Here is a 55221-nt window from a genome sequence, read left to right on the forward strand (position 1 = left end):
ATCAGCCTGTGCCATGTCGAGGATGACGCGGGCGCGTCCTTCGACCGTCCCGGCGGACACCGGCACACCGATCAGGGCGCCGGCCGGCACGTCGTCGCGTCGATAGGCACCGGTGATGACCTCGCCGTCCGAGGTCAGCACCCGGGGAGGCGTGAGCGCCTGGTACGACCGGAACGCGTCCCTGCGCTGCCGGATCAGCTCGTCGTCCACCTGGTGCGAGCGCACGACCTCGTGGAACTCCTGGAACGTGAGGTGGAAGACGTCTTCGGTCTCGGTGAGCACACCGGCCCGCACGAGGCGCTCGGCCTCGCCCAGCAGGGCCTGCTTGTAGACGAAGTAGCGGCTGACGATGCCGTACTTCGGGTACTCCCGATAACCGATGAAGGTCCGTACCCGGTCGATCATCCGCTCGGTCTCGTCGGCCTTCTGCTGCCCGTCCGGCAGCGCCCGCAGGCGCGTCAACACCTCCTGCGCCTTCTGCCGCGCCTGCCGTTGCCCCTGCTCGAAGCGCCGCCTGGCGGCGCCCGGCTCGAACAGCCGGACGTTGTCGAGGATCACGGGCACGAGCGTGCTGGGGCGTTCGCTCCACCGCGGCCTGGTGATGTCGATCTCGCCGACGCAGCGCATGCCGTACCGGTCGAGGTACGCCTCGATGGCGTCGCGCGCCTCGGCCCCGCCCGCGAGTTTCGGCAGCTCGTCGAGGAAGCCGTCGTCCTCGACGCCCCGCAGGAACGCCACCACCTCCGGATGCGGACGGATCACGTCGGCGACGTCGAGCAGGGCCAGGCCCATCTCCGACGTGATGTTGCCGGGGGCGGACAGGGTGAGGATGTCCGCGGCGTTCTTCTCGCCCAGCCACTCGTACAGCCGGTCGTTGAGCCACCAGGTGGCCTCCATGCCAGCCATGATCGCCTGCATGTTCAGCGGCTCACCCAGGATCCGCTTGTGCTCCTGGAACGCCTCCAGCAGGAAGTCGAACAGCGCCGTACCGGTCACCGTCGCGATGTCGCGCCGCAACGCGGCGATGGACGCCTCGCTGCGCCCGATCAGCTCGGTCACGATGGCCGGGTCGGTCTCGATCGGTGCGGACGCGCCGCCGGTCGTCGGCCTGCCGGGACCACCGTCGTCCGGGACCGTCGGAATGAAGTCCGGGCGATCGAGCAGCGTTTCCAACGCGTCGCGCATCAGCGGATCTGACTTGCCCGCCATCTCCAGGAAGCCGGCGCGGCTCGCGGGTGAGGCAAGCACCCGGGTGGCGTCGACGAACAACCTCCCGCCGGCCTCCAGCATCGGGGCCATGGCCGTCAACTGCCACATCGAGAGCCCCAGCGGCCTCATCGCGTCGGTCATCATCTGCTGGTGACCGACCGACAGGTAGACGTGGTTCTCCTGGTCAGCGGCCGCGGGAATGGGGAACAACGTGGTGATCGGCCGGCTCTGCACGATCTGGAAGTCGTCGTCGACCAGGCACCATTCGATGTCCTGTGGACGGCCGAAATGCGCCTCGATCCGGCGCCCGAGACGCACCAGCCGCACGACCTGCTCCTCGGTCAGTGCCGGCTGCTCCTGCCGCTGCCTGTCGATCGCCACTTCCCGCGTACCGCCGCCCGGCAGAGCAGCGACGGCACGGTGTTTGGCGGCAACCGCCCCGGTGACGACCTCTCCGTCGCGCACCGTGAAGACGTCCGGGTTCACCAGGCCGGACACCAGGGCCTCGCCGAGCCCGAAGCTGGCGTCCACGGTCGCGACCTTCCGGTTGCCCGAGACCGGGTCGGCCGTGAACAGGATTCCGGCCGCATCCGGAAAAACCATCTGCTGTACGACGACAGCCATGTGGACCGCGCGGTGGTCGATGCCGTTGCGCAGGCGGTAGATGACAGCCCGCTCGGTGAACAGCGACGCCCAGCATCGGCTGACGTGCCGCAGGACCGCCTCCGGCCCCATCACGTTCAGGTAGGTGTCCTGCTGGCCCGCGAAGGAAGCCGTGGGAGTGTCCTCTGCCGTCGCGCTGGACCGCACAGCGTAGGCGGCCTCGTCGCCGAACCGGGCGAGCGCGCTGGTGATCGTGGCCGCCAGGTCGGCCGGAATCGCGGTCTCCTCGATGCTCCGGCGGATCTCCGCGCTGAGCGTGCCGATCGCCTCCCGGTCGTCCGGGCCCAGGCGCGACAGCTGGTCGAGCCGGTCGTCGATCGACGGCGCCTCCGCCATGACCCGCCGGAAGGCGGCCGTCGTCACGCAGAACCCGGCCGGCACGCGGACGCCGTCGATCCGCGACAGCCCGCCCAGGTGCGCGGCCTTGCCACCGACGACCCCGACCTGCGTCTCGTCAACCTCCCGAAGATCCAACACCGGTGCGAGGTCACTGCGGTCCCCGTCCATCGACAACACACCCACGTCATGCCCCCCGTTACGTCCTGATGCTGGTCCGGCCGCAGATTCTGCGCCAGGACCGGGGTCTTGCCGCAAGCCCCCAGGTGCGATATACGTTAGAAGTGGCAGGGAGAGTTATCTCCTTGCCTTTGCTTTTTGTCGCCCAGGGCGGTGCGGTGACCCGCCTGGCCGCCGCACACCCCCGTCCGGCCTAGAGTCGCCAGCATGCGGATCCGGATCGACGGCAGCGACCTCCCGGGGCGGCGCGCCGGTGCGGAGGCCGACGCACTGCGGCTGGGCAACGTGCACGTCGGGGTCCAGCGCAAGGCCGAGGTGGTCGAGTTGGTGGCGGCCGACGCGGCGACGGCAACCTGGTGTTTCGAGGTGTCCAGCCGCGAGATCGACGGGATGCTCGACGTCGGCGGCCCCTGGGTGCACGGGCGGCCGGGAGCGCGGTTCCTGTATCTGAGCTGGGGAGCGGTGACCGAGGACGGCTTCGCGATGTTCCGGCGAGCGAAGCTGATGTTCACCGACATCCCGACCGAGCTGCTGCGCGCCGCACACGAGGGCAACGTGACACTCGTCGGCCAGGTCGGGTTGACCGATGCCGCGGGCGGACCACTGTCCGCGCGCGTCCGACCTCCCGGTGTCGCCTGGATGGTGGAGTGACCCTGTCCTACTGCCGCCGTACCCGTCTGCCGTGGCGCGACCGACGGCGCGGGTCGGTGTCGTCCGCCGACCAGCCAGCGCCGCACTCCGGGTGACCCGCAGGGCGCCCGTCGGCCGCCTTGACCTTGACACAGTGGCAAGGTCTTCAGTGGGGTCCGGGAGGTGGTCCCGATGACCAGGCCCGAAAAGGACACGAACACCATGCGGGCGCTCCAGGCGCTGGAGAACGCCGACCCGTCGGTGCGGCTGCGCGCGGCGCTGGCGGTCGGCACGGCCCCGGACCCACTGTTCGTCGACACCCTCGTCGAGCGGTGCGCCATCGAGCCCGAGTTCTCCGTACGCGAGATGCTCACCTGGGCACTGATCCGCCACCCAACCGCACTGACCGTACCGAAGCTCACCGACCAACTCCGCTCGGAGCGTACGCAGGCCCGGAGCCAGGCGTTGCACACGTTGTCCAAGATCGGCGATCGGCGGGCCTGGCCGGCGCTGACGCGGGCGCTGCTGACCGACCCGGACGACGAGGTGGCGCGAAGCGCCTGGCGAGCGGCGGTCGTCCTCGTGCCGCCGGGTGAGGAGCCCGAGTTGGCCGGCGTGTTGGCGACACAGCTCGGGCGCGGCAGGCGGGACACGCGGTTGAGTCTCAGCCGGGCGCTGGTCGCGCTCGGTGCGGTGACCATGCCGATCCTGCGCGCCGCGATGACGGATCTCGACCCGCACGTACGCGCGCACGCGATCGCGACGGAACGGCTGGCGCGGGACCCGGATGCCGGTGTCGAGTTCGCGATCGAGGAGGCGAAGCGCGTGGTGGCCCTCGGCGCGATCGGTGAGAAGGGATGATGCGCAGGTGTTGATCGGTGACGTGGCGCGCCGGTCCGGGGTCAGCGCCCGCATGCTCCGGCACTACGACTCGCTCGGCCTGGTCCGGCCGACCGGTCGGAGTGGCGCAGGCTATCGGGAGTACTCCGACGAGGACATCCGGCTGATCTTCCAGGTCGAGAGCCTGCGGTCCCTGGGTCTGTCGTTGCGTGACGTCCGGCGGGCACTCGACGATCCCGGCTTCGCACCCTCCGACCTCGTCGACAACCTGATCCAGCGGACGCGACAGCGGATCGCGGATGAGCTGGACCTGCTCACCCGACTGCGTCGGATCGGTGCCGCCGAACCCGCCGGCTGGGAGGACGTCCTCCAGGTCGTCGCGCTCCTACAGGCACTGGGCTCGCCGAGCGCGGGCAGGCGTCAGCGCGCGGCCCTGTCCTCGGTCGACGGGGCTCAGGTGCCCGTGGAGGCACTCGTCGAGGCGGCGCTCAACGAGTCCGACCCGAACGTCGCCGGAGCCCTGCGATGGGCGCTGGCACAGTCGGGGGACGGGGGCCTGGCGCTGCTCGTGGACGGCCTCCGCTCACCGCAGGCCGACGTACGTGAGCGTGCCGTCCGGACCATCGCCGAGATCCCGCACGACGCGGCGACCGACGTGCTGCGCGACGCCCTCGCGAGCCCCGACGTCGTGGTCCGCAGGGTCGCGGCGCTGGCGCTCGGTGCACGGGGGGCGGCGGACGCGGTCCCGGCGCTGATCGACATGGTCGTCGAGGAGACGAAGGACGCCGAAGCGGCCGACGTGTTGGGCGTGCTGGCGGCCGATCCCGCGGAGGCGGACCGGATCGCGACCAGCCTCGTCGACCGCCTCGCCCGGGGGACCCTGACCCCGTCCGCGCGTCGGCGGCTGACCGAGGCGCTGGCGGACATCCCGGGTAGCACCGCCGCACGCGCGCTGATGGGCCTGTCGCAGGACGACGACCGTGCCGTCGCGCTGACGGCGACATCCATCCTGACGCTCCGCGAGGAGGCCGGGAAGCTCCGCGACGGGACCGGAAGGCGTCGCCACGGGCCTGGGCCGGGCACGATGCCGGACGGCCCCCTCGCCTGAGCGAGAGGGCCGTCCGTCGACAACGGGTGGACGCGCTGGTCAGCCGCCGGCGAACGTCGTGTCGATGCCGCACTTGGCGTTCTGGTTGAGGCAGGACTTCACCAGGTCGGCGAGGCGCTCCGGCTCCCAGGCGTTCATGAAGTCGCCGTGCATGGAGGACGGCTTGCCGGAGGAGAGGCTGAGACCGTCACCGCCCAGCGACTCGTAGTTGACCATGAAGGACAGGTCTGGCACCGCCACCGGGTACTTGCCGGTGCAGACCCCGTTCACCGGGTCGCCCATGTGCGACTTGTGGTCGGGCGAGTCGATGTTCCTGCCGTCCCAGCAGTCCTTGAACACGAGCTGGAAGATCAGATTGCCCCCGGGGGCGCACCTCGGCCAGTTGCCGTCGGCGCTGCGACCGATCTCGGCGCTGCCCGCGCACCAGAACTGGTTGCTGCCAGCGTTCTTGGGCGTGTCCACCTGCCGCTTGGCGTCACCCTCGACCACCACCAGGCCCGGGGGGAAGGGCTTGACGGTCGAGGGGTCCTTGACCCGTGAGCCGTAGTAAATGCGCATGCTCTTGATCGGGACCGGCTTGCCGTCCTTGCGCAGCTCCGGGGTCCAGTAGGCGCTCTTGTCTCCCGGGGCGTTGCAGGTGTTCGCCGCGGCGAACAGCTTGTCCGTCGTGGTGAAGGCGTCGACCTTTGGGCCGAAGAAGGTGTGCATGTGCGAGGCGCCCGACAGGCCGGGCAGGACGATCGGGTCGTCCGAGGCGGAGTTCGCGACACCGCAGTCGGTGTGGAACTCCGGCACCCGGGTGGTGCCCGGCGGCACCGCCTTGGGCTTGAGCGCGTTGAACGCGGCCAGCTCCTTGTTCCACTTGGCCTGGTCGACCGGCACCCACCGGCCGGCCGGAGCGGTCGGCGGCACCGACGAGGAGGGTGACGCCGACGGGGTGGCACTCGGCGCGGACGAGGCGGTGGGCGTCGGCGAGGCGCTGGCCGACGCGCTCGGCGACGTGCCCGCCGGGGGACCGAACGTGAACCAGTTCAGGTTCACGAAGTCCGACGGCGACGTGCTCTTCATGACGGCGAAGAGGGTCTGCGCGCCGGTCGGCACACCGGACGCCTTCGCCGTGACGGTCTTCCACTGCTGCCACCCGCCGGTCTGCGCGATCGGGAAGCTGGCCAGCAGCTGGCCGTCCTGCGCGCCGAGGTGCAGCTCGACGGTGCCGCCGGTGGCGTTGTGCGAGGAAACCCGGGCCGCCAGGTCGACGCCGGTGATCGACACATTGTCGTACCGCAGCCAGTCGCCGCTGGCCAACCAGCCGACGTTCCGGCCGCCGCCGGTGTCGCCGGTGCCCTCGGTCTGCGCGCCGGAGTGCGCCGCGAAGGCCTCCGCCTGGACCCGGCCGGGCACGTCGACCTCTTCGGCCTGCGCGCCGGCGATGTAGATGCCACTCGCGCCGAGCGCGGCGACGACCGCGGAGGCGAGCGTGATGCGAGTGAGGCGACGACGTTTTAGCGCCCGATCCGGGGGTGCGACGTGCGCGGGGGGAGTCCGCATTACCAGTGTTGTCCTTCGAGTCGGCGATAACGCTCTGGTCGGAAGAAGTATGTGCACGTCAGGAGCCTGCATCAACTCGCGGGGAAAGAATTAAGGAGGCCGCTCCGCGAAGGCGCTGGTGGCCGGCTCCGGCGCTCGGGATAACAATTTTTCACGCGTGTGGTCTTAAGTTTCTTTTAAGTCTCCGGCGCGCCGGGCTATTGGATTATTACGCATTCTGGGTAACGAGTTCGGGCCGATTTTCGTCGGGGTGCCGGTCGACGGAAACTGACGGCGACAGCGTGCGGAGGAAGTCGGGCGCGTCGAAGATCTCGCCGGCGGAGGCGACACCGCTCGTCCTCGTCTGACCGGCGAGGATGCGGCGGACCGCCTCGACGGCCAGGGGTGCGCTGACCGCGTAGATGTCCCGGCCGGTGGCGACGACACGCCGTCGCGTGTCGCCGCGCCGCACCACGACGTCGACGGTGAACGTCTGCGCGGAGCGGCCCGACTCGTCGGTCGGCACCGGTGCCTGCGCGGCGGCCAGGTCGGTGGCGGCGTCGGCGGCCATGTAGGTACGGACCTCGGGGATGGCCAGGTGGCTCGGGACGGTGACGACGTCGGCCATGGTGAATTCACCGAGCACCCGGCGCCGGCCCAGCGGCGGGGGAAAGTCCCACGCCAGGCTCGGCAGGTCGTGCTCGTCGACGTGGTACTCCAACCGGCCGCCGGTGTAGCGGACCCGGCGACCGTCGCGGCGCTCGCGGGAGACGGCGCCGGCGGCGACCGTCCCGGCCGTCGGGTGCCAGCTGCTCAGTCCGTACGCGACGTGCGCCTCGTCGGCCGACGTCCAGTCGCCCATCGCCGTGGTGACCAGCAGGTCGCCGAGCCCGCCGAAGAACGCCATCGCCGGGACGACCGCGACGCCGGCCGCCCGGGCGGGCTCGCTGAAGTGCGCGAACGTGTCGACGTTGGCCTCGATCTCGGCCGCCACGTCCACGTACGGGATCCCGGCGCGCAGCGCGGCCTCGATCACCGGCGCGGCGGTCGAGGCGAATGGGCCGGCGCAGTTGATGACCGCGTCCGCGCCGATCAGTGCCTGGTCGAGCGAGGCCGGATCGTCGACCGACGCCACCCGGTAGGCGAGCCCCGACGCCGCCAGTCTGCTCGCGTCGCGGCCGAGCAGCAGCGGCACGAACCCGCGTTCGCGCAACTCCGTCACCACGAACCGTCCGGTGTGCCCGTACGCCCCGAATACCGCCACACGCTGACCCATTGCTGCCCCCTGAGAAGATCGACTGGGTACAGCCTCCAGCAGCGGCCGATGACCGACCAGTGTCGGGAACGCCATTACCCGTACAGTTTCGGACATGACCTCTGTCGCGATCGCCGCCACCGACGGGATGCTGCACTTCGAGGTGGGCATGGCCTGCGAGGTCTTCGCCCGCGACCCCACCGGCCAGGCGGACCCGTGGTACGAGGTGGTGGTCTGCGGTCCCGGCCCGGTCCGGGTCGGACGGTTCCAGATGGAGCCCGACGACGGGCTGGACCGACTCGCCCGCGCCGACACCGTGATCATCCCAGCGGTGGAGGACGTCGACGTGGACGTGTCGCCCGACCTGCTCGACGCGGTCCGCGCGGCCCACCGCGCCGGTGCCCGGATGGTCTCGCTGTGCACCGGCGCGTTCGTGCTGGCCGCCGCCGGGGTGCTCGACGGGCTGCGCGCCACCACGCACTGGGCCCACACCGAGGCGCTGGCCGCCCGCTACCCCCGGGTCCGGGTCGACCCGGACGTGCTCTACGTCGACAACGGCACCGTGCTCGCCTCCGCCGGCAAGGCCGCCGCGATCGACCTGTGCCTGCACCTGATCCGCCGCGATCACGGCTCGACGGTCGCCAACGCCGTCGCCCGCCGCCTGGTCGTTCCTCCGCACCGCGCCGGCGGCCAGGCCCAGTACGTCACCACCCCGGTGCCCGCCCGCGACGACCACCCACTCGCCGCCCTGTTCCCCTGGGTCCTGCAACGGCTGGACCGACCGCTGACCGTCGAGGACCTGGCCCGGCAGGCGAACATGAGCTCGCGCAACCTGGCTCGGCACTTCCGGGCGGTCACCGGCACCACCCCGCTGCTGTGGCTGTCGACGCAGCGGATCCGCCGCGCCCAGGAGCTGCTGGAGAACACCGACGACAGCATCGACGTCATCGCCGAGGCGGCCGGCCTGGGCACCGCCACGACACTGCGGCGGCACTTCCACCGCACCCTCGGCGTGCCGCCGGACGCATACCGGCGCACCTTCCGCAGCGTCTGAGGGCGCCGCCTGCCCTGATCATCACCTCAGGGCTGGTCGGGGCGATGACGGGCGAAGGCGTCGGCCTTGCCCCAGCGGCCGGGGATGTCCAGGAGCGCGATCCGCCCGAAGGCACCCGGTAGCGCGGGGGCCACGGCCAGGTGGTCCTCGTGCGGATCGAGGCCGAGCATGGTGCGGATGAGCAGCATGCACGCCCCGCTGGACCACGCCTGCGGGCTGCCGGCGGTCGGGTACCGGACCGGGTATCGGGTGGTGTCGCGGTCGAACCCGCCGAACGCCTCGGGCAGCCGACCCTCGAAGTAGGTGGCGGCGGAGAGGATGCTCTCGGCGATGCGGCCCGCCTCGGAGGTGAACCCGTACCGGCGCAGACCCCAGGCGATGAACGAGTTGTCGAACGGCCAGACCGTGCCGTTGTGATAGCCGAGCGGGTTGTAACGGCCCTGCCCCTCGGCGAAGGTGCGCACACCCCAACCCGAGAAGAGTCTCGGACCCATCAGGTGTTCGACGACCCGCGGTGCCCGCTCCGGCGGCACGATCCCGCTCCACAACAGGTGCCCGATGTTGGACGACAGGCTGTCGACCGGAGTGCCGTCGTGGTCGAGCGCGAGGGCGTAGTAGCCGCGGTCCTCCAACCAGAAGTCCCGGTTGAAGCGGTCGTACAGCGCCGCCGCCTCGCGCTCCAACTGGTCGGCGAAGTCCGGGTCATTCCAGACGGTACGGGCCAGCCGCGCTCCCCGGATTTTGGCGTCGTAGGCGTACCCCTGAGTTTCGCAGGTGGCCCTCGGGAAGCCCGGCAGCCGCCCGTCGGCGTAGGAGATGCTGTCCCAGGAGTCCTTCCAGCACTGGTTGTCCAGGCCGGTGGCGCGGTTGCGTCGCTGGTACCAGATGTAGCCGGTGGAGGTCAGGTCCGCGTACTGGTCGATCCACGCCAGGGCCGCTCGCGCCTCCTGCTCCAACTCGGTCACCAGCGCCGTGTCGCCGCTCCACCGCTCGTACTCGTCGAGCAGCACGACGAACAGCGGTGAGGCGTCCACCGTGCCGTAGTAGGGGGAGTGCGGCTGCTCCTCGAACGCGGCCGACTCCCCGTAGCGCAGCTCGTGCAGGATCCGGCCGGGGTCCTCCTCCAACACGTCGTCGGTTCGGACGCCCTGCAGCGACCCGAGGATCCGCAGTGTCGGTGGGGTCAACGAGGGGGTGACGGCCAGGGTCTGCAGGCAGGTCAGCAGGCTGTCGCGGCCGAACAGGGTCATGAACCAGGGCAACCCGGCTGCGGGTACGGCGGCGCCGCTGAGCGAGAGCGGTGCGAAGCGCAGCGCCGCCAGGTCCACCAGGCTGCGGTGGTACACCTGCTTGAGGGCGACGCTGTCGGTGTCCAGCGTCGGGGCCGCCTCGACCCAGGCCCGCAGGCTGGTGGGCAGTGTGGAGGCGTCCGGCCGCTGAGCCCGCAGGGCCGAGCGCAGGTCGACGCCGTCCGGACGCAGCGCCCTCATGTCAGCCTGCAACTGCGTCGACCATTGCTCGCCAGGGCGCAGCCTGACCCGGAAGCGGATGCCGTCCGGGTCGAACTCGGCCGGCTCACTCGCCGACACGACCACCTCACGTTGGTAGGTGCCGCGCCGGTAGCCCAGGCGCAACTCGTTCGGGCCCACGTGGGTGTAGTGCGTGCCGGCCTTCTCACCGACGTCGAACTTGATCTCGAAGATGTCGGCGAAGTCGGCTGCCACCTCCAGCCGCACGTCGAGGTCGGTGTCCTGGTCGCCGTAGTTGAAGATCGTCAGCGATTCGGTCAGGTCCGGGCCGATGCGCCGGCGCCGGATGGCCGACAGGTCGGCCTGCACGTAGTCGACCGCCGCGCCCGGCACCACGAAGAACGTGACCTCGTAGTACTGGCTGTCGTCCACCGAAAGCGCGGTCATGCACTCGCCGTTGACGAAGAGCATCCAGCGGGACAGGAAGCGGGTGTCGGCGGCGAACAACCCGACCGGCGTGGCCGGGGACGACTCCACATCGCCACTGGAGTCGGACACCATGAAGGTGTTCCCGTCGATGCACGCCACAGTGCCCGCGATGTCCCTCATCGGTCACCTGCCGCTGTCGCGGTCGTCGCGCTGAAGCGGCCCCGCCTCGCGCGGGAAGAGCCGCCCGAGCCGCAGTGCCAGGCCGAGGTCACCGTCGACCAGGATGTCGCCGCGGGTGATCGCCGCCAGGCCGTTCACCTCACCGCGTGCCATCGCCTCCGCGACCTGCGCGGACACCTGGATCACGGTGGTGGCGGGGCCACCGCTCCTGGTCACCCGCATCCGGCCATGATCGATGTCCAGGAGCCACTGCTCCAGGTGGCCTCCGTCCCGGATGTCGAACCGCACGCTCCCACAGACCTTGCTGAACCGCGGGTCACGGCCGGCAACGGTCAACCGCTCGAAGAAGGCGCTCGTCGCCGTCATCCCACCTCCCCGACCGCCGGTAGCAGCGGATGCCGGCTACCCGGTACGGGTCACTGTTAACTCCGGGCGGCGGGCGGTTTTCAGGGTTTCAGCGTGAAGCGGGTCCAGGTGGTCGCGTCCGTGGTGACGATCAGATGGTCCGGCTCGCCCGTCGACCCGTCGTCGCGCCCGAAGAGCCAGGCGTAGCCGGGCGCGACACTGACCGCACCGACGAGCCGGCCGTACTCCCGGGCGACAGTGAAGTGCCGCCCGTCGTCCCGGCTGACCAGCAGCCGCCCGCGGCGGTCGGAGTCGGTGCCCCCGCCGGGAGTGATCGCCAGCAGGGACCGGTCCGATCCCACAATGAGGTCGTAGGGCATCTGATCTTGCAGGTCGGCGCCGGTGTCCGTCCAGGTCTTCGCGCCGTCCGTGGTGCGCAGCAGCCGCACCGCGCCATCCGACGACTGGGTCAGCACGTACCCTTCCCGGTTGTCGAGCCCGGCCGCCGTGATCACGTTCCCGTCGTCGCCCACCTCCCACGAGGTCCAGGTCGCGCCCCGGTCGGCGCTGCGGGCGACGGTCGACCCATCGGCGCTCCCCATCTGGTACGTGGCCCAGATGCTGCCGTCCGCGGCCGGGTAGAGGCTGAACAGCCCGCGCCACGAGGGTGCCGTGGCGGTGAGCCGGTACACCGTTCCACTCGACGGGTCCACCGCCAGCGGCTCCAGCAGCGGCCTACAGCCGAACCCGCAGAGGACCGGTCGGGCCGCCGCCGGGAACGCGGGTACGGCGACGATCGCGGCATCCGCGTCCCGCCAGGTGCGGCCGTAGTCGGTGGAGAGCTGGGCCAGCCCGGAGTCGGTGACCAGGTAGGACCGCTCACCGAGCACGAAGAAGTCCGTGCCACTGCCCGGCGTTCCGGCGGCGGTCCCGGCCGCACATCTGGCGCCCTCGAAGCGCGCCGCGTCCCAGTCCGACCAGCTGCGCCCGCCGTCGCCGGTGTAGGCGAAGCGCACGACGCAGCCGTCCTTCCGCACGTCGACGCCGGAGTTGGGTCCGGTCAGCGTGAACTGGCTGAACTGCGCACCGGACGTTGTCGCAGTGTCGACCGGCGCGGCCCGGTCCGGCTCGGCCACGATCGGTACGACCGCCAGCCCGGCCAGTGCGACCAGTGCGGCCGCCACCATCGCGACCGACCGGTGTCGGCGGGACCGGGCGGTGGACCGCAGCGCGTCGAGGGGCGGTGGCGACACGGCCTCGACGAGGGTGTTCACGTCGAACCCGGAGAACTCACGACCGGACATCGATCCTCCCGGTTTCCGTAGCGTCGGTGGCGCACTTGGTGCCAGTTCCAGTGCCAGTTCTGGGGGCGGCGGAGGTGTCGGTGTCGGCGAGCAGCGCCGCCAGGGCGACCCGGCCCCGCGACAGCCGGGACTTCACCGTGCCGGACGAGACGCCCAGCGTGGCCGCGACCTCGTCCACCGGCAGGTCGACGAGGTAGTGCAGAGCCAGGGCGTGCCGCTGCCCCTCCGGCAGCACCCGCAGGGCGGCGAGCAGGGCAAGGTGCTCCGGGGAGTGGTCGGCGACAGCCGGCGGCGGGCCGATGCGGCGCAGCAGCCCGTCGAGCACCCGGCGGCGGCGGTACCGGCTGCGGGCCCAGTTCACCGCGACCCGGCGCAACCACGCCTCCGGGTTCTCCAGCGCGGCGAAGCGCCGTGGGGACACCAGCGCCCGGGTGAACGCCTCCTGGACCGCTTCCTGCGCCTCGGTCAGGTCGCCGGTCACCGCGTACAGCTGGACCACCAGGCGTCGGAAACAGCCGGCGTACAGCTCGGAGATCAGATCACCGTCGGACACCGTCACCCCCCTTCTCCACCACTCCCACCAACGGGCCGGGAAGAAGGTTCCGGTGGCCGGCCAGAATATGTGGCCCGGCGATATTCGGCTGTCGGTGCGGCACGCGTACCGCTCAGAATGTCGGCCATGGCGAGAGAGCACGTTCTGGCGAAGGTCGAGGCCGATCTGCGGCGGGGGCACGTCCACCCCGCGATGCAGCGCCTGGCGAGCCTGAACGCCGCGCACCCCGACGACCTGGAGCTGCGCGCCCGCCGTGCCGCCCTCTACCGGCAGGTGGGCAACGTGGCCGAGGCTGGGCGGTGGGGGTTCCTCACCGAGGACGCCAGCGCGCAGGAGATCGCCGCGTTCGAGCGGTCCTACCCGAGTGCCTGGCAACGCGTGCGCCTGCTGACGGTGACCGCCGACCCCACCGATCGGCTCGGGCCGGTGGCGGGTGCGCGGCTCGGCCGGCTGGTCGAGCAGGCCGAGCGGGAAGGCCCCGCCCCGGTCACCTGGACCGAGGCCGGCCCCCGGCCGGAGGAGCACAGCTCACGGTGGGACGCGCTGGGCTGCCTGGTCGCAGGGCTGACCGGTCTGGTCCTGGTGGCGCTCACCGTCGTCGGCCTGATCACCGTGCTCCGCTGGGCGTGGTAGGCAAGCGGAGCAGTCGTGGCAGGAGCGTCCGCCCGCGCTGCCCGCATCGGGCGTTCTACCCCGAACCGGGCGCGCACGTCACGCCTACGGCATAGCGTCACGGGGGGCGGGACCACCGCCGTTCCGCCGGCGGACCGGCGGTCACGTCCACCGGAAGGGACCAGGCATGACCCGGATCGACAGTGTGCTCCTGCCCGAGCTGGACGGGCCGGTGCCGGCGACGCTGCCGAGCGCCCTGGGCCTGCTGAGCCTGGCGCTGGGCGTGGGCGCCCTGGTCGCGCCCGGACCCGTCGCGCGACTGACCGGGGTGGACGACTCCCCGTCCGCGCGGGCCGTGCTCCCGGCCGTGGGCCTCCGGGAGTTGGGCAGCGCCGCCGGTCTGCTCAGCGGCCGTCGCCCCGCCGGCTGGGCCTGGAGCCGGGTGGCCGGCGACGCCATGGACCTGACCCTGCTCGGAAGGGCACTCGCGGACCGCAGCGGTGAACGACGCCGCCGGGTCGCGCTGAGCACCCTCGCGATCGCCGGCATCACCGCCGTCGACGTGCTCTCCGCCGTGCGGATCGGGCGGGCCCAACGGGCCCGGGCCCGGGTGATCCGGATGGAGATCGCCGTGACCGTCAACCGTTCACCCGCCGAGGCGTACCGGTTCTGGCGGGACATGGAGAACCTTCCCCGGTTCATGGCGCACCTGGAGTCCGTACGCGCCGACGACCTGCGCCGCTCGCACTGGATCGCCCGTGGCCCGGCCGGTCACCGCGTCGAGTGGGACGCCGAGATCATCGACGACCAGCCGAACAAGTCGATCACCTGGCGTTCGCTGCCGGGCACTCGGGTGCCCAACGCCGGACGCGTCCGGTTCGTGCCCGCACCCGGTGACCGGGGCACCGAGGTCCGGGTCGAGCTGCGGTACGCGCCTCCGGCCGGCGCGCTCGGGCGGGTGGTGGCGAAGCTCTTCGGCGAGGAGCCCGAGCAGCAGGTCCGCGACGACCTGCGCCGGTTCAAGCAGGTGCTGGAGACCGGCGAGGTGGTCCGCTCCGAGGGCAGCCCCAACGGCATCTCCGTACGCCAGCAGGCCATGCAGCGTCCCGCCCAGCCGCTGCCGTCGTCGCGCCGTTGACCGTCCACGCATCCGAAAGGGACCGACCATGAAGGCCACCGCCTGGATGGGCACCGACAGCGTCAAGGTGATCGACGTGCCCGACCCGAAGATCATGAATGCCCGGGACGCGATCGTCCGGATCACCACCACCGCGATCTGCGGCTCCGACCTGCACCTCTACCACGGCTACATCCCCGCGATGCGTAAGGGCGACATCCTCGGCCACGAGTTCATGGGCGAGGTGGTCGAGGTGGGCCCGCAGGTCCGCAACCTCAAACCGGGCGACCGCGTGGTGGTGCCGTTCCCGATCGCCTGCGGGCACTGCTCGTCCTGCCAGCGCGGCCTCTACTCGGTCTGCGAGAACTCCAACCCCAACGCCGGCATCGCCGAGAAGATCATGGGGCACTCGCCGGCCGGCATCTTCGGCTACTCCCACCTGCTCGGCGGCTACGCCGGCGGCCAGGCCGAGTACGCCCGGGTGCCGTTCGCCGACATCGGCCCGCTCAAGGTGCCCGACGAGGTCCCCGACGACCAGGCGGTCATGCTCGCCGACGTGTTCCCGACCGGCTACATGGGCGCCGAGATGTGCGACATCAAACCCGGCCAGGTGATCGCGGTGTGGGGTGCCGGGCCCGTCGGGCTGCTCGCCGCGGCCAGCGCCCGGCTGCTCGGCGCGGAGCGGGTGATCGTCATCGACCGGTTCCCGTACCGGTTGCGGCTGGCAGAGGAGCACACCGGCGCCGAGACGATCAACTACGAGCAGGCCGACGTGCTGGACACCCTCAACGAGATGACCGCAGGCCGGGGGCCCGACGCGTGCATCGACGCGGTCGGCCTGGAAGGCCACCACGGCAACGCCGCCATGTACGCGTACGACCGGGCGAAGCAGGTCGCCCGGGTCGAGACGGAACGGCCGTTCGCCCTGCGCCAGGCGATCCTCGCCTGCCGCTCCGGCGGGGTGGTCTCGGTCGTCGGCGCGTACGGCGGCTTCGTCGACAAGTTCCCGATGGGCGCGTTCATGAACCGCTCACTGATCATGCGGACCGGTCAGTGCCACGTCCAGCGCTACACACGGCCGCTGCTGGAGCGCATCCAGCGCGGCGAGATCGACCCGAGCTTTATCGTCAGCCACCGCATGCCGCTGCGCGACGCACCAAAGGGCTACAAGATCTTCCAGAAGAAGCAGGACGACTGTACGAAGGTTCTGCTCAAGGTCTGACCGGCGGTCAGGTCTGCCGGCGGGGGAGTGCTTCGCGCGCTGCCTGTGGAGCTGATGTCGTAAACGACTCAGCTCCACAGGAGCCGACCACCACCTCGACCACCTCCGCAGGTCGCCCTGCGCGCGCGACGCAGCTTGGAGGGTCTACAAGGGACACAAGGCCCAGTCCGGGCTTCCGGCACGGCCGACCTGGCTCAGCTGGCAGCCCGGGTGCCGTGACTGGCATGTTTTGTGAGGCCCCGCCCGCCGGTGGCGGGGAGTCCGGATCCGCGCGTGACCCCGTTTGTGGTCAGGGAGCCTGGGAACTCGCCCCGTTCGTCCGCAGGCAGGCCTTACGGCATGCCGAGGAGACCGAAGGAGCGGAGCATGGAGTACGAGCAGATGATCGCCACGGTACGACAGCGCGCTGGTCTCGGTGAGAACGAGGCGGTGCGGTCCGTGCAGGCCGTCCTGTCGGTGCTCGGCGAACGGCTCGCCGGACGGGAGGCCGACAACCTGGCGGCACAGCTACCGGATCGGCTGGACGCGTCGGTCACCCGTAATCCGCAGGGCCGCCGGTGGGACATCGGTGATTTCCTGAAGCACGTCGGGGACCGCGAGCAGGTCGCGAACGCGGACCATGTGCGTCAACACGCCCAGGCGGTGCTGCGTACCGTCGCCGAGGCGCTCGATGACGACGAGCGACACGACCTGCTCGCCCAGCTTCCCGGCGGCATCATCGATCTCTTCGGTGTTCCCACCCCGCGAGGCTGAGCCCCGTGCGGATCGGGCCCGGGGCGCTCACGGGATCGGCCACTCGTGCACCGGTCGGTTGCTGTGCATCAGGTCCACGTAGTGGCGGACCACCTCGCGCAGCGCCTCCGGCCGGTCCAGGTGGTCGGCGGACTCCAGTCGGTGCAGCGTCTCCACCTGCCAGGTCGCGCCGTTGCGGCTGGTCAGGCAGCGCTGCTCGATGACGCCGAGCAGCCGGTCGCGCTCGGCCGGGTCGAGCCCCCACCGGTCCAGACCGTGATGCGCCATCGGCAACAACCGGCGCAGCACCAGCTCGGTCACCGGCAGGTAGCCGAGGCCGGGCCAGAACACCTGCGCGTCGATGCCGTGCCGGGCGCAACTGGTGAAGTTTTCCTCGGCGGCGCTGAACGACATCTGTGACCACAGTGGTCGGTCCGATTCGGCGAGGGCGCGGACCAGTCCGAAGTAGAAGGCGCCGTTGGCGATGGTGTCCAGCACGGTCGGGCCGGCGGGCAGCACCCGGTTTTCCACCCGCAGGTGCGGTCGGCCGCGCGACACGTCGTACACCGGGCGGTTCCACCGGTAGACGGTGCCGTTGTGCAGGCGCAGCTCGGCGAGACTGGGCACCTCGCCGGCCGCGAGGGCCTGCGTCGGGTCCTCCGGGTCGCAGACCGGCAGCAGCGCCGGGAAGTAGCGCACGTTCTCCTCGAATAGGTCGAACACGTTGGTGATCCAACGTTCGCCGAACCAGACCCTGGGGCGTACCCCCTGGGCTTTGATCTCTTCCGACCGGGTGTCGGTGGCCTGCTGAAACAGTGGGATGCGGGTCTCGCGCCACAGCTCCCGGCCGAAGAACAGCGGCGAGTTCGCGCCGACCGCGACCTGGATGCCGGCGATCGCCTGGGCGGCGTTCCAGTAGTCGGCGAACTGGGCCGGGCTGACCTGCAGATGGAACTGGGTGCTGGTGCAGGCCGCCTCCGGGGTGATCGTGTCGGCGGTGACGGCCAGCCGCTCCACGCCGCTGATGGCGATCGGCAGATCCTCACCGCGGGCCGCGAAGATCTGCTCGTTGAGCAGCTTGTACCGGGGGTTCGCCGAGAGCGTCTCGGCGGTCAGATGCTCCGGGCGCAGTGTCGGCAGAATGCCGATCATGACCATGTGGGCGCCGATCGCCCGGGCCTTCACCTCGGCGGCGTTGAGGCTGGCCCGCACGTACTCCTCGAAGTCGGCGGTGCCGGTGCCGGCCAGCCGGCGCGGCGGCACGTTGATCTCGACGTTGAACTGGCCCAACTCGGTCTGGAAGCTCGGATCGGCGATGGCCGCCAGCACGTCGGCGTTGCGCATCGCCGGATTCGACGCCTCGTCGACGAGGTTCAGCTCGATCTCCACGCCGGTCAGCGGGCGGTCCACGTCGAAACGGGACTCGCGCAGCATCTCGGCGAAGACGTCCAGGCAGCGGCGGACCTTGTCGCGATAACGGGCCCGGTCTTCTCGACTGAAGGTTCGTACGCTGACGTCCTCGCCCATGGTCACCACCTTGTCACCGCTGGTCCCCCTAACCTCGCACGTCCGGGGCGGGCGGGGAAAGACCCGATGGTCCCTTCCTACCCACCTGCCCGCCCTGATAGCCCAGTCAGGCCGCCCCGATAGCATTGCGGCCCTGAGAGGTGGTGGCGTGCGGATGCGCGAGAAGGTGACCCGGTTGTTCGTCGCGGCGGCGATCGCCGAGGCCTGCTCCTGGCTGGCCCTGTTGGTCGGCATGCTGGTCAAGTACGGCCCGCCGGACAACGAGCTGGGTGTCAAGATCTTCGGGCCGATCCACGGCGGCCTCTTCGTCGCGTACGCCCTGCTGGTGCTGGCCGTGGCCCGGCTGCGCCGGTGGAGCCTGTTGGCCACGGCGGTGGCTCTGGCCAGCGCGGTGCCGCCGTTCGCCACCCTGGCCTTCGAGCGTTGGGCCCGCCGCCGGGGGATGCTCGGCGTCGACCGCCAACCGGCCCGCGAGCCCGCCCCGGTCGGCTGAGCCGCCAACCCGCCCCGGTCGGCTGACCCGCCGGCCGCCTGCCTGAGCGGTCAGGTCAGCGCGGAGCAGGCCACGACGCCGGCCAGCAGCAGCGCGCCCAGGAACGCCTGCAACAGCAGCGGCGGCCCGAGGTGCGACCAGAGCGTCGCGGTACGCGGGGTCAGCAGCTGCCCGGTGGTGAGGTTGACGATCCGCTCGATCCGGGGCGGCAGCTCCGGGTCGCGCTGCGGGCGCAGGGTGAGCTGCACCTGGTCCGCCGGGTGCAGGGCGCTCTGCGGCAGGTGACCGTGCAGCTCCACCTCGCAGAGCTGCCCTGCGGTGTTACGCAGTCGCACCGGCGTGACCAGATATTCCGGACCCTGCTTCAACTGCTTCCAGCGCCGGCGGGTGCCGCCACCGCCGAAGGAGAAGAGCGAGCGCAGCAGCAGGGCGGGCAGCCGCGCGAACGCCGCCGCCGCGAGCACCGCCACCAGCACCGGCTGCCCGATGCGCACCTCGCGCGTGTAGCCGTCGAGGAGGCGGATCAGCCGCCCGGTGACGATGCGCTCCGTCGGGTGCACGATCCGTCGGGTTTCGAGTCCGCTGTCCATTTCCACCACCGAGAGTCCGCATGTGTTCACAGATCGTATCGACGTCCTCAGTTGAACGACGTGAATGAAACCTGGTCACGGGCTCACGGCCACGAGGTGACATCCCGGGCGACCCGGGTAAGCGGGGGGCCGAGCTGGAAAGGGGTCGAGCATGCAGCTGTCCTTCCTGCGCCCGCTCTACGACCGTCCCGGGCCGTGGTGCTCGGTGTATCTGGACGCCTCCGCGGACACGGAGGACGCCCATCCCGCCCTGGACCTGCGCTGGCGCGCCCTTGAGCGCCGGCTCATGGAACAGGGAGCCGACGAGGCGAGCATCGCCGCTTTGGACCGGGTGATCCGTGGCCACGACCCGATGGTCGGGGACTACGGTCTGGCGGTCTTCGCCAGTCACGGCCGGGTGGTGCTCTCCGAGTACCTGTCCGCGCCACCACTGCGCGATCTGGCCAGTTTCGCGCCGCTTCCGCACGTGATGCCGTTGCTCGCCCAGCGGGGCGAACAGGTGGCCTGGGTGCGGGTGCTGGCCGACCGGATCGGCGCGGACGCCATCGCGATCAGTGCCGGAGGAGTGCCCCGGCGGGCCCACGTCGTCGGCCGGGAGACCTTCCCGCTCCGCAAACCACAGCCCGGCGGCTGGTCCCAGGACATCTACCAGAAGGCCGCCATGGAGGCCTGGCACCGCAACGCCGGTGACGTCACCGCGGCGACCGTGCAGCTGGCCGAGAAGGTCGGCGCGGAGGTGGTGGTGATCGCCGGCGACGTCCGGGCCACGGGGATGATCGCCGCCCAGATGCCCGAGCGCTGGCAGGACCTCATGGTGCGCACCGACGCGGGCTCGCGGGCCGAAGGCGCCGACCAGACCCTGCTGGACGACCTCACCGTGCAGACCATCGCGGAGGTCGCCGATCAACGGATCAGCGCCGCGCTGGACAGGTTCGGTGTGCAGGAGGACGTGGGCGGCGGGCTCGACGCGGTCGTCTCGGCCCTGCAACGCAACCAGGTGGACACCATGATCATCGTGGACGACCCGTCGGCCAACGGCGAGCTGTGGATCGGCGCAGAGCCGACCGAGATCGCCGTCGACCCGGGGCAGCTGGCCGCGATGTCGGTGACCGACCCGCAGCGGGTACGCGCCGACGCGGCACTCGTCCGGGCACTCGTCGGCACCGACGCGGCGCTGACCGTGCTGGGCCCCGAGGAGGCGCCCGAGCTCACCGACGGCGTCGGCGCGGTGTTGCGCTACGTCGACCCCAGCACACCGGGGCCCGAGAATGGCTGAGCGGCGGGTCGCGGATCTGGTGGTGGAGCGGCTCCTGGCCTGGAGGGTGCCCCGCGCCTTCGGGTATCCGGGCGAGGCGATCGCCCCGCTGATCGAGGCGTTGGACCGCACTGGCGGTGAGCCGGCGTTCATCCCAGCGCGGCACGAGGAAACCGCCTCGTTCATGGCCACCGGGCACGCCAAGTTCACCGGCGGTATCGGGGTCTGCCTCGCCACCCAGGGGCCCAGCGCCGTCCAACTGCTCAACGGCCTCTACGACGCCAAGCTGGACAGCAAGCCCGTGGTGGCGATCGTCGGGGAGGACATCTCCGGGCCGCTCGGCGGCGCCCACCAGGAGATCGGGCTGAGTCGCCTCTTCGGCGACGTGTGCAACCAGTTCGTCCGCTACGGCCGCAGCCCGGAGGACGTGGGGGCGCTGCTGGACCAGGCGTTCCGTACGGCGGCGGCGACGCGCAGCCCGACCTGCGTCGTGCTGCCCCGGCAGTTGCAGGAAGCCGTGGTGCCCGACCTGCAGACGTACGCCGCCGGGGTGATCACGGCGACCCCGGGTGAGCCGCTGGCCCGGGTGCTGCCCCACGAGGTGGACCTCGACGCCGCCGCGCAACTCCTCGGCGGCGGCCAGCGCGTCGCGATCCTGGTGGGGCAGGGCGGTCGGGACGCGGCCCCCGAGATCATCGAGATCGCCGACCGGCTCGGCGCCGGGGTGGCCACCTCACTGCTGGGCAAGCCGGTCCTCGACGAGCGGCTGCCGTTTCACACCGGGGTGCTCGGCGAGGTCGGCACCCCGGCGGCGGCCGAGCTGATGGGTGGCTGCGACACGCTGCTGATGGTCGGCACCAACGACCCGTGGACCGACTACTTCCCGATGCCCGAGCAGGCCCGCACGGTGCAGATCGACATCGACGGTCGCCGGATCGGCACCCGCTACCCGGCCGACGTGCCGCTGGTCGGTGACGCCGCCGAAACGCTGCGGGCGCTGCTGACCCGCCTGCGCGGCCGGCCCGAGCAGCAGTGGCGCGCCACCGTGGAGAGCTCGGTGGACCGGTGGCGGGAGGTCGCCGCCGAGCGGGTGGCCGCGCCCGCCGATCCGGTCAACCCGCAGCTCGTCCTCCAGGAGCTGTCCGCCCGGATGCCGGGCAGCGGCGCGGTCGCGGTCGACGTCGGCTCGGTCCTCTACTGGTACGCCCGGCACCTCACCCTGCCACCGGGGGTGAAGGCTCAACTGTGCGGCACACTCGGCTCGATGGGCTGTGCACTGCCGTACGCGGTGGCCGCCAAGCTCGCCGCCCCCGACCAACCGGTCATCGCGCTGGTCGGCGACGGGGCGATGCAGCTCAACGGGCTCGCCGAGCTGATCACCGTGTCGCACCACTGGCAGCAGTGGCGCGATCCTCGGCTGGTGGTGCTGGTGCTCAACAACCGCGACCAGAACGGCATGGGTGGCGGGCGTGAGCCGTCGACCGACCCGACCCGCCGCCGACCCGACGTGCCGTACGCCGGTTGGGCCCGGCTGCTCGGGCTGCACGGGGTGCGGGTGGACCGCCCGGACCTGGTCGGCGCGGCCTGGGACGAGGCCCTCGCGGCGGACCGCCCCTGCGTACTCGAGGCGGTTGTCGACCCGGCAGTGTCGTTGGCGCCACCGGAACCGGCGTTCGCCGACCTGCGCGGCCTGTACGCCGAAGGCGCTCCCGCCAGGAAGGTCCGGGAGCAGGTGACGCTCACCGCGAACGCCGACGACCTCGTTTAGTCGCCCTGGGCCAGGGCATCAGAAGCGGCCCGACGATGCTGGAGGTCCCATGTCCGAGACCGCTGACCGCCGCTACGGCCCGGCGATCCTGCCGCGGCCGCGTGGCCCGCTCTCCGCGGCGGTGGTCGAGGCTCTGCGGCGCCCGCCGCACGACCTGCCGACCGGTCTCGGCGTCGACCTCGACCCGGCGGACCCGATCACCGACGAGGACCTGCAACTGACCCTGTTCCTCTGCTACGAGCTGCACTACCGGGGCTGGCTCGGCGTGGACGACTCGTGGGAGTGGCAGCCGACGTTGCTCGCGTTGCGCGCCCGCTGCGAACGGGTCTTCGAGGCGGCACTGCGCCAGCTGGTCGGGACGCCGACGGTGCCCGCCGCCGGGGTGGCTGCCGGCCTGACCGAGCTGGTCACGGCCGACGACGGGCCGCCGCTGGCCGCGACGCTGCAACGACGCGCCGACCTCACCCAGTTCCGCGAGTTCGTCGTCCACCGTTCCGTCTACCACCTGCGTGAGGCGGACCCGCACAGCTGGGCGCTGCCCCGCCTGGGCGGCCCGGCCAAGGCCGCGCTCGTGGAGATCCAGACCGACGAGTACGGCAACGGCCGGCTGGACCGGATGCACGCCGAGCTGTTCCGCCGCACCCTGGACCGGCTGGGGCTGGACACCGCGTACGCCGCTCACCTGGACGCCGTGCCGGCGGTGACCCTGGCGACCAACAACCTGATGTCGCTCTTCGGCCTGCACCGGCGGTTGCGCGGAGCGCTGCTCGGGCACCTCGCCGCGTTCGAGATGACGTCCTCGCTGCCGAACCGCCGCTACGGCAACGGGCTACGCCGCCTCGGTTTCGACGAGGTCGCCACCCGCTTCTACGACGAGCACGTCGAGGCCGACGCGGTGCACGAGCAGATCGCCGCGCACGACATGTGCGGTGGCCTGGTCCGTGTCGAGCCGGACCTCGCCCCCGACGTGCTCTTCGGCGCGGCGGCCGGGCTCGCGGTGGACCGGCTGTTCGCCGGGCACCTGCTGGACAGTTGGGCCGCCGGTCTCAGCTCACTGCGGCCACCCGCCCCGCCGACCCTGCCGCCGACCGTCTCGCTCGCCGCGGTCGCGGCCGGCGCTGTGGCACCGCCGGCCCCGCCCGCGCTCGTCTGATCCGAAGGGCTCGTCACACCCCGAAGCCGACGGATCACATCCAATCGTGTGGGGTCTGCGTAGAGCGCCGGCCGTTGGGTGAGGGCTTGCCATGTGGGTGGCTCCCTTTGCTCTGCACCCGCCGACGCGCCACACACGCTCCGTAACCGGTGCATGGATGGGTGCAGAGCAAAGGTGGCGTGCCTATGGCCTGGGCCGTCCGCTCTCGCTACGTGACGTGGCGACGTGGCCTCACCCCTCGCGGGTGGTGCCCGCGCGGAAGTTGATCGCCTTGTGGGTGCCGTCGCAGAACGGCTTGAGCGCCGACTTGCCGCACCGGCACAACGCCACAGTCCCGCGGCGCCCGTCGATGCGCTCGCCGTCCGGCGTGACCAGCTCGAAGTCGCCGCGGACCAGCAGCGGGCCGTCCTCGTACGGGGTGATCGTGGCGGCGGCTGACTCGCTGGTGTCCTCGGTGCGCATGGCCCCGGAAGTGCCCGCCCTGGCCCGGGCGAAACACGTCCCGCCGCCGTGTTCCGGCACATGGCAGAAGGCCGTTGCCGGCCCGCTCCCGCCGATCGTCGCCGAACGCCGAGGATGACCGGCGCACCCCGCCGACCGGCGGAATGTGCCGCCGGGTGGGTGATGCCCCGTTTGAACCCCATCGGGACGGGAAGCCGGGCCGCGTGGTGAGCGAACGAGGCAAGGTGGGCCCGGTGCACAAGGTGCACAAGGGGCTGACGGCCGATGGCGCCGGTATGGCCGGCGACCGGGTCGTGGCCGCGGGCAGCGCCGCCCGGGTTCTGGTCGCCGCCACCGCCCGGGCGCTGCGCGGGGTGGACTGCGCCGACCTGGGCCAGACCGGCCCGACGTCGCGGTTCCCCGGTGCGCCCGAGCCGGTACGCCGTGCCGCGGTCACCCGAGCCGCCGGTCGGGTCGCGCTGACCGTGGCCCAGGCCGACGAGGTGGACGCCGCCCGGGTGGCCCGCTGGTTCGTCGACCAGTACCCCCGCCGGCGCTACCCGGGAGTGCTGATCGGCTCTCCGCACGGCGGTGCGGCACACCTCGCGGTGGCCCTCGGCGTGCCGCTGCTGCCGGCCGGCTTCGACATGATCGTGCACTGGTCCGACGGAGCGGTGGACCGCCCGGCGGCCGCCCTGGAGCACGGCGCGACACTCGCCACCCGGCTGCTCGCCGGCAACGCCGACCTGCACCTGCGGCAGGTGCACTGCCCGGCCAGCCGTGGCGCGCTGGCCGGCGCGACAGTGGCGCTGAGCGCCGCGTGGAGGGCCCTGCCGGCCGCGTACGCGCAGTTCCTGGCCGACCGCCTGCTCCCCGGCGCCCCGGTGCTGCTGGTCCACGACGCGCGCACCTGGCCGGTCCTGGAGGGCAACGCTGGGCACAGCTTCCAGGTCGGCTGCCCCGCCAGCGGGCTGGACCCGGTGGACTTCCACCCGGACAGCCACGCGCTGCGGCAGGTCCTGCGCTCCGTCGGCGGCAGCGTGGCCCGGTGGGAGCCGCCGGAGGTGTCCGTGCCGTCGGGTCACGCCGAGCACGGCGTCGACCCGGGCTTCGAGACGGCCGCGCGGGACTGGTCGGCACGCCACGAGCACCCGCTGCACCGGCTGCTGGTGCCCCGACCGGCGGCGTTGAGCGCGGGCGTCGCCGACCTGTACCGGCGGTGGCTGCGCGGCGCCGGCAAGACCGGTGACCGGTTGGTGGTGGAATGCGGCCGGCTGCTCGATCCGTGGCAGGTGGTGCGCGCGGGGCTGGTGCCGTACTGGTGCGAGAACGCCACCCGGCGCACCGTCGACGAGGCCGAGTGGTGGCTGGCCGGCAGCGAGGCGTTCAGCTCGGTGGACGTGTTGCCCGAGCCGCCCGGGATGCGCTCGCCCGCGCTGGCGGGGCTGCCCCAGTGGCTGGCCGTGGCCGCGTTCGGGCGACGGCGTCGGGCGTTGGACCGGACCAGCGCCCGCGGCTACCCGGTGACCTCCGTGCCCACCCGCCGGGCCACCGAGGTCATGCGTGCCCAGCCGTACGACCTGCCCGTGCCGCCCCCGCTGGGGGCCGCCGAGGCGTTGGCAGTGCTCCGCGACAGCGGCGGCCACCAGGGGTTGCTGGTCTCCTGAGGCGGAGCACGCCGAAACATCCTCGCGAACCCGGGGTCCCGTGATTGAGTACCTACGGAGCGGGAACATCGCTGGCTGCGACGGCCTGATTGCGCTGCGTAGAGGCGATGTCGCCCGCTGGCATCCCAGTCACTGACCCACTTTTCCGGCCCGGTGCGTGGCTCGACCACGCGCACGACCGGTTTCCCGATCCGGGCGGGGGACCTTCCTGAGGGAGGCGCGGATGTTCGGACAGACGAGTACGACCACGACCACACCACCACCCACCGATCGAGGTCTGGAGGATCTCGACGCGGCGGCACTGGCGTACGCGGCCCGGATCGAAGGGCTGCCACCGGAGCGGCGGGGAGAGGCCCGGGACGACCTGGTTCGGTTCGCGTTGCCCTTCGCCGGGCGACTGGCCCGCCGGTACCGGGGTCGTGGAGAGCCGCTGGAGGACCTGGAGCAGGTGGCCCGGCTGGGGCTGGTCAACGCCGTCGACCGGTATGACCCGGAACGGGGCTCGTTCACCGCGTACGCCGCGATCACCATCGTGGGCGAGATCAAACGGCACTTCCGGGACCGGACATGGGGCGTGCACGTGCCCCGCCGGCTGCGCGACCTCATCCTCGAGGTGGGGCAGGCCACCGCCGCGTTGACCAGCGAGTTGTCCCGGGCCCCATCGGTGGCCGAGCTGTCGGCCCGACTGGAGACCCCGCAGGCGGAGATCCTCGCCGCGCTGGAGTCGGCGGCCGGCTACAGCCCCGCCTCACTCAACGCCCCGGTGGGCGGGGAGAGCTCAGCGGAGTTCGGGGACCTCGTCGGCGAGTCGGACAACGCGCTCGAATCCGTCGACGACCGGGTCACGGTGAGCGGCCTGCTGCACCGGCTGCCCTGGCGTGAGCGGCGCATCCTGGCGATGCGGTTCTACGGCAACCAGACCCAGGCGGAGATCGCCGCCCGGTTCGGCATCTCGCAGATGCACGTGTCCCGGCTGCTGTCGCGGGCGCTCACCTGGCTGCGCCAGGCGATGCTCGCCGACGCGCCGCCCCCGTGGCAGAACGGCGCCGCCGAGCCCGACCCGGGCAAGACCCGGATCTCGGTCAAGCAGAACGGCGACCGGGTGGTCGTCGAGGTCGGCGGCGAGATCGACCGCGACGGCGCGGACCAGCTGCGCCGGGCCATGCTGGAGGCCGTCACCGGCCAGCCCAGCGAGGTGGTCGTCGACCTGGTCGGCGCCGGTGGTTTCGACGCCGGCGGGATCGCCGCGCTGATGGCCGGACGGGACGCGGCGGAGCGGACCGGGGTGCCGCTGCGGCTGACCCGGGTACAGCCCGCGGTGCGCCGCTCGCTCACCGCCGCCGGCCTGGCGCCCGCCCGGGACTGACCGCACACGTACGGGCGAAGGGCCGACACCCACCGGGTGTCGGCCCTTCTGTGCGCGTACCCCTGGTCAGCGCTCCTCGGGGTTGCCGTCGCTGTGCGGGTGGCGCCAGCGTTCGTGCGGCTTCGGCGCGTCGTCGGCGTCCTCGGGCGGGTCGCTCTCCTCGAAGCTGGGCCGGCGGACGCCATCCGGGTCCGGCACGTCCACCGGCCGTGCCCCGGACCGCGGCGCCGGCTGGTACTCGGCCGCCTCGGTGGCGCCGTGCGCGCCCTCGGCCGACGGCGACTCCGGCGCGTGGTGTTCCATCCGCAGCTCGTCGCTGAACTGCTGCGGCGGCTTGGTGGTGCGCTGCGGCAGATCCCGGCCCAGGTCAGCGACGAGCGGGCCGTACTTCAGGTCGAACGCCGGCCGTTCCGACCGGATCCGGGGCATCCGGTCGAAGTTGCGCAGCGGCGGCGGGCAACTGGTGGCCCACTCCAGAGAGTTGCCGAAGCCCCACGGGTCGTCCACGGTCACCATCGCCCCGTACCGCCAGGACTTCCATGCGTTGTAGATGAAGAACAGGGTGGACGCGCCGAGGATGAACGAGAAGATCGTGGAGATGGTGTTCAGGGTGGTGAAGCCGTCGCTGGGCAGGTAGTCGGCGTACCTCCGGGGCATGCCCTCGTTGCCCAGCCAGTGGTGCACGAGGAAGGTGCCGTGGAAGCCGATGAACATGGTCCAGAAGTGCAACTTGCCGAGCCGCTCGTCGAGCAGCCGCCCGGTCATCTTGGGCCACCAGAAGTAGTAGCCGGCGAAGAGCGCGAAGACCACGGTGCCGAACACCACGTAGTGGAAGTGCGCCACCACGAAGTAGCTGTCGTGGGTGTGCCAGTCAACCGGCGGGCTGGCCAGCAGCACGCCGGTGAGGCCACCCAGCAGGAACGTGACCAGGAAACCGATGGCGAACAGCATCGGTGTCTCGAAGGTGAGCTGGCCCTTCCACATGGTGCCGATCCAGTTGAAGAACTTCACGCCGGTGGGCACCGCGATCAGATAGCTGAGGATGCTGAAGAACGGCAGCAGCACCTGCCCGGTGGCGAACATGTGGTGCGCCCACACGGTCATGGACAGCACGGTGATCGCGATGGTGGCCAGCACCAGCCCGGTGTAGCCGAAGATCGGCTTGCGGGAGAAGACCGGGATGACCTCGGTGATGATGCCGAAGAACGGCAACGCGATGATGTAGACCTCGGGATGGCCGAAGAACCAGAACAGGTGCTGCCAGAGCATCGGCCCGCCGGTGGCCGGGTCGTACACGTGCGCGTTGAGCAGCCGGTCGGCCGACAGTGCCAGCAGCGCGGCGGCCAGCAGCGGGAAGACGAGGATCACCAGCACACTGGTGAACAACATGTTCCAGGTGAAGATCGGCATCCGGAACATGGTCATGCCGGGGGCGCGCAGGGTCAGGATCGTGGTGATCAGGTTGACCGCGCCGAGGATGGTGCCGAGCCCGGAGACCACCAGGCCGAGCACCCACATGTTCGCGCCGACCCCCGGGGAGTGCTCGACGCTGCTCAGCGGGGTGTAGGCGGTCCAACCGAAGTCCGCCGAGCCCTGCGGTGTGAGGAAGCCGCCGACCACCATCAGCCCGCCGAACAGGTACAACCAGTAGGCCAGCGCGTTGAGGCGGGGAAACGACACGTCCGGCGCGCCGATCTGGATCGGCACGATGTAGTTGGCGAACCCGAAGGCCGCGGGCGTGGCGAACAGCAGCAGCATCACCGCGCCGTGCGAGGTGAAGAGCTGGTTGTACTGCTCAGGGGACAGGAACTGCATCCCCGGGCGGGCCAGCTCGGCCCGCATCACCATCGCCTCCAGGCCGGCCAACACGAAGAAGCCAAAGGAGGTCAGCAGATACAGCAGGCCGATCTGCTTGTGGTCGGTGGTGGCGAGGAACTTGATCAACGAGTTGCCGGGGACCGGTGCGCGTACCGGTCCGGGGAAGCCCCCGAAGCGTGCCGGAGCCAGGATCGCCGGGCCCCGATCTCGACCGGGTTCTGTGGTTACCCGCTTGGGCATGGTTGCTCACCCCGTCGTGACGGCAGAAAGGACGGGCGTGCTCTACCCACCCGCACACCATGTAACCAGCCCAGAGCGGTAATTTCGGTCAGATCGCCAGTACCGGCGCAGGCACCGCCATCGCTCAGGTCGCGGGCAGCATCGCCCAGACGGCCTTGCCCGGACCGGCCGGCACGCTGCCCCAGCGCTGGGTGAGCTCCCGGACCAGCAGCAGCCCCCGCCCGCCCTCGGCGTGCAGGTCCGTCCCGCCCTCCCGGGCCTGGGCGCTGCTGCCGTCCACCACGGCCAGGTGCAGATACGGCCGGCGCAGGGTCACCGTCACCTGCATCGGGGTGCCGGCGTGCCGGACCACGTTGCCGACCAGTTCGCTGAGCACCAGGGCGGCCGGGCCGGACGCGTCCGGCAGATTCCAGCGCGCGCACGCGTCGGTGACCAGCTCCCGGGCTCGCCGGCAGGCGCCGGCAACGGGCTCCAGTCGGGCCCGCATCCGCAACGGGGACGTCGTGCCCGCCACCCGGGTGGCCTCCGCGCAGTCGCTGGACACCGGGACCACCCGGCACGTCGTCGACTCGGAAAGCCAACGCGCGGCTACCGGCGACGGGCAACAGAGGACCACCGGCACGGCCGGCCACTCCTCGGCCCGGCGGGCCGTCGCGGCGAAGACGGACAGGGCCAGCCGGTCCTTGACGTCGACCTCGGCCATGTCGACCACCAGCGCGTCCGGCTGGTCGACCAACGCGTCGCGGAGCGCGTGGTGTACCAACCGCATGGTGCCCAGGTCCAGGGCGCCGGTGAGTCGGACGACCGCCACCGGTGCCGTGGTGCGCACCTCGCAGGTGATCCGGCTCGACATTGGTGCCTCGATTCGCTGCGGGGTCGGGATCTCCCCACTACCCGAGGTCGCAGCGGGTCAAACGGGACCGGTGCCGAGGGCGAGGCAGGTCACCGACGGGGCCGCCCGGTCAACAGGCCCAACGCGATCATGCCGATGCCCAGGCCCAGGTGCAGCCAGCCGTCGGCGTCGTTCACCGGGAGCACGTTCGCCCCGGTGTCGTGGTCCACCGCCAGCCCGTACAGCCAGAGCACCAGGTAGACGGCGCCGCCGCCGACCAGGAACGCCCGCGCGCCGGTGACCGTCCGCGCCAGCACCAGACCCGCCACCCCGAACGCCAGGTGCACCAGGTTGTGCAGCACCGACACCTGGAAGACGCCGAACAGGAAGGCGCCCGAGCCGTGGCCGGCTAAGCGCAGGTCGTTGGTGCCGCTGGTGATCCCCGGCACGAAGCCGAGCACACCGATCAGCAGGAACAGCACCCCGACCGTCGCCGCCGCGCGCCGGACCAGCGGCTTGCCGTCGGCCGGGTTGGGTCGGGCCCGGGAGTGGGCCATCGGTCCGACCATTCCCGGCTCCTCGCTGCGCGGCGGGCATGAGCGCTGCCGCCTACCCGCTGCGGCCGCCGACAAACCGCCGCCCAGACACCGCCGCGCCGACGCTCAGGCCGGCAGCAGCCTCGGCGCGCTGGACAGCTTGCGGACCCGCTCGTACAGCTCGACGTAGCGCTGGGCCATCACCGCCGGGGTGAACCGCTGCGCGGCCACCCGCCGGCACTCGTCGGGATCGAGCAGGTCGGCGGCGACCACGAGGTCGCCCAGCTCCTCCTCGTCGGTGGTGAGCAGCCCGGTGCGGCCGTGCTCGATCAGCTCCGGCAGGCAGCCCCGGGCGGTCGCCACCACCGGCGTGCCCAGGGCGAGCGACTCGACCACCGCCGTGCCACCGGGTTCCTCCCAGCGCAACGGGAACAGCGACGCGCGGGCGCTGGCGAGCAGGTCGTCCCTCTCCTGACCGGCCACGGTGCCGATCCAGCGGACCAGGTCACCGTCGACGTGCGGCGCCACCTCGTCGAGGAAGAACCGCACGTCCGGGTTCTGCCGGGCCTCGTCGCCCGCGGCAGCCAGATCGGCGGGCCGATGGTACGGGCCGACCGGCCCCGCCAGGACCAGTGGGAACCCGACCCGGTGTGCCAGCCGGGCACCCACGTCCTGCCCCTTGCCCGGGTTGATCCGACCGAGGATGAGCAGGTGTTCGCCCTTCTCCGGTCGGGGCCGCCGGTCGGCGTCCACGGCCAGGGGGGTGGACAAATGCACGTGCCCCACCGAGTGCTCCCGCAACGCGAGCGGGGCGCGGGCCAGCTGCGACGCGGAGACACCGTTGACCCGGACCCGGTCACCGCCGTCCAGCCCGCCGTAGAGCGCGGGGTGCTTGGCCAGGTCCCAGTGCAGGGTGTGCAGGGTCGGCGGGCCGGCGGGACCCATCGCGGCGAGGGTGGCCAGGCCGACCGCCTCCACGTGGTCGTGCACCAGGTCGATGTCGTCGCGGGAGTGCAGCTCCCGGACCACACCGGCCAGGTGCGCCTGGGCGATCCCGCAGACCTGGTTGTACGGCCGTTGCAACGCCGCGAACTGCCCGTCGTCGAAGACCGACATCTGTTCGTCCACCGGCAGGGTGCTGCTGCCCACCGAGGCGAGCACCACCCGGACGCCGAGTCGCCGCAGCTCCGGCACCAGCGTGGCGATCACGTTCTCGATGCCGCCGTAACCGGGCGGCGGCACGGACAGCCACGGACCGGCGTTCATCAACACGGTGAGGCTCATCGCGCTCGTCCCTTCCTGGCGTTCACGCGGCGGCCACCCGGCGACGGGGCACGCGGTGGCGCAGTTCGGCCAGCGGCGGGCGTTCCTCGATGGACACGTCGCTGACCACGATCTCCCGGTCCAGGTGCGGCAGCGTGTCCGACCCACCGCGACGGAACTGGGTCAGCAACGCCTCCGGCGTCGCGCCGGGGACCGCCCAGCCGCGCCGCTGCAACCGGGACCAGGCGGTCAGCATGATCTGGGCGGACATTCGGCCGAGGGCCGCCGTGTCCTGGTGGCGGTGCTTGCGCTCGCCCAGGTCGACCTGGGCCAACGCGTCCAGCCCGACCAGCTCCAGCAGGTCGATCAGCATGGCCGTCTCCACGCCGTAACCGGAGACGAACGGCACCCGGGCCAGCACGTCACGGCGGCCGGCGTACTCGCCGGCGAGCGGCTGCACGAAGCCGGCCAGCTCGGGCCAGAAGAGGTTGAGCAGCGGGCGGGCCATCAGCTCGGTCACCCGGCCCCCGCCGTCCGGCTCCACGCTGGCGGTGCCCACCAGCGGCCGGTGGTAGAAGCCCTTCACGAAGTCCACCGACGGATCGGTGAGCAGTGGGCCGAGCAGCCCGCTCACGAAATGCGGCCGGAACTCCCGCAGGTCGGCGTCGATGAACGCCACCACGTCCCCTTCGGCGGCGGCGAGCCCGGCCCAGAGCGCGTCGCCCTTGCCGGTGAGCTGCGGCAGCCCTCGGGTCATCTCGTCCTGACTGACCACCTCCGCGCCGGCGGCACGGGCCACCTGCGCGGTGCGGTCGGTCGACCGCGAGTCCACCACGATCAGCTCGTCGACCAGGGCGACCCGGTCCATCAGGTGCTCGCGGATGGTCGACACGATCGCGCCGACGGTGGCCTCCTCATTGCGCGCCGGCAGCACCACGCTGACCCGGCTCCCTCCCTTGGCGCGTAGCAGCCGGCGTGCCGGCCAGTCCGCCGCCGAGGTGGTCCGGTACGTGGCCCACGCCTCCACCACCGGTGACACGGTCGTATCCCGCACGGGCACCCCCTCCGTTCGTGCGTGGAAATAGCGACACAGTTACTTCCCATTCGCCACCACGCGCTAACCGCTTCCAGGGCGTCAGCTTGATCACAACAGTGACATTGTCGCGTTCCCAGGGCATGAACGTTTGATTGCGGACACCCCAGGGGACTGCTCCCATCGAAAAGGAAACGTTCTCGAAAGAGGTTGTCGCATGCGGAAATGCCGGGTTGGTCTCGTGGGCGCTGGCGGGGTGGCACAGCGCCATGCCCGGGTGCTGTCCGGGTTCGACGACGTCGAGCTCATCGGGGTGACCGACGTGGCACCGGAGGCGGCGGCAGCGCTGACGGCGCAGCACGGCGGCCAGGTCTTCCGTGACGTCACCGAACTGCTGGCCGCGGCCCCGGACGCGGTGTACGTCTGCGTCCCGCCCTTCGCGCACGGTCCCGCCGAGGAGGCGGTGATCGAAGCCGGGGTGCCGATGTTCGTCGAGAAGCCCGTCGCGGTCGACCTGGGCACCGCCGAGCGGATCGCCGACCTGGTCGGGCGCAGTGGGCTGCGCACCGCCGTCGGCCACCACTGGCGCTACCTGAGCGTGCTCGACCAGGCCCGAGACCTGCTCGCCGACCGCCCGGTGCGGATGGTCAGCGGCGCCTGGCTGGACAAGGTGCCCCCGGTGGCGTGGTGGTCACGGCGGGACCGCTCCGGCGGCCCGGTGGTCGAGCAGGCCGCCCACGTGCTCGACCTGGTCCGCGTGTTGGCCGGCGAGGTGACCGAGGTCACCGCGTACGGCAACGGCACCCCGCCGCCGGTCGACGGCGCCGACATCGACTCGGTCACCACCGCCGCGCTGCGCTTCGCCGACGGGGCGGTCGGCACCCTCAGCGCGGCTTGCGTGCTGGGCTGGAAGCACCGCGCCGGCCTGGAGATCCTCGCCGACGGGCTGGCCCTCTCGATCACCGAGGAGGGCCTGACGATCCGCGACGCCGACGGGGAACGACACGTCCCCGCCGACCCGGAGACCGCCCGGGTCGCGGTGGACCGGGCTTTCGTCGACGCCGTCCGCGGCATTGGCGACGACGTCCGAGTGCCGTACGCCGAGGCGCTGGCCACCCAACGGCTGGCCCTCGCGGTGGCCGACTCGGCCCGCACCGGCACCACCGTGCGGCTCGCCACCCCGACCGCCCCGGCGGCCATCAGCACGGGGGTGACCGTCGATGCGTGACAAGGTCGTGGTGGTCACCGGCCCCGGCCGGGTCGAGCTGGTCGAGCAGGACGCCGCGCCGCTGCGTCCCGGCACGTTCCGGGTCGAGACGCTCTACAGCGGCGTCTCCGCCGGCACCGAGCTGAGCTTCGTCAAGGGCACGAATCCCTACCTGAACGTCACCTGGAACGCCGACCTGGGGCTGTTCCAACCGGGCGAGGCGAGCACCCCGTACCCGGTGAACCGCCTCGGCTACATGCAGGTCGGCCGGGTGGTGGAGAGCGACACCCCGGCCGTCGCCGTGGGCACTGTCGGCGCGATGACGTACGGGCACCGCACCGGCTGGCTCGCCGACCCGGTCGCCGAGCGGTTCGTGCCGTTGCCGGACGACCTGGATCCGCTGCTCGGCGTCTACGTCGCGCACATGGGTCCGATCTGCGCCAACGGTCTGCTGCACGCCGCGGCCGACCTGCACGGCACCGACGTCCGCTCCCTCGGCGACGGGGTCCGCGGCCGGCGTGTCGCAGTGGTCGGCGCCGGGGTGGTGGCGCTGCTGACGGCGCTGTTCGCCCGGCGCAACGGCGCCGCCTCGGTGGTGGTGCTCGACCCCACCCCGCACCGTCGCCAGGTCGCCGAGGCGCTCGGTCTGGAAACCCTCGACCCGGACGCGGACGACCCTGCGGTCGTGCTCAAGACCCGGTGGGCCCACACCGCCGGTGACCGGGGCGCCGACGTGGTGTTCCAGTGCCGAGGGCAGGCGTGGGCGTTGCAGCTCGCCCTGCGGCTGCTGCGCCCCCAGGGCACGGTCATCGACCTCGCCTTCTACCAGGAGGGCGCGGACGCGGTTCGGCTCGGTGAGGAGTTCCACCACAACGGGCTCTCGCTGCGCTGCGCGCAGATCGGCCGGGTGCCGCGCGGGCTCGCCCCCACCTGGGACCGCGAGCGGCTCTCCGCCGAGACGATCGACCTGCTCCGGACGTACGGGGACGTGATCCGCAAGCACCTCGTCTCGGCGGTGGTGCCGTTCGACGAGGCGCCCACCCTGCTCACCGATCTGGCCGACCGTCGTCGCCAGGAGCTTCAGGTGGTGCTGTCGACCTGACGCGGCGGGCCGAACCGACCCGGCGGGCCGGAGCGCGCCCGCCCGGGTGACGCGGCGGACTACCGTTCCCCGCATGAGCACCTCGACGCACCGGCCGACCGGCGGCACCTCGACGGACCGGTCGGCCGGTGGCGCCGCCGCGGGTCGACCGGTCGGTCTGGGGGCGCTGCTGCCGTACCTGCGGGAACACCGCGGCACCCTGGTCGTGGTGGGCGTGCTGTCGCTGGTCGGCGCGGCCGCGTCACTGGCGCAGCCGCTGCTCACCCGCACGGTGCTCGACCGCATCGGCGCCGACAATCCCGTCGCCGACCTGGTGTCGGTGCTGGTGGCGCTCGTGGTGCTGGGCGCGGCCATCGGCGGGCTGCGCGACTACCTGCTGCAACGCACCGCCGAAGGGGTGGTGCTGGGCACCCGGCGACGGCTCGCCGGTCACCTGCTGCGGCTGCCCATCGCCGAGTACGACCGCCGGCGCACCGGCGACCTGCTGTCCCGGGTCGGCTCGGACACCACCCTGTTGCGAGCGGTCGTCACCTCCGGGCTCTTCGAGACGGTCACCGGGGCGGTGACGGTGGTCGGCGCCGGCATCGCCATGGTGCTGCTCGATCCGCTGCTGTTCGGCGTCACCCTGCTCGGTGTGGCACTGGGGCTGGGCTTCGCCGCCACCTTCGCCCGCCGGGTCCGGGCGCTTGCCCGAGCCGCCCAGGAGCGGATCGGTGAGATGACCTCGGCAGTGGAGCGGGCCATCTCGGCGGCCCGGACCATCCGGGCCAGTCGCGCCGAGGCCCGGGAGGCGGAGACCGTCACCGGCAGCGCGCGGGAGGCGTACGACGCCGGCCTGCGGGTGGCCCGGGTGCAGTCACTGGTCGGCCCGATCGGCTCGATCACCGTGCAGGGCGCGTTCCTGCTGGTGCTCGGCATCGGCGGTGCACGGGTCGCCGCCGGGGCGATCTCCGTCGGTGACCTGGTCGCCTTCGTCATGTACCTGTTCCTCCTGGCACTTCCGCTGGCCCAGGTGCTGCGGGCATACACCCAGTTGCAGTCCGGTCTGGGTGCCCTCCAGCGGATCGAGGAGATCCTGGCCGTGCCCGCCGAGGGCGCTGCCGACCGGGCCGCTCCCGCCGCCGCGACGACCACCCCACGCCGGCCCGCACCGATGATCGAGTTCGATCGGGTGGGGTTCGGCTACCCGGGCGGAGAGCCGGTGCTGCACGAGGTCAGCTTCGCGGTGCCCGCCGGTACGCGTACCGCGCTTGTCGGCCCCTCCGGCGCCGGCAAGTCCACACTGCTGGCCCTGGTCGAGCGTTTCTACGAGGTCAGCGCCGGCGCGGTCCGACTGGACGGCCACGACATACGGGACCTGCCCCGCGACGCGCTGCGTGCCCGGCTCGGCTACGTCGAGCAGGAGGCACCCGTGCTGGCCGGCACGCTGCGGGAGAACCTGCTGATCACCACCCCGGACGCCACCGACGACCGGTTGCGCCAGGTGCTCGACGAGGTCAACCTCGCGCACCTGGTCGAGCGCACCCCCGAAGGTCTGAATGTCCAGGTGGGGGAGGGTGGGGTGCTGCTCTCCGGGGGTGAGCGGCAGCGACTGGCGATCGCCCGCGCGCTGCTCGCCGGCCCGCCGGTGCTGCTGCTGGACGAACCGACCAGCAACCTCGACTCGCGCAACGAGGCCGCGCTGCGCCGCGCCATCGACGCGGTGGCCGTCCGCCGGACGCTGTTGATCGTGGCGCACCGGCTCGCGACCGTCGTCGACGCCGACCAGATCGTCGTCCTCGACGGCGGTCGGGTGGTGGCCGTCGGCACCCACGCCGAACTGACCGCCACCGACCCGCTCTACCGGGAGCTCGCCACCCACCAACTGCTGGTCGGCTGACTCCGTCCGTTCGGGGGCCGACCTGCGCTCCTCCGCCGGGGTCGAGGTGCTCGCTCCGTTCGGTGTCGACTTGCCGGCGGCCGGGCCGCGCAAGCCGGCCGGAATCGCGTACCGTTGCCGCTCATGGGTGTGTCGCAACGGTTCAAGAGCAAGTTCCGGCGGTTCCTTCAGCGCCCCGGCTCGACCGTGGATCTTGCTCCGCTGGAGAAGCTGCTGCCGGCTGTCGAGGCGCGCGAGGACGAGCTCGCCGCGCTGGACGACGCCGAGCTGACCGAGGCCGCGGGTGCCGCCACCGGTTACGAGGAGATCTGCGCGATCGGCCGCGAGGCCGCCCGCCGCGGCCTCGACCAGCGGCCGTACGACGTGCAGCTGCTCGGCGCGATGTCGCTGCTGTCCGGCAAGGTCGCCGAGATGGCCACCGGTGAGGGCAAGACACTCACCGCCACGATCGCCGCGTACGGGCACGTCCGGCTCGGCAACGGGCCGGTGCACGTGCTCACCATCAACGACTACCTGGCCCGACGCGACGCCCAGTGGATGGAGCCGGTCTACACCCTGCTCGGCCTCACCGTCGGCTGGGTCAACGAGGCCTCCACCCCGCAGGAGCGGCGCGACGCGTACGCCTGCGACGTCACCTACGTCTCGGTCAGCGAGGCGGGCTTCGACTACCTGCGCGATCAGCTGGCCACCGACGTGGAGGACCGCGTGCAACCGGCCCTGACCACCGCGATCGTCGACGAGGCCGACTCGATCATGATCGACGAGGCTCGGGTGCCGATGGTCCTGGCCGGCGCCGTGCCGGGCGAGCAGGACCCGGTGCACGCCGCCGCCGCGCTGGTCCGTGGCCTGCGCAAGGGCAAGCACTACACGGTCGCGGACGACGGCCGCAGCGTGGCGTTCACCTCCGCCGGCCTGGCCGCCATCGAGGCCAAGCTCGACATCGACCTGTACGACGAGGAGCACGTCGAGCAGCTCTCCGCGGTCAACGTGGCGCTGCACGCGCACGCCCTGCTGCACCGTGACGTGGATTACATCGTCCGGGACGGCTCGGTCGAGCTGGTCGACGAGATGCGCGGCCGGGTGGCCCAGCGCCGCCGCTGGCCGGACGGGCTCCAGGCCGCGGTCGAGGCCAAGGAGGGCCTGGACGCCACCGCCGAGGGCGAGGTGCTGGGCACGATCGCCATGCAGGCGTACATCGCGCTCTACCCGAAGGTCTGCGGCATGACCGCCACGGCGGTGCTGGTCGGCGACCAGCTGCGGGAGTTCTTCGGTCTTGAGGTCGCGGTGATCCCGCCGAACACCCCCTGCATCCGCGAGGACGAGCCGGACCGCATCTACGCCACCCGGGCCGAGAAGGACGAGGCGCTGATCGACGAGATCCAGCGCTGGCACGCCAAGGGGCGGCCGGTGCTGGTCGGCACGTTGGACGTCAAGGAGTCCGAGGGCCTGGCCGCCGGTCTCAACGCGGCCGGGGTGCCCTGCGTCGTGCTGAACGCCAAGAACGACGACGAGGAAGCGGCGATCATCGCCGAGGCTGGCGCGTACGGCGCGGTGACCGTTTCCACCCAGATGGCCGGCCGGGGCGTCGACATCCGACTGGGCGGCAGCGACGGCCGCGACCAGGAGCGGGTCGCCGAGCTGGGCGGCCTCTACGTGATCGGCAGCGGCCGGCACGACAGCCGCCGGGTGGACGACCAGCTGCGTGGTCGTGCCGGCCGGCAGGGCGACCCGGGCGGCTCGGTCTTCTTCGTTAGCCTGGAGGACGACCTGGTCGTCCGGCACGCCGCCGACTCGGTGCCGGCGTCGCCGCGGATGAACGCCGACGGCCTGGTGACCGACGAGCAGGTCGACTACGCGGTGGAGCACGCCCAGCGGGTCGCCGAGGGCGTCAACCACGAGATCCACCGCAACACCTGGCGCTACAGCGTGGTGATCGAGCAGCAGCGCAAGGCTCTCGCCGCGCGCCGCGAGCGGTTGCTGACCAGTGACGTGGCCGCCGTGATGCTGCTGGAGAAGGAGCCCGAGAAGGCCGGCGAGATGGACGAGGACCTGCTCGCCCGCGCGGCCCGCTCGATCGCGCTCTTCCACCTGGACCGGCTCTGGGCCGAGCACCTGGCCGAGTTGTCGGAGGTCCGCGAGGGCGTTCACCTGCGCGCGCTGGGCCGGCTCGACCCACTGGACGAGTTCCACCGGGCCGCCGTGCCGGCGTTCAACGACCTGATCCCGGAGATCGAGGCCCGCACCATCGCCACCTTCACCGAGACCGAATTCGATGAGGACTGGCAGCCCGACGACGGCACCCTGGTCCGGCCCACCGCCACCTGGACGTACCTGGTGCACGACAACCCGTTCGGGTCCGAGCTGGACCGGCTGATCGCGTCGATCGGGCGGCGACTCAGCGGCACCTCGCGCTGACGTAGGCCACCGGGCCCCTGTCGTGCCTCCGCGTGCGGCAGGGGGCCCCGATTTACGTCGTTTCGACCCAGGTTTCCTCGGGTAGTAGCGCTGGTCGGTCGATTCGGGAGAGAGCAGACGATGACACAGGTGACGATGAACGCGGACCGGGCGCGAGGGCGCACGGAGGCTGCGAACCGGTGAACCTCGACACGCGGGAGCCGGTGGTGCAGACCCTCGGTGTCCTGGAAACCGCAGCCCTGTTACGCGAGCTGACCGCCGGCCTGATCGCCCTGACCGACTTTGACGAGGCGCTGCTGGCGCTGGTCCGGGTCACCCGGGACGCCGTGGCCGGAGTGCGCTGGTGCGGGTTCACCGCCCTGCGCGCCGGCGAACCCGCCGGTGTGGCCGCCTCCGACGAGCGGCTGGCCGAGCTGGACGACCTGCGACACGGGCCGGACTCGCCGGCGATGAGCGCCATCCAACGCCGCGAGATGATCCTCGCCGCCGATCTGGCCGGCGAGACCCGCTGGCCGGTCTGGACGGCGCGCGCCCGGGATCTCGGCGTGCGCGGGGTCATCTCCGCGCCGGTGGACATCGACGACCAGGTGATCGGCGCGATCAACCTCTACGCCGCCTCGCCGGAGCTGCTGACCCCGCAGCACCAGTTGACCGCGATGCTGCTCGCCGAACACGCCGGCCTGCTGCTGGCGGCCGTCCGCGACCGCAAGCGGCAACTCACGCTCGCCAGCGAGCGGGACGCCTCACTGCTGCACGACGGGGTGGTGGGCCAGGCCGTCGGGGTGATCATGACCCAGCGCGGGTGCCCGCCGGCCGAGGCCCTCGACGTGCTGCGCACCGCGGCGTCGTCCTTGGACATTCCGCTGCGCGAGGTGGCCGAGCGACTGGTCCGGACGGTCTCCCGCCCTCGCGACGCCTGACCGGCGCGACGCCTGACCGGACCGCGCGCCGAGGCTCACCCGGGCGGGTCGGCGTTCGTGGCTCGTCTTGCGTTCGTGGTTCGGCTTGATCGACTCGGGTTCCTTGAATCCGGGGTGTTCGCGGCTCGTGGATGGACCGGTTTCCTGAAGCCCGAGTCGATCAACGTCCCGGCGGTGCGTGTGCCCGCGGTGGTGCTGTGCCCGGGGCGGTGCCTGTGTCCGCAGCGGTGCCTGTGCCCGCGGTGTTGCCCGTTCTCTCGCTCGGCGGCGAGTCGGGCGGCGTCGTTTCGTCCCGACCGGCCTCGGGTAGCACTCTGGTCAGGTGAGCTGCGCCGACCCGGGGGAGGACCGATGCAGAGCCGGCTGCGGGTGCTGGGGCACCCGATCCAACCGATGCTGGTCACGTTTCCACTCGGGCTCTTCGTCAGCGCCACCGTCTTCGACTTCACCGATGTCGTCGGCGGACCGGCGTTCCTGGGCGAGGTCGGCTACTGGACCGGCGTCGCCGCCCTAGTCGCCGCGGCACTGACCGCGGTGGCCGGCATGATCGACCTGTGGGACGTTCCGGTCGACCGCACTCGCCGCACAGCGGTCGCCTTCAACCTGGTCAACGCGGTGATGGCCGGCTTGTTCCTGCTCACCTGCCTGGTCCGGTCGCAGTCACCGGAGCACGGCGCGTCGGCCGCGATCCTGATCACCGAGTTGGTCGCGCTCGCCGCCGGTGGCATCGGCGTGCACCTGGGCGCCCGGCTGATGCGCCAGTTCGACAGCGGCCGCACCGAGACGGGCGGCCTCGACGCGCTCGCCAACGGCACCGTCGAGATTGTCCGCCCGCGCCCCTGACGCGCACTGCCGGCAGAGCATTACAGGCCCCACGCTGCGGGCCCCACGCTGCGGGCCCGTACCCGACCCGCCTGGTTCGTCCGACCTGTGACCCGGTTGGACGGGCGGTGACCGGTCCGGCCGGCCGGCCCTCGCCCGCCCCGCCCGGCCGGGCCGTGGCGGTGGCGGGCGCAAATGAGTTGCCGGTGGGATGGCCGGCCCGTGAGGCTGACCGCCATGACCGATCTGCGGAACGCCGAGGAGTTGATCGCGGAGGCAGCCGCCGCGCCGATCGACGGTTGGGGCTTCGACTGGCTGGCCGGCCGGGCTACCGAGGAACGTCCACAGTGGGCGTACGCCCGACTGGTCGCCGATCGGATGGGGCGCGCCACCGCCGCGCTGGACGTGGACACCGGCGGCGGCGAGGTGCTCGCCGAGGTGCCGCATCCGCCGAAGCTGCTGACGGCCACCGAGGGCTGGCCGCCCAACGTGGAGGTAGCCCGGCGCACCCTGCGCCGGGTGGGCGCGACGGTGGTGGCGGTCGACCCGGACGGGCCACTGCCCTTCCGCGACGCCTCGTTCGACCTGGTGGTCAGCCGGCATCCGGTGCGGACCGACTGGGCGCAGACCGCTCGGGTGCTGCGGCCGGGCGGGACGTTCCTGTCCCAGCAGATCGGGGCGGGCACCATGCGGGAGCTGAGTGAGGCGATCCTCGGCCCGCTGCCGCCGCCGGCCCACCGGCATCCCGAACACGCGGCGGCCGCCGCCGCAGACGCTGGTCTGCGGGTGGTCGACCTGCGTCGGGCCACCCTGCGGGCGACCTTCGCCGACATCGGCGCGGTGGTCTGGTTCCTGCGCAAGGTGATCTGGACGGTGCCCGGGTTCACCGTGGACCGCTACCGCGAACAACTCCTGGCCCTGCACGAGCGCATCACCACCGAGGGCCCCTTCACCGCCCACGCCCAACGCTTCCTCATCGAAGCGACCCGGCCGTGACCCCTGACCGCGGCGATCATGCACTTATGGCGCCCCGCAAAAGTGGCGCACCGGGCCAAGTCGCCCACCACAACTCCATGATCGACCGGGCGGGGGGGGCAGGCCAGGCCAGGCCAGGCCTAGGGCGCTCGGGGCGGACTAGTGGTGGGCCTCATGGTGGGTTGCCAGGACGTCGGCACCGAAGTCGCTGGCGGGGCGGCGTAGCACTGTGTGGGCGTGGTTGCCGTCGGCGCTCGTGTTGTCGTACTCGATCAGCAGGTCGTCGCCCTGCACCCGGTAGTAGTGCCGCTGCCCGGGGTGGGTTGGCCCGGCCCAGGCGAAGTGCAGCCGGCCGGCGTCCAGTCGGCGCGCCTCGCGGATGGCCAGCTCGGGCGGCAGCCGGTCCAGGTAGAGCGCGACCACCTGGTCGAGCAGTGCGCGCCCGGTCGGCCCCAACCGGTCGGACGGCACGCCGAGCGGCTCCAGCGGGGCGTCGACCTGCCCGCGGGTGGCGCTGATGATGTCCGCGGGCGCCTCGTCGGCGATGATCGCGGCGGATCGCTCGGCTGGCCCGATCGCGTCGAGCAGTGCCCGGCCCAGGTCCTCCTCGATGCCGAGTGGGCGGGAGACCGGGCGGCCGGCGTAGCGGACCGCTGCCGGGTTGGCGCCGAAGAAGATCGGTGCGGGGGAGACCTGACCGTCCACCACTGTCATGTTCACCGACAGGTGGTGCCCTTCGAGTCGCCACGCCCAGCGGTCGTCGCGCGCCGGGTCACCGAACACGGCCACCCAGTAGTCACCGCTGTGCCGCCCGCGGTGCCAGCCTTCGGCGCGGTCCAGCACCTCCTCCAGTGCGATGATCGCCATCGCCTGCGCGTACGCCGAAGGGCTGAGCGCGGTGGCCAGCAACCGGTGCGCGGCCTTGCGGCCGGCGACGTCGAGCTCGGAGAGGCAGACGCCGGGCCGGGGTCGAGGCCGGTACTCCAGCCAGCGTCGGGACGACTCGTCGTCGAACGGGTGCACGGCGCTGTCGCGGGCGGCGGGGTCGAGCGCGGCCAGCAGCGTGGTGCCGGCGGCCCGCATCTGCTCGGGCAGGGGATCTTCCACCGACCCTGTATACCGGCCCGTCGGCGCTGGTGTCAGCCGGCGCGCAGCAGCTCCGTCATCTCCGGCAGGTCGAAGAACTGCGCGGTCTCCAGTGCCGAGGGGTTGCCGTGTGCCGGGTCGGCGCCGGCGGCGAGGAGCGCGCGGACCGCTTCGGTGCTGCTGCGGAACACCGCGGCGGCCAGCGCGGTCTGACCCCGGTCGTTGGCCCGGGAGTGGTCGGCGCCGCGACTGAGCAGGGCGGCCACCGTGTCCGGGTGGGCGTGGTACGCGGCCAGGATCAGCAGCGTGTCGCCCTTGTCGTTGGTGAGGTTGACGGGCAGGCCGGCGTCGAGCTGCGCGGCCAGCTCCTCGGTGGAGCCGGCCCGGGCCAGGTCGAACATCCGGTGCGCGAACGCCAGCGTCTCGGCGTCGAGGTGGTCGGTCACCGGTCCAGGTTAGTCGCAGCGGTCCTGATACGTTGCTCGGCCGGTGTGCTGGGGGGAGGGGTCCGATGGCGGAGACGGTGTACGTGGGCAACGCGGGTGTCGACGGTGCCACCAATGCCGGTTGGCTGCTCGGGCACTTCGCGCCGCCGGGGGAGATCCGGCACAGCGCCGATGTCGAGGTGAAGTGGGGAGTGCACCCGCCGGGGCAGGCCCGGTCCCGGTGGGCGACCGGGGAGCGGCGCACCACTCTGCTCGTACTCATCGAGGGGTGCTTCCGGGTGGAGCTGCCGGACCGCACGGTACGGCTGGCCGCGCCGGGCGACTACGTGGTGTGGGGTCGGGGAGTGGACCACTCCTGGTTCGCGGAGCGCGCGTCGGTGGTCCTGACCGTGCGGTGGCCCTCGCTGCCCGGCTACCGGGTGGACCCGCCGGTGCTGCGCTGATCGACACCAGGTCTGACCTGCGTCCCAGCAGGTGGAATTACCTACTAAACCTATAGGCTTTGCCGTCTAGAGTACGAGGGCACCCCGCCGAACGACCCGCGAGGAACCGCCATGACGCACCGCCGCCCGGAGCCCGACCTGCTCACCGTCGCCGCCCGGTGGGCCGACCCGGCCGGCTGGCCGGTCGCGCTGCGCTTCGACCCGGCCGAGCGCTGGTACGCGCGCCTCGACGTCGGCGACGACCACGAGGTGTGGGCACTGAGCTGGCTGCCCGGGCAGGGCACCGACCTGCACGACCACGGTGGTTCGGCCGGAGGGTTCCGGGTCGTCAGCGGCACGCTCACCGAGGAGACGGTCGCCGCCGGCCGGTTGCGCCCACGACTGCTGCGCGCCGGCGCCGGTCGCCGCTTCGGCCCCCGACACGTGCACCAGGTGACCAACCAGGGGCCGGCGTCGGCGGTCAGCGTGCACGTCTACCGGCCGGCGTTGCTGCGGATGACCCGCTACCACCTGGTGGACGGGCGGCTGCGGGTCGCCGAAATCGCCGAAACCGGCCGGTCCTGGTGACCGCGGCGAGCCCACGATCCACTCCCTGTCACCGGAAGGAACCGATAATGCAGGTAACCGCCGAGCACTGTCCGGCCCCCGTGCCGCCGCCGGGCTCCCGGGGCATCGACGAGATCCTGGCCGCCGCGCGTGCCCGGCTGCACCGGTTGGACCCGGAGCGCGCGCACCTCGCGTACCGGGCCGGAGCGCTGCTGGTCGACATCCGACCGGCAGCGCAGCGGGCCGCGCACGGCGTGGTGCCGGGCTCGCTCACTGTCGAGCGCAACGTGCTGGAGTGGCGCTTCGACCCCCGCTGCCCGGCCCGACTGCCGCAGGCGGTCGACTACGACGTACCGGTGATGATCCTCTGCCAGGAGGGCTACACCTCGTCGCTGGCCGCCGCCGCCCTGCAGGACGTCGGCCTGCACCGGGCCACCGACGTGGTCGGCGGCTTCGCGGCCTGGCGGATCGCCGGCCTGCCAGCCCTCGGCCCGACCCCGCTGCACACCTCCCCACTCGCGTCCCCCGTCAAGACCGGGTGGGCGCGCCGCTGACCGTCACGCCGCACCCGGCGTGGCGGGCGTACCGCCACTCAGGAGGCACCATGTCCGTCGTCGCCATCCCCACGCGCCGCCACCCGGGCACCCGCCCGGCCCGCCCGCGCACCGGCCCGACCCTCACCATCACCCTCGACCTCGTCCCCGGGCCGCTGAGCCCTCGGCTGGCCCGGTTGGTGCAGCTGCTCGGCGAGCTGGCCGAGTCGGGGGAGGGCCAGCTGCGTACCGTCGAGGACGTGGTGCCCGCGCCGCGAGCGGCCGCGAGCCCCGCCGCCGGCGCGCCGTCCGCCGACGCCGCCCACGTCCGCATCCTGGCCGGCTCGCGGATGGTCCGCCAGGGCGACCGGCTCGTCCCGCTGACCCGCATCGAGTACGAGCTGCTGCTGTTCCTGGCCGAGCGGCCGCGCCGGGTCTTCACCCGCCTCCAGCTGCTGTCCAGTGTGTGGGGGTACGAGCACGCGGTGGCCCGGACCGTGGACGTGCACGTTCGACGGCTGCGCGCCAAGCTGGACGGCTCGGAGTTGGTGACCACCGTCTACGGGGTTGGTTACCGGTTGGCCGACGAGGCTCGGATCAGCGTGGACCACAGCCGATAAGCCCTGGTCCGGCGGCCCGCGACAACCTCGGTGAACCGGGCGGGGACCCCCGTATCGGGGCATCTCGGCGACTCTGCTGTAATCATCAGGCTTCGTACGCAGAGCGAGCGTCTGGCTCCGATGTGTTCGTCAATTGTCACATTCATGCAACGCAGCCGCCTCTTGATTCTCGCCCGGGTGCCGGGAAGCATCGATGAAGCGGCGTCCCGGGCCGTGGGGAGATACCCGGACCAGCCCAAGGAGGACCATGTCGGTCAGCCCTGCCTCGTCGCGCGCCGGATGGCATACGTCGCAACCCGCGGTGCCCGGTCGACCGCCCGGCGGTCAGCGTCGCCCGGCGAACACCGCGACGCCCGTGCTCACCGTGACGCTGTCCATCCCGCTGGCCTGTGAGGAGTCGCTGACCCCAGCGGCACGTCGGCTGCTCGAAGCCGCCCGGGAGATGCTGGAGCGCGGCGAGGGCGTGATCATTGGGTCCGTTCCGACCGAACGCCGCCCCGACGAGGTGCCCGCCAACCGGTCACCGACCCGGACCCTCAGCCCGACCATCCCGGCCCTGCACATCCTCGCCTCGTCCCGCTCGGTGCTGCGCGACGACGAGCCGCTGCCGCTGACCCGGCTGGAGTTCGACCTGCTGCTGCACCTGGTCGCCCACCCGCGCCGGGTGTTCACCCGGCTGCAACTGCTCAACGCCGTCTGGGGCTACGAGCACGCCGGCGTACGCACCGTCGACGTGCACGTGCGTCGGCTGCGCGGCAAGGTCGGCGTGGACGTCCCCCTGGTCACCACCGTCTACGGCGTGGGCTACCGGCTGGCCGACGACGCCCGGGTCACCATCGACCGCAGCAGCTGACCGCCGTCACCCGCCCGCCCTTCGCGGGGCAGGATGGTCCGGTGCGCATCCGTCCCATCTCGCCCGACCTGCTCGTCACCGAGCTGACCGGCCGGCTAGCCGACGCCGCGACCCGCGCCGCCACCGGGCCCGCCCGGCTGCGGGTGGCGGTGGACGGTGCTCCCGCCGCTGGCCCGGACGAGCTTGCCGCCGCGCTCGTCGACCCGCTGCGCGCTCGGGGCCGTCCGGTGCTGCACGTACGCGCCACCGACTTCCTCCGCCCCGCGTCCCTGCGCTACGAGCTGGGCCGCACCAACCCGGACTCCTTCTACGAGAACTGGGTCGACGAGGCCGGCCTGCGCCGGGAGGTGCTCGACCCGGCCGGCCCGGGCGGCACCGGGCGGGTGCTCCCGTCGCTCTGGGACGCCGACGCCGACCGGGCCAGCCGTGCTCAGTACGTCGACCTGCCACCCGGAGGCGTCGTCCTCGTCAGCGGCCCGCTGCTGCTCGGCGGCGGCCTGCCCTTCGACGTCGCCGTCCACCTGGAGCTGTCCCCGGCGGCCCTGCGTCGACGCACCGAACCGGCCCAGGAGTGGGCGCTGCCCGCCTTCGACCGGTACGCCGAGGAGGTCGTCCCGGCGAGCTTCGCCGACGTGGTGGTACGAGCCGACGACCCCCGCCGCCCCGCGCTCGTGGAGCCCGGCGGAGACGGCTGACAAGCCCCGGGAATTCGCCGGTTTGCCCGGCCGATCCCGTGGGTAATCGCCCGGCTCACAGAGCGCAGGTGATCGCCCGCGCACCGTTTGCGACCGTGACCGGGGCTTCACGCCGCCGGCACCCGGTTCACAGTGAGCCACAGGCCCAGGAAAGGCAGGCAGCGATGCTCGTCCACGACACGGTCGGTACGACCCGTTCCCAGACGGAGATCGACCAGATCCGGCTCTCCCTGCAGGCGCGCTACGACGAGCTGACCGCCGAGTACGACCAGGCCGTGCTCCAGAGCCAGGTGCTGCGGCTGGTGGAGGTCGGCGACACCGCCGGCGACGACCAGGCCGACAGCGGCACCAAGACCGCCGAGCGGGACACCGCGCAGTCCCTGTTGCGCACCATCCTCGACCGCCGCGCCCAGTACGAGCACGCGCTCGGCCGGCTCGCCGAGGGCACCTACGGCTGGTGCGAGGGCTGCTCGGCGGCGATCCCGGTGGAGCGACTGGAGATCTTCCCGGCCGCCACCACCTGTGTGACCTGCAAGCAGACCCGCGAACGGCGGGCGGCCTGAGCGACGTCAGCGGTTGCCGGTCGGTCCGTGACGCGATGGACTTGAACCATGGGTGACATCCTCGTGGGCACCGCGTCCTGGACCGACCGCACCTTGCTGGACTCGGGTTGGTACCCGCAGACGGCGGACACCCCGGAGAAGCGGCTGGCCTACTACGCGCGGCAGTTCCCGCTGGTCGAGGTGGACGCCACCTACTATTCGCCGCCCGCCGAGGCGACCGCGAAGCTGTGGGCGGAGCGCACGCCGGCCGGTTTCACCTTCAACATCAAGGCGTTCAGTCTGCTGACCGGACATCCCACCCGGGTCAGCGCCCTCTACAAGGACCTGCGTCCGGAGACCGACAAGAAGAACGTCTACCCCGACGACCTGCCTGCGCAGTCGTACGAGGAGGTCTGGACGCGCTTCCTGTCCGCCCTGGACCCGCTGGTCGAGGCGGGCAAGCTGGGTGCGCTGCTGTTCCAGTTCCCGCCCTGGTTCACCATCAAGCGGGCCAACAAGCAATACCTGCTGGAGGTGGCGAAGCGCTGCGCGCCGCTGCGCCCGGTCTACGAGTTCCGGCACGCCTCCTGGTTCGACGGCGACAACGCCGATGAGACCCTGGCCTTCCTGCGCGAGCACAAACTGCCGTACGTCTGCGTGGACATGCCGCAGGGCCACCGCTCGTCGCTGCCCCCGATCCTGGCCGCCACCGCGGACCTCGCGGTGGTGCGCTTCCACGGCCACAGCGACAAGTGGACCAGCAAGGACATCCACGAGAAGTTCGGCTACCACTACTCCAAGCGGGAGCTGGCCGACTGGGCGCCGAAGCTGCGCGAGCTGGCCGACGAGGCCGGTCAGACGCACGTGTTGATGAACAACTGCTACCGCGACTACGCGCAGACCAACGCGAAGACCCTCGCTGGCCTCCTCGACGCCAACTGACCTCACCCGATCCGGGTGGGGCCGGGTCACCCGCAGCGCCGGCAGGCTGGGCACGGTGGGTACGACCGCCCGGGGGTGGTCGACGCCGCAGACGACACGGAGGTGACGGGGATGACGGTTCGAGTGGTGACGGATCGACGGCGCGGTGCCGTCCTGCACGTGGTCGGTACGGCGGACAACGCCCGCCGCGCGCCGCAGGGCAGCCCGGTGCGGGCACGCCGCGGCCCATCGGGGCCGCCTCGCCGCGCCGATGACCGACGGTGGGACAGCACGGAACGGGGGTCGGACGATGGCTGACTCGATGATCTCAGCGTTCGAGTCCTCGCTGGACAAGACGAACCTCATTCTCAAGGACATCGAGAACGCCTACGGCTGGCCGAAGGAACGGCGCAACCAGTCGTACGCGGCTCTGCGCACGGTGCTGCACCTGCTGCGCGACCGGCTGCCGGTGGACGAGAGCGTCGAGTTCGCCCAGCAGTTGCCGGTGCTCGTGCGGGGGATCTACTTCGACGGCTGGGTGCCGTCCGACGTGCCGATCAAGCTCAACCGGGACGACTTCCTCTACGAGGTCCGTCAGGGCTTCCCGTACGACGCGGAGGGCGGCCCGGAACGGGTGACGCAGGTGGTGCTGGACACCCTGCGCCGACACGTCACCCAGGGCGAGTGGCAGGACGTGAAGGACACCATGCCCAAGGACCTCGCCAAGATGATGCCGTGACGGCCTGACGCTCGTGAGCCCGCCCGAGGAACGCCTCGGGCGGGCTCAGTCGCCGGAGGTGTCCGCCTCGGCCGGCGTCGGCACCCGAGACACCGGGTGCCCGGCCGCACGGGCCAGCGCGGCGAACGCGACAGCGTCCACGATGGCGGCGCCGCCCGGGTCGTTGTTGAAATAGACGTACGTCGGCTCGTCCTCGCCGAAGGCGTCGGTCAGCCGCCGCACCCATGAGGTGAGCGCCGCTCGGCCGTAGCGGGGCCAGGGCCGTGCCCGCCCCTCGTGCAGCCGCAGGTATCCGAAGTCCGTGGTGCGCCAGCGCGGTGCGACCGGGCGTCCCAGCCGGTCGGCCCAGACCAGCGCCGCCCGACGCCGTTCCAGCACCGCCCGGGTGGCGTCGGTCCACCAGGAGGGGTGCCGGGGCTCGACGGCGACCCGCACCTCGGCCGGGAACAGCCGCAGGGTCGCGTCCAGCGCGTCGACGTCCGCCCGGAGGTTCGGCGGCAGTTGCAGCAGCACCGGGCCCAGACGGTCACCGAGCGCGGTGGCGCGACCGAGGAAACGTGCCACCGGCTCTTCCGGATCGCGCAGCCGCTTGATGTGGGTAAGGTAGCGACTCATCTTCACCGCCACGCAGAAGTCCCCCGGTGTACGCGCCCGCCAGGCGGCGAAGGTCTCCCGTTCCGGCAGCCGGTAGAAGGCGTTGTTGACCTCGACAGTGGCGAACCCGGCCGCGAAGTGCTCCAGCCAGAGCCGCTGCGGCAGTTGTTGCGGGTAGAAGCGGCCCCGCCAGTCCCGGTACTGCCAGCCGGACGTGCCCACCAGGATCACCACCCCATCCTGGCACTCTCCGCCGCCGCTCGCGAACTGCCCGTGTCGCCCCGGTTCGGCGTCTACGGTGAGGGTTAGAGAAGATCGCGCGTGGGGTACCACCCGCAGCACGACGGACCCCGGCGCACGGCGGGGCGGCACACCCGAGGGAGTACCGATGGCACTCAACGATGACGACATGCAGACCATGGGCGGCGGCGGCGCGGAGGGCCCGGCCGACGGTGGCGCGACCCCGGGCCAGCACGACGGTGGCGCCGACGGTGGCGCGGAGGGTCCCGCCGATGGCGGTGCCACCCCGGGTCAGCACGACGGTGGCGCCGACGGCAGCGCGGAGGGTCCCGCCGATGGCGGTGCCACCCCGGGCCAGCACGACGGTGGCGCCGACGGTGGCGCGGAGGGTCCCGCCGATGGCGGTGCCACCCCGGGTCAGCAGGACGGCGGCGCTGACGGCAGCGCCCGGTAGCGGCACATCATGACGCACCTCGACCCGCCGGGCGGCCACGGCCGCCCGGCGGTTCCGTCCGCGAACGCCGCCGAGGCACTGGCCCGTTGCGTCTCGGTCGAGCCGGCCAAGTTCGCCGCCGCGCACTGGGGACACACCCCGCTGCTCTCCCGCGCCGCCGAGCTGCCCAACGCGTCCGGCTTCGCCGACCTGCTCAGCCCCGCCGACGCCGACGAGCTGCTCAGCCGGCGCGGTCTGCGTACCCCCTTTCTGCGCGTCGCCAAGGACGGCCAGTTGGTGCCGGCGGCGCGCTGGACCGGCGGTGGCGGCGCGGGCGCCGAGATCGGCGACCAGGTCCTCGACGAGCGGGTCCTGGAGCAGTACGCCTCCGGCGCCACGTTGGTGTTGCAGGGCCTGCACCGGATCTGGCCACCGCTCGTCGACTTCACCCGTGACCTGGGCCTCGCGCTCAACCAGCCGTTACAGATCAACGCCTACCTCACCCCGGCGGGCAGCCAGGGGTTCGCCACCCACTACGACACCCACGACGTGTTCGTCCTCCAGGTCGACGGTCGCAAACACTGGCGGATCCACCCGCCCGTGCTGCCCGACCCGCTGGAGAAGCAGCCGTGGGGTGGCCGCGCCGACGAGGTAGGTGCCACCGCGCAGGGCCAGGCCGCGCTGGACGTGGTGCTCGCCCCCGGCGACGCCCTCTACCTGCCCCGGGGTTGGCTGCACAGCGCGCAGGCGCAGGACGCCAGCTCGCTGCACCTGACCGTGGGCATCCGCGCGCTCACCCGCTACGCCCTGGTCGAGGAGCTGTTGGCGCTGGCCGCCGAGGACCAACGGCTGCGGGCCAGCCTGCCGTTCGGCACCGACGTCGCCGACCCGGACGCCATCGAACCGGAGCTGACCGAGACGGTCGAGGCACTGCGGGACTGGCTCCTGCGCGCCGACCCCGGTGCGGTCGCCGCGCGGCTGCGCCAACGTGCCTGGCCGGCCGCCCGCCCGGCACCCATCCGGCCGCTCGCCCAGGCCGACGCGGTGGCCGCGCTTGACGCCGACTCCCGGGTCACAGTGCGTCCGGGCCTGCGCTGGCAGTTGGTGCCGCACGGGTCGGACTCGGTGGCGCTGCGGCTGTTCGACCGGACGATCACCCTGCCTGGTGACTGCGAGGCGGCGGCTCGTGTCCTGCTCAGCGGCGCAGTGACCCGGGTTGGTGACCTGCCCGGCTTGCCCGACGACGCCGACCGGGTCACCCTGACCCGGCGACTGCTGCGCGAGGCCGTCCTGGTCCCGGCCTGACCGCCGGTCTGCCTGTGCGCGCGTCCCGCCGGCCTTGCGCTGTCGGCCCGGTCTGCGGCGTCCACCCGGCCACCCCGCGCGTCAGCGGCCGAGCACCAGCAGCAGCACCGTGGTGACCACCCCGGCGCCGAGGACCACGGTGATCGGTCGAGGACCGAGCATCGCGTGCCGGCGGTCGGCCAGCACCCGCGCCGGCACCAGGCCGATCAACGGCCCGAACAGGGTCACCACCAGCGCCAGCACCGGCATCCCGACCGCGAGATCGCCGCCGTACCCGACGCCCAACGCCCGTGCCCCAACCCCCAGGGCGTACGCCAGGACGGCGCCGGCCACCCCGCACAGCGCCAGCAGCGGGTTGACCGAGCCCGGTAGCTCACCCGGCTGCCCGGCGCGGTCGAGCAGGTCACGGGCCTTTCCGAGCAGCAGCACCGGATCGGTGGCCGTGGTGCCGTTCGCGGGTGCGGGCGGGCCACCGAGGCGACGGGCGCCGAGGCGCGAGCGGACCTGCTGCCACAGGTGGGCCACCTCGGCGTCGACGCGTTCCTGCTGTTCGCGGGCGGCGACCAGCTCCTCCTCGGCGTACTGGAGCTGCTCGGCGGCGTCGGCGACGGCCCGCTCGGCAGCGGCGCACTGCCGCTCGTACCAGGTGTGCGCCTCGGCGCGCTGCTCACCCACTCGCGCGGTGAGGTCAGCCAATCGTCGGAGCTGGGCCGTGTACGTCTCGCTGGCCACCGGTTCGTTCATCGCGACGGACCATAAGGGATGATCACCTGTCCGGTGCGGTGCACCGCCCGGTCGAAGAAGAGGCCCCGCCAGGGGCGGGGATACCAGTCCGGGCCGCCGGTGCCCGGGTAGAGCGAGGAACCCAGCTCGCCGCCGTGCGTGTCCAGCGCCACCCAGGCGCCGATCTGGTCGGTACGCGCGGCGGGCCCGCCGAGGTCGGCACGCATCCGTGCCACTCCCCGCCACCAGGCCAGCACGTGCGTCCGTCGTTCCGGCCCGTCGTGCAGGATCCGCCGCAGCTGCTCCAGCCCGGTGCGTCGGCCGGCTCGGGCGGCCAGCGCGCCGGCTGCCGCGTCGACGGCGAACAGCAGCAGGTAGTGCGGGCTCCCCGGGCCGGTCAGCCCGTCGGCCGTCTCGGCCATCAGCTCACCGACGGTCTCCTCGTCGTACCAGGCGGCGTCGTCGGCCAGGTCGTCGTAGAGCGCACGGGCGATCGGGTCAGCGTCGGCGTCGAGGCAGGCGATGGAGAACCGGGCGGTGCCCGGCGGGTGCTGGCGGGCCAGTGAGCGGGCCGCCGCGTCCAGCACCGCGCAGGCCTCGTCCACCCGGGTGCCGAGCACGGCGAGGTTGCGCCCGGGGGCGCGCGGCAGCCGCAGCGCCGCCGAGCGGGACTGTACGTCGATGATCTCGCCGAGCAGGGCGACCGGGCTGCGCGGCACGCTCCCGTCCGCGGGCGTGGCGAGCGTACGGAAGTCCGGGGCGTCCGCCAGTCGGGGAATCGCGTCGCCGTCGAAGAGCCGGGCCGGTGCGGCGTCGGCCGGGCGCATCCGCCACAGCCGGTGCTGCAAACCGCTCCACGTCTCCCAGTCGCTGGCCGACGGGATCCGGGCGACCTCGTTGCCCTCCACCATGCCCGACTCGGCGTTGACCACCGCGTGCCAGCGAGGCAGCGACTGTGCCGCGTCGTTGCGTTCGGCGAGGATCCGCAGCGCCTTGGGCAACGCGATGCGCAGGGTGAACTGGGCGACCAGCGCGGGGCGGCCCCACAGGGCCTCGATGCCCCGCACGTCCTGTGAGGCGAGCACCAGGTGGATGCCCTGGGACCGGCCGCGTCGGGCCAGGTCCTCCAGCAGGTCGGCCGACTCCCGGGCGACCACGTCCCGACCGGCCAGCAGCATCTGGAACTCGTCGACTACCGCGACGATCCGTGGCCAGTGCCCGGTCGGGTCGACGGCCCGCAGCTCGGCCAGCTTGGTCACCTCGTGCTTCTTGGCCGCGTCGGCGCGCCGACGCAGCTCCTCGGCGAGGAAACGCAGCAGCGCCAGGCCGAACTCCCGGTCGGTGTTGACGTTGATCCCGACCAGGCGCATGTGCGGCAGCCAGCTCGGGTCGCGCCGGCCCTGCGCGAACCGCGCGAAGGACACGCCCTCCTTGAAGTCGAGCAGGTAGAACTCCAGCTCGGCGGGGGAGTAGCGGGCGGCGAGGGCGCCGATCCACGCGAAGATCAGGTTGGTCTTGCCGGTGCCGGACGGTCCGCCGATCAGCGCGTGCGGTGGATAGTCGCCCAGCGTCAGCCGCACCGGCCGGCCCTGCGGCCCCTCGCCGATCGGCGCGGTCAGCCCGTCGGATGAGTCCTCGCGCCACATCAGCTCCGGCGGGGGCAGCAGGTCCGCGAACGGGGTCGGCGGTGGGCCAGCGTTCACCCGGGCGGCGATCTCCCGGCACGTCTCGGTGACCAGCGTCGCCGGTGGCGGTGGATCGAGGCGGACGGGCAGCCCGGCCGACCCGCCGATGCGTGCGCCGGACACCCCGGCCACCACCCGGGTCACCGTCGGGTCCTCCGGCAACGGCACACCGTGGACCACCAGGTGCACCCCGCAGGCCGCGCCGGCGCGTACCACCCGGTCCAGTTGCCCGCGCTCGTGCCGGTTGAGCTCATCACCGCCGAGCAGCACCGCCACCCGCCACGGCTCGGGTCGTCGGCCGGTCGCCGCGGCCAGCTCGCGCAACGACGCGTACTCGCCGGCGAGCACCGTCTCGTTGATCCGGCGGATCTGCTCCACCAGGTCGTCGAGCAGTGGGCCCAGACCGCCGGGGCCGACGAAGGTGAGCAGCCCCGCCGTGCCCAGCGGCGCGAACCCGGCCAGGCCACCGCCGAGCTGCTCCGGGTCGTACCCGACCAGGCGTACCGCGCCCGGGTCGGCGCGGCCGGCGGCCCGCAGCAGCAACGCGGACATGACGGCGTCGCAGCCGGCGCGATCGTCCCCGGACAGGTGTACGTGCCCGGCGTCGAGCAGCGGCACCAGCGCGGGCACCGGGTCGACGCCGTCGACCCGGACCGTGCCGACCCGTAGCGCGCCGGGTGGCTCCGCGCGGCGGGCGGGCGTCGGGGCCCACCCCGCCCAGTCGGCCCCCGCGCAGCCCGGCGCCTCCTG

At 72.3% G+C, this 55221-nt stretch carries 52 protein-coding genes (2 of these 52 only partly in view); 32 read left to right on the forward strand and 20 right to left on the reverse strand.

The annotated features are described in order from the left end of the window. Nucleotides 1-2379 carry the 5' portion of a rifamycin-inactivating phosphotransferase gene (rph, locus tag FBZ33_RS13105; RefSeq protein WP_141909258.1) on the reverse strand. The gene continues 267 nt to the left of window position 1, outside the view, so the window shows 2379 of its 2646 coding nt (coding positions 1-2379); it begins with the start codon at nucleotides 2377-2379; the stop codon falls past the left edge of the window. A 216-nt stretch (nucleotides 2380-2595) separates the two neighbouring features. Between rph and FBZ33_RS13110 the strand changes: the two genes are divergently transcribed. From FBZ33_RS13110 to FBZ33_RS13120, 3 genes are all read left to right on the forward strand, one after another. After that, on the forward strand, nucleotides 2596-3039 hold the full coding sequence (locus FBZ33_RS13110) for a DUF5990 family protein (RefSeq protein ID WP_141909259.1): 444 nt from the start codon (nucleotides 2596-2598) through the stop codon (nucleotides 3037-3039). 171 nt (nucleotides 3040-3210) lie between these two features. Then, nucleotides 3211-3879 carry a HEAT repeat domain-containing protein gene (locus tag FBZ33_RS13115; protein WP_141909260.1) on the forward strand — a complete coding sequence of 223 codons (669 nt, stop codon included), beginning with the start codon at nucleotides 3211-3213 and terminating at the stop codon, nucleotides 3877-3879. 7 nt (nucleotides 3880-3886) lie between these two features. Continuing rightward, a complete protein-coding gene (locus FBZ33_RS13120; RefSeq protein ID WP_141909261.1) occupies nucleotides 3887-4966 on the forward strand; it encodes a HEAT repeat domain-containing protein in 1080 nt (359 codons plus the stop codon). A gap of 39 nt (nucleotides 4967-5005) precedes the next feature. Here FBZ33_RS13120 and FBZ33_RS13125 read toward each other — a convergent pair whose 3' ends face one another. Beyond that, nucleotides 5006-6514 carry a DUF1996 domain-containing protein gene (locus tag FBZ33_RS13125; RefSeq protein ID WP_141909262.1) on the reverse strand — a complete coding sequence of 503 codons (1509 nt, stop codon included), beginning with the start codon at nucleotides 6512-6514 and terminating at the stop codon, nucleotides 5006-5008. Between the two features lie 208 nt (nucleotides 6515-6722). Further along, a complete protein-coding gene (locus FBZ33_RS13130; protein ID WP_141909263.1) occupies nucleotides 6723-7769 on the reverse strand; it encodes a trans-acting enoyl reductase family protein in 1047 nt (348 codons plus the stop codon). Nucleotides 7770-7863: 94 nt separating this feature from the next. Between FBZ33_RS13130 and FBZ33_RS13135 the strand changes: the two genes are divergently transcribed. Then, the gene (locus FBZ33_RS13135; RefSeq protein WP_141909264.1) at nucleotides 7864-8802 is read left to right on the forward strand and encodes a helix-turn-helix domain-containing protein; all 939 of its coding nucleotides are present in this window, start codon (nucleotides 7864-7866) and stop codon (nucleotides 8800-8802) included. Between the two features lie 26 nt (nucleotides 8803-8828). Here FBZ33_RS13135 and FBZ33_RS13140 read toward each other — a convergent pair whose 3' ends face one another. The 4 genes from FBZ33_RS13140 to FBZ33_RS13155 form a co-directional block, all read right to left on the reverse strand. Then, nucleotides 8829-10880 carry a glycogen debranching N-terminal domain-containing protein gene (locus tag FBZ33_RS13140; protein WP_141909265.1) on the reverse strand — a complete coding sequence of 684 codons (2052 nt, stop codon included), beginning with the start codon at nucleotides 10878-10880 and terminating at the stop codon, nucleotides 8829-8831. Between the two features lie 3 nt (nucleotides 10881-10883). Then, nucleotides 10884-11246, reverse strand: a complete 363-nt coding sequence (locus FBZ33_RS13145; RefSeq protein ID WP_141909266.1) for an SCP2 sterol-binding domain-containing protein — start codon at nucleotides 11244-11246, stop codon at nucleotides 10884-10886. Between the two features lie 80 nt (nucleotides 11247-11326). After that, nucleotides 11327-12529 (reverse strand): hypothetical protein, encoded by a 1203-nt coding sequence (locus FBZ33_RS13150; protein WP_141909267.1) that lies wholly within the window; start codon nucleotides 12527-12529, stop codon nucleotides 11327-11329. Next, on the reverse strand, nucleotides 12516-13082 hold the full coding sequence (locus tag FBZ33_RS13155; RefSeq protein ID WP_141909268.1) for a sigma-70 family RNA polymerase sigma factor: 567 nt from the start codon (nucleotides 13080-13082) through the stop codon (nucleotides 12516-12518). The genes FBZ33_RS13150 and FBZ33_RS13155 overlap by 14 nt, the downstream gene beginning before the upstream one ends. A gap of 126 nt (nucleotides 13083-13208) precedes the next feature. Here FBZ33_RS13155 and FBZ33_RS13160 point away from each other — a divergent pair, with 126 nt between their 5' ends. From FBZ33_RS13160 to FBZ33_RS13175, 4 genes are all read left to right on the forward strand, one after another. Then, nucleotides 13209-13715, forward strand: coding sequence for a DUF6584 family protein (locus FBZ33_RS13160; RefSeq protein ID WP_141909269.1), 507 nt, complete (start codon nucleotides 13209-13211; stop codon nucleotides 13713-13715). A gap of 166 nt (nucleotides 13716-13881) precedes the next feature. Beyond that, nucleotides 13882-14832, forward strand: coding sequence for an SRPBCC family protein (locus tag FBZ33_RS13165; RefSeq protein ID WP_141909270.1), 951 nt, complete (start codon nucleotides 13882-13884; stop codon nucleotides 14830-14832). A gap of 28 nt (nucleotides 14833-14860) precedes the next feature. Then, nucleotides 14861-16033, forward strand: a complete 1173-nt coding sequence (locus tag FBZ33_RS13170; RefSeq protein ID WP_141909271.1) for a zinc-dependent alcohol dehydrogenase — start codon at nucleotides 14861-14863, stop codon at nucleotides 16031-16033. Nucleotides 16034-16399: 366 nt separating this feature from the next. Further along, nucleotides 16400-16786: a DUF2267 domain-containing protein gene (locus FBZ33_RS13175; RefSeq protein WP_185755287.1), complete on the forward strand. Its 387-nt coding sequence runs from the start codon at nucleotides 16400-16402 to the stop codon at nucleotides 16784-16786. A gap of 27 nt (nucleotides 16787-16813) precedes the next feature. On the opposite strand, the gene FBZ33_RS13180 is transcribed toward FBZ33_RS13175, so the two are convergent. Further along, nucleotides 16814-18292: a glutamate--cysteine ligase gene (locus tag FBZ33_RS13180; RefSeq protein WP_141909273.1), complete on the reverse strand. Its 1479-nt coding sequence runs from the start codon at nucleotides 18290-18292 to the stop codon at nucleotides 16814-16816. A gap of 154 nt (nucleotides 18293-18446) precedes the next feature. On the opposite strand from FBZ33_RS13180, the gene FBZ33_RS13185 reads away from it, so the two are divergent. Further along, nucleotides 18447-18785 (forward strand): DUF3817 domain-containing protein, encoded by a 339-nt coding sequence (locus FBZ33_RS13185; RefSeq protein ID WP_088948007.1) that lies wholly within the window; start codon nucleotides 18447-18449, stop codon nucleotides 18783-18785. A 50-nt stretch (nucleotides 18786-18835) separates the two neighbouring features. Here the strand turns inward: FBZ33_RS13185 and FBZ33_RS13190 are convergent, their stop codons facing one another. Then, nucleotides 18836-19384, reverse strand: a complete 549-nt coding sequence (locus FBZ33_RS13190; RefSeq protein ID WP_185755288.1) for a hypothetical protein — start codon at nucleotides 19382-19384, stop codon at nucleotides 18836-18838. Between the two features lie 142 nt (nucleotides 19385-19526). On the opposite strand from FBZ33_RS13190, the gene FBZ33_RS13195 reads away from it, so the two are divergent. Genes FBZ33_RS13195 through FBZ33_RS13205 form a run of 3 tightly spaced genes read left to right on the forward strand, consistent with a single transcriptional unit; the run spans nucleotide 19527 to nucleotide 23551 of the window. Then, nucleotides 19527-20651: a Vms1/Ankzf1 family peptidyl-tRNA hydrolase gene (locus FBZ33_RS13195; protein ID WP_141909274.1), complete on the forward strand. Its 1125-nt coding sequence runs from the start codon at nucleotides 19527-19529 to the stop codon at nucleotides 20649-20651. Next, on the forward strand, nucleotides 20644-22398 hold the full coding sequence (locus FBZ33_RS13200; RefSeq protein ID WP_141909275.1) for a thiamine pyrophosphate-binding protein: 1755 nt from the start codon (nucleotides 20644-20646) through the stop codon (nucleotides 22396-22398). The genes FBZ33_RS13195 and FBZ33_RS13200 overlap by 8 nt, the downstream gene beginning before the upstream one ends. A gap of 49 nt (nucleotides 22399-22447) precedes the next feature. After that, nucleotides 22448-23551 carry an iron-containing redox enzyme family protein gene (locus tag FBZ33_RS13205; RefSeq protein WP_141909276.1) on the forward strand — a complete coding sequence of 368 codons (1104 nt, stop codon included), beginning with the start codon at nucleotides 22448-22450 and terminating at the stop codon, nucleotides 23549-23551. Nucleotides 23552-23782: 231 nt separating this feature from the next. Here the strand turns inward: FBZ33_RS13205 and FBZ33_RS13210 are convergent, their stop codons facing one another. After that, a complete protein-coding gene (locus FBZ33_RS13210; RefSeq protein WP_141909277.1) occupies nucleotides 23783-24013 on the reverse strand; it encodes a CDGSH iron-sulfur domain-containing protein in 231 nt (76 codons plus the stop codon). Nucleotides 24014-24288: 275 nt separating this feature from the next. Here FBZ33_RS13210 and FBZ33_RS13215 point away from each other — a divergent pair, with 275 nt between their 5' ends. Then, a complete protein-coding gene (locus FBZ33_RS13215) occupies nucleotides 24289-25659 on the forward strand; it encodes a hypothetical protein (protein WP_141912628.1) in 1371 nt (456 codons plus the stop codon). A gap of 223 nt (nucleotides 25660-25882) precedes the next feature. Then, nucleotides 25883-27025 carry a SigB/SigF/SigG family RNA polymerase sigma factor gene (locus FBZ33_RS13220; RefSeq protein WP_141909278.1) on the forward strand — a complete coding sequence of 381 codons (1143 nt, stop codon included), beginning with the start codon at nucleotides 25883-25885 and terminating at the stop codon, nucleotides 27023-27025. A 66-nt stretch (nucleotides 27026-27091) separates the two neighbouring features. On the opposite strand, the gene ctaD is transcribed toward FBZ33_RS13220, so the two are convergent. The 5 genes from ctaD to FBZ33_RS13245 form a co-directional block, all read right to left on the reverse strand. After that, the gene (gene ctaD / locus FBZ33_RS13225; protein ID WP_099853165.1) at nucleotides 27092-29083 is read right to left on the reverse strand and encodes a cytochrome c oxidase subunit I; all 1992 of its coding nucleotides are present in this window, start codon (nucleotides 29081-29083) and stop codon (nucleotides 27092-27094) included. Nucleotides 29084-29207: 124 nt separating this feature from the next. Then, nucleotides 29208-29936: an STAS domain-containing protein gene (locus tag FBZ33_RS13230; protein ID WP_141909279.1), complete on the reverse strand. Its 729-nt coding sequence runs from the start codon at nucleotides 29934-29936 to the stop codon at nucleotides 29208-29210. A gap of 89 nt (nucleotides 29937-30025) precedes the next feature. Then, nucleotides 30026-30484, reverse strand: a complete 459-nt coding sequence (locus tag FBZ33_RS13235) for a DUF4383 domain-containing protein (protein WP_141909280.1) — start codon at nucleotides 30482-30484, stop codon at nucleotides 30026-30028. Nucleotides 30485-30577: 93 nt separating this feature from the next. Then, nucleotides 30578-31735: a glycosyltransferase gene (locus tag FBZ33_RS13240; RefSeq protein WP_088948017.1), complete on the reverse strand. Its 1158-nt coding sequence runs from the start codon at nucleotides 31733-31735 to the stop codon at nucleotides 30578-30580. Between the two features lie 22 nt (nucleotides 31736-31757). Continuing rightward, the gene (locus tag FBZ33_RS13245; RefSeq protein ID WP_255509123.1) at nucleotides 31758-32741 is read right to left on the reverse strand and encodes a glucosyl-3-phosphoglycerate synthase; all 984 of its coding nucleotides are present in this window, start codon (nucleotides 32739-32741) and stop codon (nucleotides 31758-31760) included. A 223-nt stretch (nucleotides 32742-32964) separates the two neighbouring features. Between FBZ33_RS13245 and FBZ33_RS13250 the strand changes: the two genes are divergently transcribed. The 7 genes from FBZ33_RS13250 (at nucleotide 32965) to FBZ33_RS13280 (ending at nucleotide 42088) form a co-directional block, all read left to right on the forward strand. After that, a complete protein-coding gene (locus FBZ33_RS13250; RefSeq protein WP_141909282.1) occupies nucleotides 32965-33975 on the forward strand; it encodes a Gfo/Idh/MocA family protein in 1011 nt (336 codons plus the stop codon). Continuing rightward, entirely contained in the window at nucleotides 33968-35056 is a 1089-nt protein-coding gene (locus FBZ33_RS13255; RefSeq protein ID WP_099853179.1) for a zinc-binding dehydrogenase, read from the forward strand. The genes FBZ33_RS13250 and FBZ33_RS13255 overlap by 8 nt, the downstream gene beginning before the upstream one ends. Before the next feature lie 73 nt (nucleotides 35057-35129). After that, entirely contained in the window at nucleotides 35130-36935 is a 1806-nt protein-coding gene (locus tag FBZ33_RS13260) for an ABC transporter ATP-binding protein (RefSeq protein ID WP_255508841.1), read from the forward strand. A 123-nt stretch (nucleotides 36936-37058) separates the two neighbouring features. Further along, nucleotides 37059-39350 (forward strand): accessory Sec system translocase SecA2, encoded by a 2292-nt coding sequence (secA2, locus tag FBZ33_RS13265; RefSeq protein WP_141909283.1) that lies wholly within the window; start codon nucleotides 37059-37061, stop codon nucleotides 39348-39350. A gap of 179 nt (nucleotides 39351-39529) precedes the next feature. After that, nucleotides 39530-40270, forward strand: a complete 741-nt coding sequence (locus tag FBZ33_RS13270) for a GAF and ANTAR domain-containing protein (RefSeq protein ID WP_141909284.1) — start codon at nucleotides 39530-39532, stop codon at nucleotides 40268-40270. 351 nt (nucleotides 40271-40621) lie between these two features. Continuing rightward, nucleotides 40622-41113 (forward strand): DUF2231 domain-containing protein, encoded by a 492-nt coding sequence (locus tag FBZ33_RS13275; RefSeq protein ID WP_141909285.1) that lies wholly within the window; start codon nucleotides 40622-40624, stop codon nucleotides 41111-41113. A gap of 216 nt (nucleotides 41114-41329) precedes the next feature. Further along, on the forward strand, nucleotides 41330-42088 hold the full coding sequence (locus tag FBZ33_RS13280; RefSeq protein ID WP_141909286.1) for a class I SAM-dependent methyltransferase: 759 nt from the start codon (nucleotides 41330-41332) through the stop codon (nucleotides 42086-42088). A 138-nt stretch (nucleotides 42089-42226) separates the two neighbouring features. Here the strand turns inward: FBZ33_RS13280 and FBZ33_RS13285 are convergent, their stop codons facing one another. Together FBZ33_RS13285 and FBZ33_RS13290 are read right to left on the reverse strand one after the other, a co-directional pair. Continuing rightward, nucleotides 42227-43174, reverse strand: coding sequence for a DUF3500 domain-containing protein (locus FBZ33_RS13285; RefSeq protein ID WP_185755290.1), 948 nt, complete (start codon nucleotides 43172-43174; stop codon nucleotides 42227-42229). A 32-nt stretch (nucleotides 43175-43206) separates the two neighbouring features. Further along, nucleotides 43207-43599, reverse strand: a complete 393-nt coding sequence (locus FBZ33_RS13290) for an ankyrin repeat domain-containing protein (RefSeq protein WP_088948024.1) — start codon at nucleotides 43597-43599, stop codon at nucleotides 43207-43209. 65 nt (nucleotides 43600-43664) lie between these two features. Here FBZ33_RS13290 and FBZ33_RS13295 point away from each other — a divergent pair, with 65 nt between their 5' ends. From FBZ33_RS13295 to FBZ33_RS13340, 9 genes are all read left to right on the forward strand, one after another. Beyond that, on the forward strand, nucleotides 43665-44042 hold the full coding sequence (locus FBZ33_RS13295; protein WP_141909287.1) for a signal peptidase I: 378 nt from the start codon (nucleotides 43665-43667) through the stop codon (nucleotides 44040-44042). 111 nt (nucleotides 44043-44153) lie between these two features. Next, nucleotides 44154-44609 (forward strand): cysteine dioxygenase family protein, encoded by a 456-nt coding sequence (locus FBZ33_RS13300; RefSeq protein ID WP_141909288.1) that lies wholly within the window; start codon nucleotides 44154-44156, stop codon nucleotides 44607-44609. A gap of 47 nt (nucleotides 44610-44656) precedes the next feature. Beyond that, nucleotides 44657-45142, forward strand: coding sequence for a rhodanese-like domain-containing protein (locus tag FBZ33_RS13305; protein WP_088948027.1), 486 nt, complete (start codon nucleotides 44657-44659; stop codon nucleotides 45140-45142). Nucleotides 45143-45192: 50 nt separating this feature from the next. Beyond that, nucleotides 45193-45741 carry a winged helix-turn-helix domain-containing protein gene (locus FBZ33_RS13310; protein ID WP_141909289.1) on the forward strand — a complete coding sequence of 183 codons (549 nt, stop codon included), beginning with the start codon at nucleotides 45193-45195 and terminating at the stop codon, nucleotides 45739-45741. A 247-nt stretch (nucleotides 45742-45988) separates the two neighbouring features. Further along, nucleotides 45989-46594 (forward strand): winged helix-turn-helix domain-containing protein, encoded by a 606-nt coding sequence (locus FBZ33_RS13315; RefSeq protein ID WP_141909290.1) that lies wholly within the window; start codon nucleotides 45989-45991, stop codon nucleotides 46592-46594. Between the two features lie 41 nt (nucleotides 46595-46635). Then, complete coding sequence (locus FBZ33_RS13320; RefSeq protein ID WP_141909291.1) at nucleotides 46636-47289, forward strand: uridine kinase; 654 nt, start codon at nucleotides 46636-46638, stop codon at nucleotides 47287-47289. A 164-nt stretch (nucleotides 47290-47453) separates the two neighbouring features. After that, nucleotides 47454-47852, forward strand: a complete 399-nt coding sequence (locus tag FBZ33_RS13325; protein ID WP_088948030.1) for a TraR/DksA C4-type zinc finger protein — start codon at nucleotides 47454-47456, stop codon at nucleotides 47850-47852. Between the two features lie 48 nt (nucleotides 47853-47900). Continuing rightward, a complete protein-coding gene (locus FBZ33_RS13330) occupies nucleotides 47901-48773 on the forward strand; it encodes a DUF72 domain-containing protein (RefSeq protein ID WP_099853209.1) in 873 nt (290 codons plus the stop codon). A gap of 289 nt (nucleotides 48774-49062) precedes the next feature. Then, on the forward strand, nucleotides 49063-49491 hold the full coding sequence (locus tag FBZ33_RS13340; protein ID WP_088948032.1) for a DUF2267 domain-containing protein: 429 nt from the start codon (nucleotides 49063-49065) through the stop codon (nucleotides 49489-49491). Nucleotides 49492-49536: 45 nt separating this feature from the next. On the opposite strand, the gene FBZ33_RS13345 is transcribed toward FBZ33_RS13340, so the two are convergent. Continuing rightward, on the reverse strand, nucleotides 49537-50316 hold the full coding sequence (locus tag FBZ33_RS13345) for a DUF72 domain-containing protein (protein WP_141909293.1): 780 nt from the start codon (nucleotides 50314-50316) through the stop codon (nucleotides 49537-49539). A gap of 157 nt (nucleotides 50317-50473) precedes the next feature. On the opposite strand from FBZ33_RS13345, the gene FBZ33_RS13350 reads away from it, so the two are divergent. After that, complete coding sequence (locus FBZ33_RS13350) at nucleotides 50474-50779, forward strand: hypothetical protein (RefSeq protein WP_099853213.1); 306 nt, start codon at nucleotides 50474-50476, stop codon at nucleotides 50777-50779. A gap of 9 nt (nucleotides 50780-50788) precedes the next feature. Next, entirely contained in the window at nucleotides 50789-52063 is a 1275-nt protein-coding gene (locus tag FBZ33_RS13355; protein WP_141909294.1) for a cupin domain-containing protein, read from the forward strand. Between the two features lie 81 nt (nucleotides 52064-52144). On the opposite strand, the gene FBZ33_RS13360 is transcribed toward FBZ33_RS13355, so the two are convergent. Together FBZ33_RS13360 and FBZ33_RS13365 are read right to left on the reverse strand one after the other, a co-directional pair. After that, nucleotides 52145-52807: a hypothetical protein gene (locus tag FBZ33_RS13360; RefSeq protein WP_141909295.1), complete on the reverse strand. Its 663-nt coding sequence runs from the start codon at nucleotides 52805-52807 to the stop codon at nucleotides 52145-52147. After that, nucleotides 52804-55221, reverse strand: partial view of an FtsK/SpoIIIE domain-containing protein gene (locus FBZ33_RS13365; RefSeq protein ID WP_141909296.1) — the 3' portion only. 258 nt of this gene lie beyond the right edge of the window; the window shows 2418 of its 2676 coding nt (coding positions 259-2676); the start codon falls outside the window, past its right edge; the stop codon is at nucleotides 52804-52806. Before FBZ33_RS13365 ends, FBZ33_RS13360 begins: the two co-directional genes overlap by 4 nt.

This window comes from Micromonospora sp. A202 (assembly GCF_006715105.1).
Taxonomy (GTDB): Bacteria; Actinomycetota; Actinomycetes; order Mycobacteriales; family Micromonosporaceae; genus Micromonospora; species Micromonospora zamorensis.

What these genes read in the sequence shown, in the direction of transcription:
- FBZ33_RS13280 (WP_141909286.1), top strand. Translation starts at nt 41,330, where the DNA reads ATGACCGATCTGCGGAACGCCGAGGAGTTGATCGCGGAGGCAGCCGCC.
- FBZ33_RS13315 (WP_141909290.1), top strand. Translation starts at nt 45,989, where the DNA reads ATGTCGGTCAGCCCTGCCTCGTCGCGCGCCGGATGGCATACGTCGCAA.
- FBZ33_RS13180 (WP_141909273.1), bottom strand. Translation starts at nt 18,292, where the DNA reads ATGGGCGAGGACGTCAGCGTACGAACCTTCAGTCGAGAAGACCGGGCC.
- FBZ33_RS13205 (WP_141909276.1), top strand. Translation starts at nt 22,448, where the DNA reads ATGTCCGAGACCGCTGACCGCCGCTACGGCCCGGCGATCCTGCCGCGG.
- FBZ33_RS13250 (WP_141909282.1), top strand. Translation starts at nt 32,965, where the DNA reads ATGCGGAAATGCCGGGTTGGTCTCGTGGGCGCTGGCGGGGTGGCACAG.
- FBZ33_RS13255 (WP_099853179.1), top strand. Translation starts at nt 33,968, where the DNA reads ATGCGTGACAAGGTCGTGGTGGTCACCGGCCCCGGCCGGGTCGAGCTG.
- FBZ33_RS13260 (WP_255508841.1), top strand. Translation starts at nt 35,130, where the DNA reads ATGAGCACCTCGACGCACCGGCCGACCGGCGGCACCTCGACGGACCGG.
- secA2 (WP_141909283.1), top strand. Translation starts at nt 37,059, where the DNA reads ATGGGTGTGTCGCAACGGTTCAAGAGCAAGTTCCGGCGGTTCCTTCAG.
- FBZ33_RS13295 (WP_141909287.1), top strand. Translation starts at nt 43,665, where the DNA reads ATGGCGGAGACGGTGTACGTGGGCAACGCGGGTGTCGACGGTGCCACC.
- FBZ33_RS13150 (WP_141909267.1), bottom strand. Translation starts at nt 12,529, where the DNA reads ATGTCCGGTCGTGAGTTCTCCGGGTTCGACGTGAACACCCTCGTCGAG.
- FBZ33_RS13230 (WP_141909279.1), bottom strand. Translation starts at nt 29,936, where the DNA reads ATGTCGAGCCGGATCACCTGCGAGGTGCGCACCACGGCACCGGTGGCG.
- FBZ33_RS13330 (WP_099853209.1), top strand. Translation starts at nt 47,901, where the DNA reads ATGGGTGACATCCTCGTGGGCACCGCGTCCTGGACCGACCGCACCTTG.
- FBZ33_RS13200 (WP_141909275.1), top strand. Translation starts at nt 20,644, where the DNA reads ATGGCTGAGCGGCGGGTCGCGGATCTGGTGGTGGAGCGGCTCCTGGCC.
- FBZ33_RS13360 (WP_141909295.1), bottom strand. Translation starts at nt 52,807, where the DNA reads ATGAACGAACCGGTGGCCAGCGAGACGTACACGGCCCAGCTCCGACGA.
- FBZ33_RS13165 (WP_141909270.1), top strand. Translation starts at nt 13,882, where the DNA reads ATGACCCGGATCGACAGTGTGCTCCTGCCCGAGCTGGACGGGCCGGTG.
- FBZ33_RS13210 (WP_141909277.1), bottom strand. Translation starts at nt 24,013, where the DNA reads ATGCGCACCGAGGACACCAGCGAGTCAGCCGCCGCCACGATCACCCCG.
- FBZ33_RS13350 (WP_099853213.1), top strand. Translation starts at nt 50,474, where the DNA reads ATGGCACTCAACGATGACGACATGCAGACCATGGGCGGCGGCGGCGCG.
- FBZ33_RS13235 (WP_141909280.1), bottom strand. Translation starts at nt 30,484, where the DNA reads ATGGTCGGACCGATGGCCCACTCCCGGGCCCGACCCAACCCGGCCGAC.
- FBZ33_RS13125 (WP_141909262.1), bottom strand. Translation starts at nt 6,514, where the DNA reads ATGCGGACTCCCCCCGCGCACGTCGCACCCCCGGATCGGGCGCTAAAA.
- FBZ33_RS13110 (WP_141909259.1), top strand. Translation starts at nt 2,596, where the DNA reads ATGCGGATCCGGATCGACGGCAGCGACCTCCCGGGGCGGCGCGCCGGT.
- ctaD (WP_099853165.1), bottom strand. Translation starts at nt 29,083, where the DNA reads ATGCCCAAGCGGGTAACCACAGAACCCGGTCGAGATCGGGGCCCGGCG.
- FBZ33_RS13215 (WP_141912628.1), top strand. Translation starts at nt 24,289, where the DNA reads ATGGCCGGCGACCGGGTCGTGGCCGCGGGCAGCGCCGCCCGGGTTCTG.
- FBZ33_RS13195 (WP_141909274.1), top strand. Translation starts at nt 19,527, where the DNA reads ATGCAGCTGTCCTTCCTGCGCCCGCTCTACGACCGTCCCGGGCCGTGG.
- FBZ33_RS13300 (WP_141909288.1), top strand. Translation starts at nt 44,154, where the DNA reads ATGACGCACCGCCGCCCGGAGCCCGACCTGCTCACCGTCGCCGCCCGG.
- FBZ33_RS13115 (WP_141909260.1), top strand. Translation starts at nt 3,211, where the DNA reads ATGACCAGGCCCGAAAAGGACACGAACACCATGCGGGCGCTCCAGGCG.
- FBZ33_RS13220 (WP_141909278.1), top strand. Translation starts at nt 25,883, where the DNA reads ATGTTCGGACAGACGAGTACGACCACGACCACACCACCACCCACCGAT.
- FBZ33_RS13140 (WP_141909265.1), bottom strand. Translation starts at nt 10,880, where the DNA reads ATGAGGGACATCGCGGGCACTGTGGCGTGCATCGACGGGAACACCTTC.
- FBZ33_RS13340 (WP_088948032.1), top strand. Translation starts at nt 49,063, where the DNA reads ATGGCTGACTCGATGATCTCAGCGTTCGAGTCCTCGCTGGACAAGACG.
- FBZ33_RS13185 (WP_088948007.1), top strand. Translation starts at nt 18,447, where the DNA reads ATGCGCGAGAAGGTGACCCGGTTGTTCGTCGCGGCGGCGATCGCCGAG.
- FBZ33_RS13145 (WP_141909266.1), bottom strand. Translation starts at nt 11,246, where the DNA reads ATGACGGCGACGAGCGCCTTCTTCGAGCGGTTGACCGTTGCCGGCCGT.
- FBZ33_RS13175 (WP_185755287.1), top strand. Translation starts at nt 16,400, where the DNA reads ATGGAGTACGAGCAGATGATCGCCACGGTACGACAGCGCGCTGGTCTC.
- FBZ33_RS13170 (WP_141909271.1), top strand. Translation starts at nt 14,861, where the DNA reads ATGAAGGCCACCGCCTGGATGGGCACCGACAGCGTCAAGGTGATCGAC.
- FBZ33_RS13135 (WP_141909264.1), top strand. Translation starts at nt 7,864, where the DNA reads ATGACCTCTGTCGCGATCGCCGCCACCGACGGGATGCTGCACTTCGAG.
- FBZ33_RS13130 (WP_141909263.1), bottom strand. Translation starts at nt 7,769, where the DNA reads ATGGGTCAGCGTGTGGCGGTATTCGGGGCGTACGGGCACACCGGACGG.
- FBZ33_RS13240 (WP_088948017.1), bottom strand. Translation starts at nt 31,735, where the DNA reads ATGAGCCTCACCGTGTTGATGAACGCCGGTCCGTGGCTGTCCGTGCCG.
- FBZ33_RS13310 (WP_141909289.1), top strand. Translation starts at nt 45,193, where the DNA reads ATGTCCGTCGTCGCCATCCCCACGCGCCGCCACCCGGGCACCCGCCCG.
- FBZ33_RS13160 (WP_141909269.1), top strand. Translation starts at nt 13,209, where the DNA reads ATGGCGAGAGAGCACGTTCTGGCGAAGGTCGAGGCCGATCTGCGGCGG.
- FBZ33_RS13275 (WP_141909285.1), top strand. Translation starts at nt 40,622, where the DNA reads ATGCAGAGCCGGCTGCGGGTGCTGGGGCACCCGATCCAACCGATGCTG.
- FBZ33_RS13355 (WP_141909294.1), top strand. Translation starts at nt 50,789, where the DNA reads ATGACGCACCTCGACCCGCCGGGCGGCCACGGCCGCCCGGCGGTTCCG.
- FBZ33_RS13325 (WP_088948030.1), top strand. Translation starts at nt 47,454, where the DNA reads ATGCTCGTCCACGACACGGTCGGTACGACCCGTTCCCAGACGGAGATC.
- FBZ33_RS13305 (WP_088948027.1), top strand. Translation starts at nt 44,657, where the DNA reads ATGCAGGTAACCGCCGAGCACTGTCCGGCCCCCGTGCCGCCGCCGGGC.